The following is a 57328-nucleotide window of genomic DNA, read 5'->3' as shown; positions in this document are numbered from 1 at the left end:
CCCGATTTCAAAAAAGAGCGCGGATGCGATCTTCAAGCTAGCTTCAAAAGAAAACATCGGTATCTTTGCGGCCGGCAATTGTGCTTTGATCACCCAAGAAGATCCAATCACGCTTGAGTTGCTCCATAAAGTTTCTTGCGTCAATATCCCATGCCGCGCACCGAAAAAAGAAGACGCTTTTTGTATTATTTCTTTATGTGTCGAAGACACGCAAGCCAAACGTCGCGATTATGAGTCCATTCCAAATGTGCAAGTCCTTTATAATTTGTTGTCGGTCGACATTATGAAAAAAGGACTCAGCAAATATCATGGTATTCGTCTTTTAATGCGACATTTTGGTTTCGATCCGAGGGCCTATATGGCTTTTGGAGACGCGCTCAACGATCTAGAAATGCTCCAACACGCTTCTTTAGCAGGCGCCATGGAAGATGGCGATCCCCGGATCTTAGCCAAGATCTCCAACCATGTCCCTAGCGTCAAGGTAGGGGGCATTTATGATTTTTTAAAAGAAAGGGGGATCTTATGAAGATCACGATGATCCAATTTCACACGCAAGCTTCGATTCGAAAAAACATCCAACATCTTCAAGACATAGAAGTCAATGACACGAATGTGATCGTGTTGCCTGAATTGTTCGCGACCTATTTCGAGAATGGAATGATCGCTCAAAGCGAAAACTATGCCCAAGACCTTTATGATAGATTATCGTGTTTAGCGAAAAAGAACCATGTCTATGTAGTCGGTGGAACTATCGCTTCGAAGCATAAAAATATGTGCTTCATCTTCGATCCACAAGGAAAAGAAATCGCTGCCTATGCGAAAATGCATCTTTTACATGTACGAGCGAAAAAGGAATACAAAGAAAGCGACGTATTCGAACTTGGAAACTCGTTTTGTACCTTTGATTTGAATGGGATCCGTTGCGGGATCGTGATTTGTTATGATATACGATTCCCAGAGCTGACACGGATCTTAGCTCAAAAAGGGATCCGGATCCTCTTTGTGCCTGCCGCCTTCAACGATCAAGTAGGACCCCTTCATTGGGAAGCGCTTTTAAAGGCTCGTGCGATCGAAAACGAGATCTTCGTTGTCGGCGTTTCTCCTTATTATCGAGCGAAGAATTGTAACATGTATGGACACTCTATGATCATCGACCCCTTCGGAAGATGTATATATGAAATGAAGAATGAACAAGAAATCGCATCTGTTTCTATAGATCCTAACTATGTCGATACAATTCGAGAACGAATGCCTTTATGGGAACAGCGGCGAAACGACCTTTATGAAATTATCCAGAAATAGCAGAGCTCTATTTCTTTTTTTATTTTCTTTTCCTCCTATAGCAAAAATTTACTTACAATAAAAGCGATTTGATCAGAAATTAATTTCAATTTGTAAGGGTTTACATTTCGTTTATTCTCCACATTTCTCCTATTTATGAAAGTACATTCTATTTTTATAAATTATTTTGAAAGCGATTTCTTTTCGTGTATACTCACAACTGTAATCAGAAAAGAGCGAATTGATGAGCACAAAAGATATGGATGTCCTAAAAAGCCGTCAGCGATCCGTTCCTTACCAGACTCTTGCGGCGCTGTAGAGAAGAACAAAGGAATCCATGTCAACTCAGTCAAAGACATCTAAGCCATCGGAAATGAAGTTGATTTTTCAATCACTAGTCACATCAAAGAGACTTATGAATTTTGGATTCGGATCCTTTAACAACAGATCGATGACTGACTGTTCTACGATCAAAGAGGCTTTGTATGAAACGTACCTAGCATTGCTGAAGGCAATATGGCTACCCCATAAAAATTTGTCGAGTCATTTCTCGAGAACACTCTTTTATCGCGGGTGGAAACATCATCATTCGACCACAGCTGATCACAAAACATTTCGGCTAAAAATAGAAAATAAGGAGAAATAGTATGAGAGATTTAAGTAAATACCAAGGTGTTATTCCTGCGTTTTATGCTTGTTTTGATGAAAATGGTGAAATCAGTCCTAAAGCCGTGCAAGATTTGACTCGTTATTTCATTAACAAAGGAGTCAAAGGTGTCTATGTTAACGGTTCAAGTGGAGAGTGTATCTACTTGACGCCTGAACAAAGAAAAATCGTACTTGAAAACGTCATGGCCGCCAACGATGGTTCCTTAACCGTCATCGCCCATGTGGCTTGCAACTCCACTCAAGAAAGCCAAGAGCTTGCTAAGCATGCCGAATCTTTAGGTGTTGATGCGATCGCATCCATTCCTCCGATCTACTTCAAACTGCCAGACCACAGCATCGCTAAATATTGGAACGATATTTCAGATGCTGCCCCAAATACAGATTTTGTGATTTACAACATCCCACAATTAGCTGGTGTGGCTTTGACCCCTTCGCTCTATGCCGAAATGAGAAAGAATCCTCGTGTGATTGGCGTAAAAAACTCTTCAATGCCTGTACAGGACATTCAAATGTTTGTCAATGATGGCGGAGAAGATTACATCGTATTCAATGGACCAGATGAGCAATTCATTTCTGGGCGGCTTATGGGAGCCAAAGGCGGCATTGGCGGCACATACGGAGTTATGCCTGAATTGTTCCTAAAAATGAATGAAGCCCTTGAAGCCCGTGACTGGGATCTAGCGAAAGCCATTCAATACGATGTCAACAATATCATTTATAAAATGTGTTCAGCCCACGGTAATATGTATGCGGTGATCAAAGCCATCTTAAAAGAAAACGAAGGACTTGATCTAGGCAGCGTGGCAGCTCCTTTAGCTCCACTCAACGAAGACGATGAAAAAATCGTTCATGAAGCGGCAAAAATGATTCGCGACGCGAAAGCAAAATATCTCTAAGATCAGCCAATCTGAGAATTTAACACCAAAAAAATTATAAAAGGAGAACATACAACTATGCAGGGTTTTACATTTATTGATCTGATCATTCTGATTGTTTATTTGGCCGCTGTATTGATAGCGGGTTTGTTCTTTGCCAAAAAGGATATGAAAGGCAAAGAATATTTCAAAGGCGATGGAACGATTCCTTGGTGGGTAACTTCTGTTTCGATTTTTGCGACACTGCTCTCCCCAATCTCATTTCTCTCGCTTGCCGGTAATTCATTTGCTGGTACTTGGATCATGTGGTTTGCGCAGCTAGGCATGTTGATTGCCATACCCCTTGCGATCCGTTTCTTCTTGCCTGTGTATGCAAAATTAGACATCGATACCGCCTACCACTATTTAGAGCTTCGCTTTGGCTCAAAAGCGCTAAGGATCTTAGGCGCGCTAATGTTCATCGTATACCAAATCGGACGGATGTCGATCATTATGTATTTACCTTGTATGGTTCTCGCTTCTTTGATGAACATCAATGTAAATATACTCATTATCCTCATGGGAGTGATCGCAATCATCTACTCCTATACTGGCGGTTTAAAATCCGTCTTGTGGACAGACTTCATTCAAGGATCTGTCTTGATTGTCGGCATTATCTTTGCCTTGATCTATCTCATGAGCAATATTGATGGCGGAATTGGCGCTGTATTCAATTCCTTCTGGACCGAGCATAAATTCCTTGCTCCAGACCAACCAATTTTCGACGCCAATCTGCTTCGTGATTCTGTATTCTTGATGATTTTTGGAGCCGGTCTTAATACGCTTGGTTCTTATGTATCAAGTCAAGATATCGTACAACGCTTTACAACCACGACTGATACGAAAAAGCTCAACAAAATGATGCGTGGAAATGGTATCCTTTCGATTGGATTAGCTACGGCTTTCTACTTGATTGGAACTGGATTATATGTTTTCTATCAACAAAATCCTCTACCTCCAGCAGCCGCGCAAGACCAGATTTTCGCTTCTTATATCGCCTTTGAACTCCCCGTTGGGATCACCGGATTATTGCTTGCTGCCATTTATGCAGCCGCTCAATCTACACTTTCAACAGGTTTGAATTCCGTAGCTTCTTCATGGGCGCTGGATATCCAATCCCGCTTATCGAAAAAGGAGCTTAGCTTTGAAAAACAAACCAAAATCGGACAATATGTATCTTTATTTGTCGGTATCTTCTCTATTGTCGTCGCGATCGTGCTTGCTGGAGGAGGCGTTACTTCCGCTTACGAATGGTTCAACGGCTTTATGGGGCTAGTTCTTGGTATTCTTGTTGGGATCTTTATTCTTGGCGTCTTCTTCCGTTCCGCCAATGCGGCAGGTGCCTTTGCCGGATTTGCAGCCTCAACGATCGTAATGATCATCGTCAAGTATGTCATGACAGACGTATCGATCTGGTCTTATTCTTTGATTTCGATCCTCGTCTGCTTAGCGGTCGGACTGCTTGTAAGCTGGATCTACAACAAAACAACTGGCAAAGCTTATCCTGCTCCACGATTTACGGTCTATCATGATTTCAAGAAAGGTTTGATCAGCGAAGAACAAAAAGAAAGATCCCGAGCGCGATCTGTCTAATGAAACGAGGAAAACACAATGATTCATGGAAAAACTTCACGTCCCGATTCTTACGGAACGCTCGAGACTAGTGTGCAAGAAGTTCTCGACTATCTTGAAAACAACGATTTGGCTGCTCTTGAAAATGGTAGCCATGTAATCGATGGCAATCGATTGTTCGTCAACATCGTAAGCTATCCAACGACAAGTCCGGAAAACCGTTTTTGGGAAGCACATAAAGACTATCTTGATGTTCATGTCCCAATTGAAGGAACAGAACAGATCGATCTCAACTTTCTAGAAGATCTTGAAGTAGGCGAATATAAAAAAGAAGAGGATTTTCAGGCCGCCTTTGGTCCGGCGCGAATGCACGCTATTTTAAGGCCTGGTGATTTCCTCGTCTGCTATCCGCAAGATGCACACCGTACAGCGATAGCTGTCGATGGAAAGCCAGAACAAATTCGAAAAGCTATTTTCAAAGTGCGCATCGGCTAAATTTTCAGGCGTTTGAATTCCATTCAGGCGCCTATTTTCATTCTCTTTGAACCCAACGAAACCCGAACACAGAAAGGAAGATGATATACTATGAAAAGAAACAGATTCATCTGTATTGATATTGGAGGTACAGCCATTAAATATGGAGTTCTTGACAGTAATGGAGAAATCGTTCTCATTCGTGAAACACCCACCTATGCGATTGAAGGCGGTCCTGCTCTAGCAAAAAGAATATATGGCTTATGCGAAGAGCTGCTAGAAGAAGTTTCCGATATTCAAGGAATCGCCATCTCTTCGGCAGGAGTCGTAGATACAAATCGCGCTTGTATCATTCATGCTTCCGATGCGATCCCGAATTATGCAGGAACAAGCTTTAAAGATACGCTTGCCCCATTTGGATTGCCTGTAGAAGCAGAAAACGATGTCAATTGCGCAGGTCTTGGCGAATACGTTTCTGGCAGCGCCAAGAATGCTCGTCTTGCGCTTATCTTAACAATTGGAACAGGCATTGGCGGTTGTTTCATTGAAAATGGAAGATTGCTTCATGGCAATTCGTATTCAGCTTGCGAAGTCGGTTATCTTCCATTTGAAGAGGAAACATTCCAAAATCTCGCTTCAACAAGCGCTTTATGTCGTTTTGTCGCAGAACGAAAAGGAGACCAGCTAGATCGATGGAATGGTCGAAGGATCTTTAAAGAATCCGCGAAAGGCGATCCGATATGTCAAGAAGAAATCGAACGGCTAGGCAAGCGATTAGGGAAAGGAATCGCGATGCTTTGTTATATTCTCAATCCTCAAATCGTTGTGCTTGGCGGAGGGATCATGTCACAAGAAGAAAAGCTTCGTCCTTGGATCGAAGAAGGCTTCAAACAAGCTTCGATCCCCTTGATTGCCAATTCGACCACGATTCGCTTTGCCAGTCATCAAAATGCAGCCGGAATGAAAGGGGCTCTTGTTCATTTTCTGCAAAAACATCCTGAGCAAGCTTGAATGAAAGTTGATTTATGGTGTACAGTCGCATGAATCTGGATCCGCGCGAACGCCAGGAGGTTCTATGATGATGGAATATACTGAAAAATCGGCTCTTCCTCTGATCGAGTCGACCTATGAAGACTTGACTGCGACCGAAAAACAGGTCGCCGATTACTTTTTAGAAAAAAACGAACTCCATGATTTTTCTTTAAAACATGTTGCAGCTATTTTAAACGTATCCGAAGCCACTCTAGTGCGCTTTTCAAAAAAAATTGGTTTTAAAGGCTATCGGGAATTCATTTATCAATACGAAAAAAGCCTTGCTGCTTCCAAACCGAATGAAAATGTCACTGAGTCCTCCTTGCAAGTGCTCAACGCCTATCAAGATCTTCTTACCAAAACATATAGTTTGATTCGAGAAGAACAAATTGGAGCCTGCGCAAAGATGATCTCGCAAGCTAATCGTGTCTATGTGATGGGAATAGGTTCTTCGGGCTATGCAGCTCGAGAAATGGCTTACCGCTTTATGCGGGTCGGGCTTGATATTGAGGCCTTTGACGATATTGATATGATCCGTATGATTTCTGTCTTTCGAAAGGAAAGCGATCTCGTAATAGTTCTCTCTCTTTCAGGAAGCCGGCAAGAGCTTTTAGAGTCTCTTCGAGTTTCTCACGAACGAGGAGCAAAAACGATGATGATCACTTCGAGCCGTTATGAATATTTAAACGATTTTGTGGATGAAGTCATTGTGGTTCCTTCCCTACTTCATCTCAATCATGGCAATTTGATATCGCCTCAATTTCCGCTTCTTGTCATGATCGATATTCTTTATGCGGCTTGCATGCGCTATAATCGAGACGAAAAGCGCAAATTTCATGAGAAGACGGTCGAAGTGATCGACCGTTCCGGGCAAATGGTAGAATAGGAGTGGAAAACAATGATACAAAAAAAACGAATTCTCTGCTATGGAGACTCTAATACATGGGGATTTTCGCCGTATGATGGACATAGACAAGCAAGACGCTGGACTCGGCTTCTAAATCTAGATCAGACAGAAATCATTGAAGAAGGCCTCAACAGCCGAACAGCGATCGGTTACGATATCTTTCAGCCTCATAAATGCGGCTATCCTGATTTTATCCGGGCCCTTCAAACCCATTCGCCTTTAGATCTTGTGATCGTTATGCTTGGAACGAATGATCTAAAAACATGCTATCACTATCCTGCTGTACAAATCGCCAATGGCCTCCGCGCTTTTGTGCGTGAATTTCTGAACCCTACCTTATGGGAATCGAGTTCTATGCCGCAGCTGATGATCGTAGCCCCGATCCTTTTGGGAGAACAGATTCCTGTATTGGGCGGAGTGGCAGCTGGATTCAACGAGTATTCATTCGAACAATCCAAGCTACTTTCCAGCGAGATCCAAAATGCGATCGCTCCATATCCAGTTCATTTCTTCGATGCTTCTACGATCGCTTTCGCAAGCGAAGCGGACGGTTTGCATATGGATGAAGAGAATCATCAAAAGCTCGCTTTTGCCTTACGAAAAGCGATCCTAGATATCCTTCCAGAATAAAAGAGTCCAAAGAGAAACAATATTTCTCTTTTTGGACTCTTTTTATTGAATATGCTTTTTGATCTAATTTTTATCCGATTCTACGATTTTCCTTGCCGCATACACGCCCGAGGCGCTTGCGTGCGAAAGAGAATGCGTCACGCCGGAACAATCCCCGATCACATACAAGCCAGGCACGATAGTTTCTAGATTTTCATCCACATCGACTTTCATATTATAAAATTTGACTTCCACTCCATACAACAGCGTATCGTCGCTCGCGGTTCCTGGACATACGCGATCGAGCGCCTCGATCATTTCAATGATATCGTCCAATTGCCGTTTTGGGATCACGAGCGATAGATCGCCTGGCGTCGCTTCCATAGTTGGAGTGATAAATCCTTTCGCGATCCGATCTGGAGTGGAGCGTTGTCCGCGGATCAAATCTCCAAAACGTTGAACGATGACACCACCACCCAACATATTCGATAGACGCGCGATCGACTCTCCATATTGATTCGATTGATGAAACGGTTCGGTAAAATGGTTCGAGACCAAAAGCGCAAAGTTCGTATTCTCTGTATAGAGGGCAGGATCTTCGTAGCTATGCCCATTGACCGTAATGATGCCATTGGTATTTTCGGAGACGACAACCCCATGCGGATTCATACAGAATGTCCGTACTTTATCTTGATAACGTTTGGTCCGATAGACGATTTTCGATTCATACAACGCATCCGTCATATCGGAAAAAACATCGTATGGGACCTCTACGCGGACGCCAATATCGATTCGTGAAGATTCAGTAGGAATCGAGAGCGATCTACAGATCGTTTCCATCCATTTCGATCCAGACCGTCCTGTGGATATGATCACTTGCTTCGCAAAGTATTCCCCTTTCGAGCTTGTGATAAGAAAGCCTTCCGCTTCTTTTTGGATCGATTCTACATACGTATGAAATTGGAAGTCGACATGCTCGTGTAAGTTTTGATACAAGTTTTCCAGCACGATATAGTTGATGTCTGTCCCTAAATGCCGGACTTTGGCTTTGAGAAGATGAAGATCGTTCTGCAAGCAGAGCTTTGCGATTTCAGGATGCTCATTGGCGAACATCCGGCTTTCGCTCCCTCCATTTTCCATATTGATCGAATCGACATATTCCATCAGTTCAATAGCTTCTTTGGCTCCGACATATTCATACAGATCCCCGCCAAATTCATTGGTGATATTGTATTTTCCATCAGAAAACGCGCCAGCTCCCCCAAATCCGTTCATGATCGAGCAAGATGGACAGTTGATACAAGACTTGATCTTTACTCCATCGATCGGGCACTTTCTATGTTCGAGAGCGCTTCCCTTTTCTAAAACGACAACAGAACGTTCCGGAGCTAGTTTATTGAGTTCATAGGCGGCGAATATTCCTCCAGGTCCGGCACCTATGATTGCGATATCATATTGTTTCATAGATTCATTTCCCCCTTGATTGACAAACCTGAACTATATTACGCACTTTATTGTGGATTGTCAATAAGAATTTTATACGTTCCAATCTTCGATCTTTATAGGATAAAATCCATCGTTAGAAAGAGCATAAATTTCTTGAAAGCCGCTCATTTTGGCTAACGATAAACAATCTTCATATCCGCGATCAAGGTCAAAACGATTGTGACAGTCCGTGTTGATGCAAATTTTTCCGCCCTTCTCTTGAATATATTTGAGCAGTTGTAAATGAGGATACGGCTTTGTTCGATAGCCTCTTGCGATCGCTCCTGTGTTCATTTCGATGATCTTATCGTTTAGGATAGCAGTATCGATCGCGTCTTTGGCAAGCTCAAGATAGGCTGGATCTTCAAAATCGAAATAGGCGTTGTTTTCATTGTATTTGCTGATGAGATCAATGTGTCCGATCACATCGACCTCATCTCGTGAAGCGACTTCTTTTACAGCTTCATAATAATCGGCAGCCATTGCGAGCATATCATCGGCATACCAATCGTGTAAGATTTGTTCGAAGCGAGCTCTTGAATAATCGATTGGCGCGACTTCACCATTTTTTTCTAAAAAATGAACGCTGCCAATAATATATTCATACTCGTCATGCGAAAAGCGCTTTCCGATCGAGTCTTCTTCAATACCTAAATATAAAGTGATTCGATCACCATATTTTTCTTGAGCTGAAAATATATCGTTACGATATTTGCTTTCTCTTTCATCATCCATCGAACATGGATCGAAAAGAATGTTGTTGCCATGTCCCGAAAATCCTAATCCATCAAAGTTTCGATTGATCGCTTCCAGGACCATTTCTTCTACGGAATCCTTTCCATCACAATATAGGGTGTGAGTGTGCAGATTTTGTTTCATTAAAGTTCTTTCCTTTCTCTCATTCCTAGTATACGCTAAAAAAAAAGAGCTTGTTTGACAAGCTCAAAAACTACGCATCCAATTCAGAAAGGAAGGTGTATAAATAGGTTCCTTTTCCTTGGATCTCGATGTTTTTAGTTCCAGCGTCAATAAAGAACGTATCGCCTTTGCTTGCTGGAATTTCGCCTCCATCGCTGTTGATGACAGCCTCACCTTCGATCATGACGATCGAACCGAATGAATCCTCATCTTGGTCGATTTTAACTGTGCCGTTCAATTCTGTCTTGAATGTGGTGAAGACATCGGAATTGGCGAGCATGACTGTTTTTGCGTTTCCGTCTTCGATCACTTCTTGCTGCGCTTCTTTTTCTACATCCGCTACATCCATCGTGATGGCGTCGAGCACTTGCTCGAAGCTAAATTCCTTCAATGGGGAATCTTGTTGGATACTGATATACTGAATATCGTCTCCGATCGCAAATACAGTGCCTGGTTCAATCAAAAACGCGTCTCCTGCCTTGACGGCAAAGGAACGAATCAAATCTTGGAGCGTTCCGTTTTGGATCTTTTCCACCATCTGCTCCCGTTCGATCTTTTCGTTCAATCCACAATAGAAAACCGCATCCTCTTTTGCGCTCAAGACGTAGATCAAGTTTACTTTTTCTGGATCGGGATTTACTTGGATCGCGCTTACATTTTGATTGTCGACCATTTTGATCGTGATTGGAAAGTAATCGAATTCTTTCGCGATGGTGCCAGCTGCTTTTCCATCTGTGTCTTTGATGTATTGACCTAACGTGATCCCTGCATCTTTTCCAGTTGTCAGCAGCGATTGATGATCACCATTTGCGCAAAGCTCCCACGTTTGAGCGATCTTATCGGTTTCGTTTTTGGCTTTTTTGCCATATTCCTTTAATTTCGTTCCGCCCCATTCAAAGCTTTCAACGTCGGGTGATAATTTGTAGATACCCATATTCTGTTACCTCGATTCCTATCCATTTGGATTCAATTCTTGAAAAGAACACGTCTTTTCAAGTTACAACTATCATAGAAGACTCTTTGCTCAATTTCATGTGTGCTGACTGTAAAAAAATAGTTTTCTTACATCGATTCTCGTGAGCGTAACAATAGGAAATTTGATCTCGTTTCTTTATAGTAAAAGGGCAGGAGGATAGGATCATGACAACATTTTTAGGAAATCCAGTAACTCTAGAAGGCACTCGCTTGAGCGCAGGCGAAGAAATGCCAAACTTTACCGTAACAACGACCGATCTTACCGATATTCAACCAATGGAGAAGCGAGGCAAAAAGATCATTCTAGCCGTGCCTAGCGTCGATACGGCTGTCTGCTCGATGGAACTTGCCAAATTCATGAACTTGATCAAAGGACAAGATGAAGTGGAAGTCATTTCCGTCAGCATGGATCTGCCTTTCGCTTTGACTAGATGGTGTCAAGCTGAAAATAATAAGCAGCTCTTGACAACAAGCGATTATAAAGATCGTGATTTCGCGAAAAAAACGGGCACCTATATGAAAGAAAACGGCTTATTGGCCCGTAGCGTTTTTGTTACGGATGAAGATGGCGTGCTTACCCACGTTCAATATGTGGATGAAGTAAGCGAAGAGCCCGATTATGATGCAGCGCTCATCGCTGCTGGATTAAAAAAATAATCAAAAAAAAGAGGTCTCGCCTCTTTTTTTTATATTGTCTGGATCGAATTTTTTCCTTGAAGCGGATACAGTGTCGAAGGTTCGTTGGCCGAGTGCCAAGTTTTATGGATCACATTGCTCGCCGGATCTTGAAACGCTTCTTCAAAATATTCCCAAAACTCGCCAGGCGTTACGATTCCATGACTTTTATGAATAGCAGGATCGATCGAATGAAGGATCCGCGTAGCGAATAGCGAACAATTTGTGCCTAAGATCCAATAGGTTTTCCATTCTCCTCCATAAAACTTTCGATAATGACAATGGGTCCGATACCACAAGCGATTGGAATAATCCTCTAAATAGGGTTCGACTTTCAGCGATGGATCTTTTTTTAAGTCGACTTCTAAAGGACAATCCCAAGGATAGCTCGAAGCGAAGACGTGTTGGAGGATCTTGCAAAGCTTTTCTTCTTGTTCTGGACTTAGATGAAGACCATACTCGAACAAGGTGCTTTCTTCATAAATGCAACAATTGTTGATGTATTCATCCGCATTGACCGAAAAGAATATGCCGGGGCCAAGAGTCCGAAACAGCTTTTCTTCGGCTTTATCATAATTCCCGTACGAATACATCGTTCCATTATGAGCCAGAGTCATATGTCCAAAGCGATGATCCCCGCTCAAGCCCGTGTGAATAAAAACACGCAAATTGACTTTTTGATCGTTTTTGATCTCGTTAAAATCGATCGGGTGTTTATTGGCTTTAAAGCTGAGCATTTTTTCTAATACGATCGAAGGCAAGATCGAAACGATCGCGACAGGCAATGCCGACCAGAATCGAAAAGAATAAAAACGCGACGTTTGCGGTTTCGAGAAAAAGAACAGTTCCAAGATCATTTGACAGCCCTGCATGACTAAATAGAAACCAACAAAATATTGGATCAAATCGAGATCTTGTGAACGCTGTAAATAGGAGGCGATCGCCAATCCCATATAAATAAGCGTCCACAAGAGATCATACCAAAGGGTCTTGGAGCGATCGTTAAAATCAAGGATCGCTTGAACGCCAAAGCCGATCGCGTTGATTCCCATATAGATACTGAAGATCAAGATGACAAGTTCGTACCCGATCGAATGATGGAGCCACAAAAACAAAGAAAATAAACTGATCAAGATCGCTTCAAAGAGCGTGATCCCCCGCTTCTTGACGAAGACTTGATACCATAAAACAAGCGAAGAGATCGTCGTGATCGCGGCGCATACATAAAATAAGATATTGGCATTGAAGCGAGGCGCGAGCAAGCAAGAGAATCCAGCGATAAAGAAGACGATCGCCACCAATAGCTCGATTTTTCTTAACAGTTTCATACGAAAGAATTCTCAAGTCTTTCTAGCCAAATCTCGCATCCCTGTCTGATTTGCTCATAACTCTTTTCAAAATCGCCTGTATACCATGGATCGGCGATGCTTTCGTTGTCTAGAAGCAAATGGATCTTGTGCTCGGGATTTTGAGGAAGGATCCGTTTGATATTTCGCTGGTTGTTAGGATCCATTACTAAAATCAAGTCGAATAAAGCATAATCTTTCTTTTTCACTTGGCGGGCAGGATGGTATTCAAAAGGAATGTGATGCTTTTTTAATACCGCTTTTGCGGGAGGATACAGATCGTTTCCGATCTCTTCTTGGCTCGTGGCGGCAGAATCGATATAATATTGGTCGCTCAAGCCTTCTTTTTTAACGAGATCTTTCATGATGAATTCAGCCATAGGAGAACGACAAATGTTCCCATGACAAACAAAAAGGATCTTTTTCATAACATAACCTCATTTCATTTCTATTATTGTACATGAAAAGACCTATAATTCAGAACAGAATACTTAAAGGAAGACGTTTCGCAACGGTTGAATAAGTATCTAACTTGCCTTAAGGTTTCAAAACAACGAAAATAGAATGAGAACGAGGTGATTAGAATGAGTACTTTTTTCCAACGTGTTGGTCAAGATCTAGAAAAGGCCAAAAAATCTTTTGATTCGTATTTATCCAATATCGATGGAGACACCCAAGCAAAACAACTAAAGGAAGAACAAGAAAAAGCGGTTGCCAAGATTTCAGAACAATTGATGGCAAACTTATCCAAAGATGGATTGAGTCAAGAGCAGCTTTCAGCCTTTCAAAAAGAGCTCGATCAAGCTCTCAACGCCTTAAAAGAACAATGTTTTGAAAGCGGATTTTCAGAAGGCTATTACCAAGGCGCGTTGACTGGATCTTCCGAATTCGAATAATAGGAGGTTAAACAATGAACCAAAAACAACTTGAACAAATGAAATCAAAGAAAGGATTTATTGCGGCTCTCGACCAAAGCGGAGGAAGCTCGCCAAAAGCCCTGAAGGCGTATGGGATCGATCAAGATCAATATAATAACGATGAAGAAATGTTTGATCTGATGCATCAAATGCGTACCCGCATGATCAAATCCCCTTCCTTTAGCGGCGACGAGATCTTAGGGGCTATCTTATTTCAAAATACGATGGATCGCAAAATCGATGGAAAATATACTCCTGATTTCTTATGGGAAGAAAAAGGAATCATTCCATTTTTGAAAGTGGACAAAGGTCTTGAACCCGAAAAAGAGGGCGTTCAGCTAATGAAGCCGATCACAGATTTGACCCAAACGCTCGAACAAGCTCAAAAGCGCAATATTTTTGGAACAAAGATGCGTTCTGTCATTCACGCTGCCAATCCAGAAGGGATCAAGAAAATCGTCGATCAACAATTTGAATATGGTCGTCAAATCGCCGATGCCGGTTTCGTTCCGATTTTAGAGCCTGAAGTGGATATCACGATCCCAGACAAAAAAGAAGCCGAAGCGATCTTAAAAGATGAGATCGAAAAACATTTGAAAGATTTGCCAGAAAATGAGTTGATCATGCTTAAATTATCGATCCCGACTGTTCCTGGACTTTATTCCGAAATCATGAAAGATCCGCACGTCGTTCGTGTCGTAGCGCTTTCAGGTGGTTATACAAGAGAAGAAGCGAATAAAAAGCTGGCCGAAAATCCGGGCTTGATCGCAAGCTTCTCAAGAGCGTTAGCCGAAGGACTAAACGCGAACCAAACAGAAGAAGAATTCAATAAAACGATGAAGCATTCTGTTGACGCGATCTTTGAAGCTTCGATCAAATAATATTTCTATTGCTTTACTTATATAAAAATTCTGATACGATAATAAGTGAAAGACAGGAAGATCTATATTAGAAAGGGAAGGCAGACCTTCGTTACAACACTTCCGTATCGATCTGATCTGTCTAAAAAAAAGAGCGCTTGCTCTTTTTTTATTTGCTTTCTCCTTTTTGGATAAAATCGACTAGATCTTCATACGAAATTTGGCCAACCGTATCTAAAACAGGTTTGCCATCTTTGACAAAGATGAATGTCGGCGTTCCTTGCACATTGAACGCATCGCACAATTCTTCATTTTGATCGACGTCTGCTTGCGCGATCACGACTTGTTCAAATTGCTCGGCTGCTTGTTCTACATCGGGCTGCATCGCTTGGCAATGCGGACACCAAGTCGCAAAAAATTCTACCACGACATTTGGATATTCATGGACGATCCTCTCATAATCTTGTACCCCTTGAATTTGAAGTAAACTCATTGCATTTGATCTCCTTTATTATATATTTCCATACTAAACCGAATGAGGCCCTACGACTATTCCATTGCTTCCTAGAGTTGCTTCAATGCGATTTACTTTCATCGTATCGGTATCCAAGATCATAAAACCGGTCGCTGTCTTATTTCTGGGACGGATCAAAGAACCAGGATTCAAAAATAAGATCCCTTCCCTTTTTTCTTGTAGCGGCGTATGCGAATGTCCAAATACAACGATGTCGCACGCTTCTTTTTGAGCTAGGTCGGCAAGTTGATCGATCCTCGTCTTCGCTTCAAAAAGATCACCATGCACTAGAAGGATATGATGCTTTCCTATTTCGATGATTTGCTGGCAAGGAAACTTTCTGTTCGCTTTTCGATCGACATTCCCAGCTACGACTTTCCAGCCATTCGTTGGAATGTCGTCAAGATCTCCAGCATGTAAATATAGATCCATGTCAGGATACTTTTTTTTGAGTGCGTCCATCCATACTTGACTTTTTTGATGGGAATCGGAAGCGATCAAGATCTTCATTCATTCTCCTTTTTGATCTTGATCGTCAATACAATTTCTACAACGATGCAAGCGACCAAAATAAATAGATACAAAAGATGAGGAATATAGTTTCTTAGAAGCATTGCGATGCAGGTAACAAGAACCGCCCCCATAAGAGAGTGAATGGAGCTAGGATCTGTTACTTCCTTTCCTTCCAAAGCGGCGATCTTGTTTTTCATGTTCAGGCCTGCCTTCCACAATACATAAAACAATCCCAACAACAGCGCCGAGAAAACAAAAAAATACCATTGTTTCATTTCTTGGAACGCGAACATTTCGACATAGAAGCAGATCAATTCCACTAACCCTGCCCCTAAAAACATGTTTCTGATCTTTTTATACTGCAAGATCTTGGATTCTAGATCTGTATACAATTGAAATGGACCGTATTGAGCTTTTCGTTTTGCCAAGAACCAAAAACCCCACGTACAGATCACATTGATCTTATTGTCTTTGAGAAGCTCTCGATATTCTTTGGAAAGAATGAATCCATGATCGTTGAGATCCGCTTCATACAACCATTCGCCTGGCAAACAAGGCTTGAATGAATAAAACCCACCTTTAAAATCGGTGCATTCCCATCCTTGCTCAGTCATTTCGTTGAGCCATTTCACTTCTTCATCTTTATCAAAATACAGCTTAAACTTCTTCATGCTCTTTCTCCTTCTTTTTTGCGTTGGCGACAAGTTCCTCGAGTCGATTGACTTCGGCAGAAAAAATTTCTTTTCCTAATGGTGTGATCACATACTCTTTTTTATTGCGGCTATCGTTCGTATCGGCATACAGCCGGATCCACTTTTTTTTCAGCAGTGTTTTGATGGCTCCATATAATGTGCCTGCGCCCATGATCACTCTTCCATTGGTCAGAGTTTCGACTTCTTTAATGATCCCATAGCCATGATTTGGCGTATGGAGCGCTAACAAAATATAGAAGATCGATTCAGTTAATGGTTGTTGTGGTTCATTGCCCATTGTATCACCTCTCAATATATCGTTTCTCGTAATATCTGCCCATAGTATATCGTCTAACGATATATATTGTCAATAAAAAAGTCTGCATTCACAGACTTTCGATTACATTCGTATAAAGCTTGTATCTACAAGGTGGTGTTCCATTGGTGGCAGCGCGATTTGAAGCGTTTCGCGCAGCACATCCTCGACTGTATGGACGGGAATGATTTCTAATTTTGATTTTACGGATTCTGGCACTTCTTTCAAATCAGCGCGATTATCCCAAGGAATCAAGACTTTTGTGATGCCGGCTCTTTGAGCGCCGAAGAGTTTTTCTTTCAATCCGCCAATCGGAAGCACATCGCCGCTAAGTGAAAGCTCGCCTGTCATCGCGATCTTTGAATCGACTGGTTTGTTGAGGGCAAGCGAGGCGAGCGCGGTGAACAAGGTGATTCCTGCGCTTGGTCCATCTTTTGGCGTCGCTCCTGCTGGAACGTGGATATGAATATCTCGTTGTTCGAAGCTCATCATATCGAGTGGCAGTCTTGATTTGAGGACGCTAAGAGAAATGCGGGCGGATTCTTTCATCACATCGCCTAGTTGGCCCGTAATGATCGTTTGTCCATTTCCTGGCATATCGGTGGTTTCGATAAAGAGCACTTCTCCGCCAACAGGAGTCCAGGCAAGGCCTGTCACGACACCTGCAGGATTGGCTTCTTTGACTTTTTCATGGCGGCGTTTATTGGAGCCAAGGATATCTTCGAGATCTTCCCTTTTGATCGTGATGAATTCTGTTGAATCGATGAGTTGTTCAGATCGGGCTCGCGCGATTTGGGCGATGCGTTTTTTGAGTCCGCGGCATCCCGCTTCCATCGTATATTCTTCGATGATCGATTCGATCGCATCATCTTCGATCATTAGTCTTGATTCGTCGATTCCATGCTCTTTCAAAACTTCCGGGATCAAGTGATCTTTAGCAATGTGAAATTTTTCTTCCGAAGTGTAGCTTGTGATCTCGATAACTTCCATTCGATCCAGCAAAGGAGCTGGGATCGTATCGAGCGAATTGGCCGTTCCGATAAAGAAGACGTTCGATAAATCGAATGGCAAATCTAAATAGTGATCGGTGAACGTATCGTTTTGTTCAGGGTCGAGCACTTCGAGCATAGCTGCGGCTGGATCTCCAGAAAATCCGCCTTGCATCATCTTATCCATTTCATCCAAGATCATGACTGGATCGTTTGTTCCTGCTCGTTTGATGGCTTGTAGGACGCGTCCAGCCATCGCACCTACATATGTTCTACGATGGCCACGGATCTCGGATTCGTCTCTGATACCGCCTAAAGACATTCTCGTATATTCTCTTCCGAGCGCTTTGGCGATCGATTTTCCTAACGATGTCTTTCCTGTTCCAGGAGGGCCTACAAGCAGCAAGGCAGAGCCTTTGTTTGAGTTTTTTAAGCGCATGATCGCTAGATGCTGAATGATGCGTTCTTTGACTTTGTCCATGCCATAATGACGTTCGTTCAAGACCTTTCTCGCTTCTTTAAGATCGGCGAAGTGAATTTCTTCTTCTTTCCACGGCAAAGAGAGCGCGAAGTCAAGATAATTGCGGAGCACATCTTGTTCTGTACCCGGTTGTGCGGCAGTTTCTAGCTTCTTCGCGTCCTCCAAAAGTGATTTTTTAACTTCCTCGCTCGCTTCGAGTGCCTGGATGCGCTGAACATAGCTCTCTTTCTGTTCTCCATCTTCGTTTTCTTCGTTCAATTCTTTTTGAATCGTTTCCAACTGTTTTCTAAGCGCTTGCTGGCGGTAGTATTTATTGGCTTCGTTCGAGAACTTTTCGTTCATTTGTAAGTTGAGTGCCAAGATCTCTTTTTGACGCAGCAGCAAGTCGATAAATTGCAGACTTCTTTGTTTGAGACTTGTCTGGACTAACAGTTCATTTCTTTCGTTTTGAGAGAGTGGCATGTATTGAGCCAAGAATGTGATGAGCTGATTGATGTCCGTATAACTATCTGTCCGATTAGCGATCCACTCTCCTCCGCGGAACGAAGCGCTCATTTCCCGAACGGTGTCTTTGATATAGGTGAGCATGTCGATGATCGAGCGTTCGCTCAGATCCTCTTCTTCATAAGCGATCTCGTAAGTGCATGATGGATAGCGTCCATCGAATACTTGGTTTGTCGAAATGCGATCAAGCGTGCGCGCTTTGACCATCGTTTCGTTGTGCTCGTTCTCATATACACTTACGATTTCGCAAGTGACGCCGGTCCGATAGAAATCGGAAGCTTCCCAATGATCTTTATGCGCTTCTCCCTTAACAGGAAGAGCGACGAATGTTCCATAGTTGAGTCGTTGTATATCGTGTTTGTTTAGATTTTTAAATTGTATCGTAGTGCCTGGTAATAGGAGCGTGCCTAATACAGGCAATACAGGAGCTGAAAATGTTTGATTTTCGTATTCCATAATTTCCTCTCTTTCCAGTACTCAAATTTCGTTTCTGAGTCGAGTATCATTATCACATTAAGTATGTTTTTTGTCAATACTTCTAGTTTTAATACCTAATATTTTTTTTATATTTAATCATCTTTTTGATAATTGGGCTCAATTTGTGTTAAAGTTTACTCGAATGAAAGGATGATTGGATGAAAAAGCTCATCGTTTATGCGAGCGAAGATTGTTCGATGCGCTACGCTTGTCGGGCGATCGAAGGAAAATGGAAACTTCCGACGATCTATGTTTTGAGTGTCAATGGAACGCTTCGCTATAATGAGTTGAAAAGGGCTCTTGGGATTACGAATATGATGCTTTCAAACACGCTGAAAGATATGGAGCAGGAGGGGTTGATCGTACGCCATCAATATAATGAGATCCCTCCTCGGGTAGAATATTCGCTGACAGAAATTTCTTTAAAACTTTTGCCGATCTTGAAAGAATTTTCCGAATGGGGTTCTTTGTTGATGGAGGAAGAGAAAGATCTTGCGGATCAAGAAAATACATAGTTTTTCTTGCTTGGAGTGAAGTTTAAAGCCTATTATTAAAATAGAACATACATAGCAGAAAGGATCTATGATAATGGCAAAATCAAAAGTTTATTTTACAAAAGACACTGGATCGAAAAGTTTAGTTCGTTTGTATGAAAAATTAGGCAAAGACCTAAAAGGAAACGTGGCCGTGAAGCTGCACTCAGGCGAGCGGGGCAATCAAAACTATTTGCGTCCTGAGTTTGTTAAACCGATCATCGATCATGTAAATGGCACAGTGGTCGAATGCAACACGGCGTATGGACATGACATGGGTGGTCATCGTTTCAATACCGAAAGCCATATGAAGGTCATGAAAGAGCATGGCTGGAGCGAGAATTTTGACATTGATATTTTGGATTCAGAAGGGCCTGATCTTGTTTTAGAGGTTCCGAAAGGAAACATTCTAAAAGAGAATTTTGTGGGCAAAGATTTGAGCAAATACAATAGCCTGCTTGTTCTTTCGCATTTTAAAGGGCATCCGATGGGTGGTTATGGCGGCGCTTTGAAACAGTTGTCGATCGGTTGCGCTTCTTCAGCTGGAAAATGCTGGATCCACTCGACTGGTCAGTCGACCGATATCAAGGACGCTTGGGAAAAAGAGATCGATCACGACGAGTTTTTAGAGGCGATGGCAGAAGCTGCTGAAACGGTTCATGACTATTTCAAAGACAATGTGGTGTATATCAACGCTTTGGTCAACTTGTCTGTAGATTGTGATTGTTGCCATGTGGCGGAAGATCCTTGCATGAAAGATATCGGGATCATGATTTCGACAGATCCTGTAGCGATCGATCAAGCTTGTATCGATATGGTGTATAACTCGAAAGATCCTGGCCGTGATCATTTTGTTGAACGTGTAGAATCTAGAAATGGTCGGCATACGATCGATACGGCTGCTAAGCTAGGGTATGGAAGCAAAGAATACGAATTGATCGATATTGATGAAGAGAATTAAGAAAAGGACGCGAAAGCGTCTTTTTTTGATCTATCTTGTTTTTATAAAAAGTTAAACGCTTTCATTGCGTTTCTTTAAGAAAGTCTTTAGAATGTATCGTGAAAGAAGGTATTAGTATGAGACTTGAAAATAAAGTAATCATTGTGACGGCTTCAACGCGCGGCATTGGTTTAGCGATTTCGAAAGCGTGCGCGAAAGAAGGGGCGCATGTGTATATGGCTGCACGAAGAGTGGAAGCGACACAAGAAATTGCCGATGAACTCAATGCTCAAGGAGGCCATGTTAAAGTCGTCTATTGCGACGCTTACGCTCACGCTTCTTATCATTCGATGGTTCAGACTGTCATCGAGCAAGAAGGAAAGATCGATGTTCTTGTAAACAATTTTGGAACGAGCGATCCAACAAAGGATAAAGATATCGAAGGCACAGATTTTAGTGATTTTATCGCGACGATCGACGTCAATTTAGCAAGCGTATTCATCACTTCGCAAGAAGTGATTCCCTATATGAAGAAAAACGGAGGCGGAAGCATTGTCAACATTTCTTCGATTGGTGGATTGATCCCAGATATTTCTCAGATCGCGTATGGAACGAGCAAGGCTGCGATCAATCATTTGACGAAAGATATCGCTGTTCAAGAAGCGAGAAATAATATTCGCTGCAACGCGGTATGTCCAGGAATGACCGCTACTGACGCGGTCGCCAACTCCCTATCGCCAGAATTCAGAGACTTTTTCTTGAAGCACATTCCGATCCAGCGGATGGGTCATCCAGAAGAGATTGCCGCTCTTGTGGTTTATTTTGCCAGCGATGAATCGGCCTATACGACTGGTCAGATCGTGGAGGTTTCTGGTGGTTTTGGTTTGCCTACACCAATCTTTGGCGATCTTGCAAGTGGAACTTTAAAGCGATAAAAAAAGCTCTAACGAGCTTTCATTAGACTGTGGATATTTAGAGGATATGCAGTCTTTTTCTTTTATTATCGATATTTTGAAGGATCAGACCGCAATCACATATAAAAAGCACTTCATTTCCAAGCAATGAATTCCTCTTACATGTTCTATGTGCATTTATACTTTATATAAAGCAGTTTTACATTTTTCTAGGGGAAAATATGACTGTATTTCACACTTTTCTAGGGGAAAGCTTAAAAGGAGATACCAGTATAGACATCTCCTTAAAGAATTTTTTCGCCTACATTATCGATCATGATTTTTTATTCTTTGTTGTATAATTTTAAAAAGGAGAATCCGATGAATACTTTATATAATGCTTTAATCGCGCTCGTTTTTTTGATCATATACGTATCTCTACGAAAGAAAAAAGGAAGTTGGATCTTTTTGATTTTTGCATCGTTAGCGCCTGTCGTTCAGATTATGTTTGTCAACCGATTCATCTTGAATGTACCTCTTGTTTATGGTGCACTTTGTTTATGGATTGCCGGCATGATCGTCCCGTTTTACACTTTTAAAAGGATATGGCTATCTATTTTTTATGGAGTGCTGAATCTTCTTTCTTTGCCTATCACGATCCTTGTTGGAATGCAATATGGAGAGTCCGCTATCCAATACAAGCTCATTTCTTTCCTTTTAATTCTTTGGTTAGGTCAGAATACGATCTTATTGTTGAGATTGATGAAAAACCATTGAACAAGTGTGCTCTTTCGTCAACTCGCAGCTCTTCACTACAAAAAAGGAAGAATATAGACTACTCTTCCTAATTTCCAAGATACGCTTTTTTACGTTTTCTTTTATGAATTCACATTCAAAATACCGGATTCTTTGATCCGCTTAGCCGCTTCTCGTACTTCTTCATCATCTCTTACGAGTGCGAACCGTACATAGCGTTTTCCTTGCTTTCCAAAGCTCGTTCCTGCATTGGCTAAAACACCCGCTTTTTTTAGAAGATCGTTATTGAATTGAGCGCTGTCTTCATAATGGTCGGGAATCTTCGCCCATACGAACATGGTCGCCTCTGGCGGAGTGATCTCCCACCCTGCCTCTTTCATGCGATCGATCAAGAAATCTCTTCGGCGCTTGTATTCTTGACGAAGTCCAGGAACAAATTCATCCCGAAGCTTCAACGCTTCCACACCTGCCTTTTGAACCGCGAAGAACGCTTGGAAATCGATCGTATTGATCAACTTTTTATAAAGCTTGATACATTCTTTATTTCCGACAAAAACGGCGAGGCGAGCGCCTCCCATCGAATACGATTTCGAAAACGAATTGAGTTCGAAACCCACTTCTTTTGCGTCCGGAAAAGCGAGAAAGCTTTTTCCTGGCTGTTCGTCGAAGACGAGTTCCGAATACGCATTATCGTGCAGAACGATGATTTCATTTTTCTTAGCGAAATCGATCAAGCGCTCATAAAAAGAATCAGGCGCTTTTTTTCCTGTAGGATTGTTGGGATAGGAAACATACATGATCTTGGCTTGTTTGGCGATTTCTTCTGGAATCGCGTCAAAATCGATCAAATATTCATTTTCTTCAAGCAATGGCATGTAGTGGATCTTCGCCCCCGCGATCTGAGGCGCCACTCCATAAATTGGATAAAATGGATCCGGAATCAAAACAATATCTTCAGGATCACAAAAAACAAGCGGAATATGACTTAGTGCTTCTTGACTTCCTTTGACTAGGAAGATCTCGTCTTCTTCAAGTTGGACACCATACCGTTTAACGTACCAGTCCTGGATCGCTTGTACGATTTCTGGCGTTGGGGAAAGCGAATACTGGTAAACCGAATCGTCGAGCACAGCCTTGGATAGGGCATTTTTCAAATCGGGATGGGGCGGAATATTGCTCGAACCGATCGAAAAATCGATCACTTCTTGTCCGGTTTTTTGTGTGTATTGTTTTTTGGCTTCAAATAGTTCTGAAAACGATGGGGCATCGACCGCCTCTAAACGTTTGGCTCCTTGGATTTTCATATACATCCTCCTATTTTTCGTATATAGTATAGCAGAGCCATAGGCACTTCTTTAGTCCCTCTTCTCATTTTTTACTATAATAATAGTATCAAGAAACAACAGGAGGCTTACCATGAGTACAGAACACAAATTTGAAAGAACGATCGACCATATGAAAGACGTTGCCGAAGAAAGAATGGAAAAAGTCCATTTGGATACGATCGCCAAAGAACAAGAAGAAATCGCTAGACATGAAAAAGAAATGAAAAACGGTAAATCTAAATTCATGAAAGATCTTCATGAAAAAGAGATCGAAATGGAAGAAGAACGAATTGCCAAAGAACACGAACGCATTGGCAAAGAAGAACGAAAATTGAATCAATAAGATCAAAAGGCCGCTAGAGTGCGACCTTTTTCTTTAGATTGTCATAGATAAAAAATGTCATGGGCGCTTTTTCTCCATTCACGAACACTTCTTTCGTGTGTTCGATCCTCCTCAACAAACCTCTTGATTCATAAAAGCCATAATTGCATGATGTATCCGTAAACAAGTAGAATGAATCAATTTCATTCTCGTTCAAATACCGCATTCCTTCTTGATAGAGCTTTTTTCCGATCCCTGCTCCACGACATTCCTTGTCCAGAACAAAAAGAGAAAGCTCGCCTTCATATTCCACACCCACCTCTTGGAGAAGCGTTTGGTCGAGTTGGCTCACGCTTCCAAACAGCTTCATGACTTTTCTTCCTTCTTTATTCATCAAAAGCTGAAGGATCGCGATCATTTGATCAAATCTCTTTTTCCAAGATCGTTTGTATTGCTTCTTATTTTTAAGAGCGATGATCCCTTTTACTTCGCCATTGACGATTGCCACTCGCGCATAGGTGCTGTTCGCTAAGCAGCTTGTCAAAAAAACGCGAGCCAGCTGTCTAGCGGTTTCAGGACTTGCCAGTCGATCATAATTCCACGCTTCACGAACGATATTCTCTAACGCAAAACGATCTTTCTTGTTGTAGTGTCGATAAAAAACCTTCATATTCATCCTCCTGTTCGATGGATGCATTATAAAGCTTACATCAACTGTAGAGTCAACCTAATCTTTCAGCAAAGCGTTGAATGTATATTTTCCTTTTCCAAAACCGGATACAGGTTGGATCAATCCAATTTGAACCCATTTAGAAAGTAGTTTCGAAGCGCCCGATTTCTTTAATCCGATCGTTTCCATCACATCGCTTCTACCAAAAGGAGCATCCCATCCAAACCGATCAAAAAGTTGTCGAGCATAGCTTTTTGTTTTCGTAGAAAGTCTGCTTCCACAATGAAGAAGCATAGTGTCAATGTCCACTTTTTCTTCTCCAATGTCCACTTTTTCAGCCATCCAGCGCCCGGAAACATGATTTCAATCTTCGTCTATATGTTTTTTAATTGATATTCTACAAAAAAAACTCGAAAGATTTCATTTCTTTCGAGTCTCTGCTACCGCCAAAACACATAAAACGAATAAATTCCATATAAAAGTACGAATACGATTCCCTCTTTTTTCGTGATTGTTCCATTTCTAGACAATGCCCACAATAAGATCGCCACCACCAAAACAAGCAAGCAATCGATGACCGATTGCATATTGATCGTATACGGAGCGATTGCGCTCGAAGCCCCAAGAATAAATAAAATATTGAAGATGTTCGAACCAACCGCGTTTCCTAATCCCAATCCACTTTCGCCTTTTCGACAAGCCACAAGCGAAGTAACGAGTTCTGGCAAAGAGGTTCCGATCGCCACGATCGTCACTCCAATGAGCGTTTGCGACCAGCCTAATGCTGTCGCGATCGCGCTCGCGTTGTTGACGACCAATTGACCGCCCGCTATGATCGCGACCAATCCTCCAAGAATAAACAAAACGATTTTTCCAGTCGGAAGTAATTTTTCGGAAGAAGCTTCCTTTTCAATTTTTGTATGGGTGCACAGATATACCAAATAACCAACAAGACCAATCAAAAGACCAATACCCACCAATCGATCCAAACGATGCGTAAAGGCAATGACCAAAAACAAGATCGCGGAAACGATCACATTGAATGGGATATCACGCTTTTTCAATTCTGGACCAACATGGATCGGATAAATGATCGCGCAACATCCGATCACCATAAGCGTATTGAATAAATTCGAACCTAAAACATTCGAAATCGCGATCTCAGGATTTTGATGCAGCGCAGAAATGACCGAAACACTCGCTTCGGGCAACGACGTCCCGATCGCGGCGATCGTCAATCCAACTAGAACTGCTGGAACGCCAAGCTTTTTTGCCAGCGAACTCGCTCCATCCACAAAAAAATCCGCCCCTTTGATCAAGCAGATAAATCCAAACAATAAACCAACAACTTCCATTTCCTGCTCCTTTCTGGCAGGCTACAAAAAAGACTCCTGCCATAGTTTGGCAAAAGTCTCATCGTTTCAGCAATGACCAGTCCTAATGGACGTGATGACGATCCGTTGCACGCAAAAGCGTCAATTACTCCCTTTTGTTGTTTTTATTAAACGCCTATTCTTCGGTCAACGTCAAGAAAAAACGACACATTTTCCAAAGACTAACGCTTTCAGGATCTATCTATGATGCCTAATACGCTCAAAGCATACGCGATCCCGTCTTCATCGTTGCTTTTCGTCACAAAATCAGCTTTTTCTTTTAAGGAAGGATCCGCGTTTCCCATGGCGATGCCGATCCCTGCCATCTCGATCATTTCTTGATCGTTTTGCGCGTCGCCAAAAGCGATGATATCCTCTTTAGAAATATGGAAATCATCCAGAACAAATTCGATCGCTTCTTTTTTATTCACGTTTTTTGGCATGAACTCAAAATAAAATGGCGCTGTGAACGAACAATTCAAACGCTCTTTGAACGGCTTTTCCATTTCTGCATCGTGTTCTCGCAAATAATTAGGATCGCCAGCCGACAAGATCTTATGGAGAGGAAATGTACAAAACTTAGCTAGATCTTCGATCTCGCACAATAAATAATCATTCCCCTTCGCCTCGTATTGAACAATATTCTTTTTTGTTCCATGCACATCCACCTCACATCCATAGACATGATTGACAAACATATATTCATCTCGATTGATCATTGGATACACGCGAAATTGTTTCAAATGCTCCAAAACCGCTTGGCACACTTCAGGCTCGATCACTTTTTCGAATAACACTTCTTTTGTTTTGGCATCTATGACCATCGCGCCATTAAACGAAACCAAAAGCCCACCATACTCATTCATTTTTAATTCTTTTGCCAAATGAAGCAAACCGCTCGTTGGTCTTCCCGAAGCGAGCACCAACAACATCCCTTGCCTCTCGCAAGCAAGAAGCGCTTCTTTTGTTTTTGGCGTCAGCAAACGCTTCGTATTGACAAGCGTTCCATCAATATCAAGCAAGATCGCCTTTTTCATATATATCCTCCCTCTCTTTGATCAGATGAACATCCAATTGATCGTATGGGATCGACAATCCTTCTCTTTCATAGACTTCCTGCAAGATCCGAAACAAATCCCTTCGCAAAGGATTGCGCGCAAGCGGCGAGCAGAAGATCCTGAACCGATATGAGATCGACGAGCTCTCGAAAGCTTGTGCACCCAAATACATACAGTTCTTCACATCTTCAAGAGCGTTCATTTTTTCTTGGATTTCATGCATCGCCCTTTGGGTCTTAGAAAGCTCCACCTCATATGCGGCAGGAACATCGACATCGAACCAATTTCCAAGCAACACGATCTCGGAAAGATACCGATTCGAGATCACCCAGACGCTCCCATCATTCATGTCTTTGATCTTTGTCATCTTGAAGTTGAATTGGATCACTTCTCCAACGCACTCTTTATACCGGACGATATCGCCCACCGAAAAATAACCTTCCCAAACAATCGATAGGCCCATGACCCAGTCGTTCAAAAAGTCTTGGAGCGCGAATCCGACCACGACCGACACGATCCCGACACCAGCTGCGATCGAAGAAACATTGATCCCATTGATTTGCATGATCAAGATGATAAGAATGAAACCCAAAATATATTTCACAAAGTTGAACGTCAATTGCCAAGCCGTCGAAGAAAAGTTGGCTTTCTCGCTCTTTTTCGCATGCTTGATCACGATCTTCTTCAAATTCGTCCATACGATGACACTGATCACGATCAGCAAGATACTAAGATAAGGTTTGTAAGAAAAAAAGTAGTTTTCTATAAGTTCCATAGCTTTATTATACACAAAAAGAAGCCTAAAATCGGCTTCTCTTGTTTTTACGATAGACTTGGCGTTTTGAAATACGAATCTAAATCCTTCGAGAACCAACGTCCATGAAGAATACGGCTCATAATCGTTTTTTTTCAATAATTTCTGGATCTTCTACAACTATTCAACGTTTTCTGTCTCTTCTCCTTTTGCAGGTTTTTCATCCACCAAGATAAAATATAACCATGCATCGCTTTCGAAAAGATTTCTATAACGCTCTTTTTAAAAACAATGTATACTGAAAGCATGCTTAATACAACATTAGGATATATCGAAAAAGACGGCAAATATTTGATGCTCCATAGAACCAAGAAAAAAAATGACATCAATCATGAAAAATGGATCGGCATCGGCGGAAAAATGGAAACCGGAGAAAGTGTCCTCTCTTGCATGCAAAGAGAATGCAAAGAAGAAACCGGCTATGACTGGCACGACCCCAAACTTCGAGCCATCATCACCTTCAACTTTCAAAAAAAAGAAAACGATCCCCTTTTCAGCGAACTCATGTTTTTATTTACTGGCCATGAAATTAGCGGCCAACAAAAAGAATGCGACGAAGGCGAATTGGTTTGGATCCCCAAAGAAGAAATCGCCAACCTCCCTTTATGGGAAGGCGACCATTTATTTTTCGAACAGCTTGAAAAAGATCAAGAACTCTTTTATATGCGGCTTGACTATATCGGCGATCGACTCATTTTCGCCTCGTACAACGAAAAAACGATCTTAAAAAAAGAAGGAAAGGAAAAAAATATGAACGAAAGCCAACAATTTATTCAACTTATCGAACGACTGATCGAATGCGATCCAATCGAAGCGATCGGATTGGGCGGCTCAAGAGCGACCAATCTAGCCGATGCGCATTCCGACTATGATCTCTATATTTATTTGAACCAAGATCTGCCTCTTGCTGAGCGAGAACAAGTGTTTGAAGGCCTCTTTCAAATCATTGAATACGACAATCAATTTTGGGAACGAGAAGACGATGGAATCTTCCTCGATGGGATCCCGATCGATATTTTGTACCGAAACATCGAAGATTTCGACAAAGCTCTCGAAACGACTCTCCTGTACCATCAAGCGCAAAACGCCTATACAACATGTTTGTGGAACAATCTAAAAAACACGAAAATCTTATTTGACCGGCATGGAAAACTAAAAAAACTTCAAACCAAATATAATATTTCTTATCCTATCCAATTAAAAGAAAACATCATTCAAAGACATAGAGCTCTCTTGTTCGATGGACTTCCAAATTATGCAGATCAGCTCAAAAAAGCACTCCTTCGAAACGACATGCCCGCAATCAATCATCGAGCCGCTGCCTTTGCGGAAACATATTTTGACTTATTGTTCGCTCTCAACGAAACGAGCCATCCGGGCGAAAAACGAATGATGAATGAAACTCAAAAACTCGAAAACGTTCCCGAACACTTTGTAGAAGATCTAACCTCCTTGTTCCAGCATCTCTTCATAGATCCAAATCAAGCGATCAAAGATTTAGAACAGCTTAAAACTCAAATGAAAAAACTCCTCAATGAATAATATGAAAAACAGCGGCCGATCCTCTTTCGCCCGCTGTTTTTTAATTGAATTCATTCCATCGTACGGCACTAATCATGCCGTATCGCTTCCAACGCAGGAATCTTGACAGCCTTCGAAGCTGGATAATATCCAGAAACTACACCAATCAAGATCGAGAACAACAAAGCAAACAAGCCAAGCCACCACGGAATCAAAGAAAGCGGCGTGCCTTGCAAGCCAAGCCAGATCATCAGCTGCTCCCAAAAGGAAGCAGCAGGCGCACCCATATTCGAAAATGAATTGAGCACCATCGAAACGATATAACTCAAAATAAGGCCAAGCCCTCCGCCAATCAATCCGATCATCCCCGCCTCCATTAAAAAGAGTTCACGAATATTCTTCGTATAGCAGCCTAACGCTTTCATGATTCCGATTTCTCGTGTCCTTTCGCTGATCGACATGATCATCGTATTCGTGATCCCGATCGCCGCGACAAGAAGCGAAATAGCCCCAATGCCGCCAAGAACCATCTGCATCATCCGTGAAGACTCTTCCATCGATTCACGAATGCTTTGCATCGAACTTGTCTGCAAACCAAGAGTCTGGATCTGCTTTTCGATCTCGCTGACATTTTCGATCGAATCCGCCTTCACTAACGCCCCCGTATAATCAAAAGAAGTAGAAGGTTTTCCCGCCTTTCTATTTGCTTCTTTCCACAAACCTTTGATCTCGTTCAAATCGATCAAAAGCCCTTCGCCCGTTTCATAGCCGATCATTTGACTTTCTTTGAGAACCCCTGTCACATTCAAAGTATCTTTGATCTTGTTCTGTTCGTTGACCTGGATCGAAAGATCGATCTTCGCATTCAAAGGATCAAAATAAGGATCGGGAACATTCTCCTCATTCATATTTCCATTTTCATCAAAGAGCGCCGAATAATAATCGATCATATTGCTGCCTTCCGGTCTAGCGGTATCTTTAAAATTATAGGCGAACCGCTCGCCAGCTAACGCTTGATTTTTCGCGCCAACGATCGGAAAAGCCCCCTCTTTCAATTCGTAGCCAAACCCCTCAAGCTGTGAAAAATCGATCCCGACAACCGGTGCATACAACGCTTCATACCGCCCATTCGATCCCGTGCTCACTTGGATCGGATAGTCTTGGATCTCAAATTTTCCACTCGCCGCCACGACACCAGGGATCGCCTGAATATTTTTAAGCATCGACTCATCCAACTTGATTTTCGATTGCGGATCATAGTTTGGATAAATCGTGATCATTTGCAGATCCCCCATATCTTCCAACATCTTTTTTTGCGAAACATCCAAAGCCACCCCGATCGACACCATGACAACGATCGACATACAGCCAATCATCACCCCCAAGATCGTCAAGATCGTCCTTGATTTGCGACGCCAAAGATTATTGAGACACATTCTCCATAGATCGCGAAAACTCATTCTTTCAAATCCTCATCATCAAAATCAAGGTCTTCATGATGTTCTTTTTGTTGCTTCTTTTTATGACGCTTCTTCAAGAAAACGATCACGGCACCAGCTCCTAACAAGGCGATCAGTCCGAGGACCCATCCCCAAGGCGAACTTTTTTCTTCCTCTGGAATTGCGTCCATCGAATCATCCGGAGTCATGGGCGCCATATCCTCTACGTTCAACTCGATCGGAAACTTTTTTTCTACAAGCTCCTCATTGGCGTTTTCATACGACAAAAGGATCGTCGCCTTTTGAATGCCTGGCTGATCTGGCGTTAAGATCACATCGATCGAACCACTCGTTCCAGGATCGATATTCCCAACATTCTGCACTTTTTGAAGCGCAGGAATATCCCCCTCCACCTTGGCTTCCACGTTGCTCAATGTCGACTTTCCTTTATTGACATAATTGAACGATACGACACATTCGCTTCCTACACTCGCCATTTCAGGAAGTGTCGGCTCCTGGATCTCAAAACGATCTTTTAAATAAATTGGGATCGAGATCTTCTCCGCCATCGTTTGATTGATACGCTCCTGATCGGCAACATAATCATAACGGAAGTTCACATCGATGACGGCCGACATGTTTTTTTCAATGCTCAAAGCCTTCATCGTCAAATTGATCGTTTTCGAAGCTTGCGCTCCTAAGCTTTCAAAATAAAACGTATTGCTTGAGTTCGCGATCGACAGCCCATCGCCCGTTTCCAAAGAAACAACGATATTTTCACAAGCCAACGTCTTCGAAGTATTGAAAAACTCCAGCGACAATTGAAACTCTTTTCCCGCGTAGATCGGATCTTTTCCATACGAATACTTTTTAACGATCAAATTCGGTGCCGCTGTTTTGATCGTTTGACTCGATCCTTCAAAACCGCCTCCGCTCGATCCACCGCTCCAACTCATATTATCATCGACGATCGTATCGCTTGGTTGCTCAGCATCGGATCCCGTATTTTCCGGCTCTTTCACTTCTTCGCTACATTCTTTGATCTCGATCGTATGCGCTGTATATTGAATATCCAACGCCGCGTAACCAATTTGAAAACGGAACGCGTCCCCTTTTCCTTTCCACTTCACATCTTTGAAAAGGATCTTGACTTTCAAAGGCTCTTGTTTTTGGCTAAGAAGGATCGCTTGCACATCTTGCCCTCCTGAAAAATCGTCTGTCAGCCGATCGATGTTGAGCGAATGAATGCTTTGATTGATCTTGTCGACCTCTTTTTGTTCGAGCGCCTTTTCTGTGCTCACATTCGGGTCTGTGGCCGTGACGATCAAGGTGAACACATCCCCTTTTTTTAGTGTTTCGATCGGCTCGCCCTTTTCATTGACGAGCGAATAGCTGTTGATTGAAAACGCGCTTTTCTGTGGCGAAGCCGATTCTTCCTCTGCCTCAACTTGTTCTATTTTTACGACGTCTTTTATTGGTTCTTTTGGATCCTCCTCTTCAGCAAATACAGGAACATTGACGATCATCGAACAAGCGAACACGCCAATACTGACTTGACTGCAGATCTGTCTAAAACTTTTCTTCATAAATCTCCTCTTTCTCTTTCCATTCTTCTTTAATGATGCTCCCATCCGATAAGGTGACGATATGATCCGCATACGCCGCCATTTCTTGATCATGCGTGACTAGAATCAGTGTCTGGTTGTACTCATGCACGAAATCGACCATCATTTCCATCACTTCTTTCGTGCTTTTCGAATCCAGGTTGCCTGTCGGCTCATCGGCGAAAATCACTTCTGGCCGATTGACGAACGCTCTAGCGATCCCCACTCTTTGCTGTTGTCCGCCCGACATTTGCCTAGGATAATGCTTGAGCCGTTTCGCTAGACCAACTCGCTTCAACATCTCCTTCGCTCTTTTTTGACGAATGGAACGCTCCACTCCCGCGAACTCTAAAGGAAGCGCGACATTTTCTAACGCGTTGAGATGCTGCAACAAATCGTACGATTGAAAAATAAAACCCGAATGTTTTTGACGAAACGCCGCTAATTCATTTTCATCCATTTTTGAAATGATCTCGCCGCAAATCTTAACGCCCCCGCGACTCGGTTTTTCCAAACCCGCCAATTGATTGAGAAGCGTGCTCTTTCCCGAACCCGAAGGTCCAAAGATACAGCAGATCTCGCCCCGAAATACATTCAAATGAATGTTTCGAAGAGCGTAGACTTTTTCCTCTCCCATATCATAGATCTTATACAATTTGCGGACTTGTATGATCTTGTCTTTTTTGTTCATTCTAAATCCCTTTTTTCTTTTTCTACCATTGTATCAAGAAAAAAAGAGGGAATTTCTTAAGATTTAAGAAAATCATTCCTCTTTGATCAATAATTTTTTATATGTCAGCTCCATCGCGATCGCGCCAAGCGGCGCCGTGATTAAAATCCCCAACACAGCAACGGCCAATACGCTTTTTCCGCAAGCAAGACCCATCGTCAAAGGAACAGCTCCGATCGCGGCTTGCACGGTCGCTTTTGGCAAGTACGCAAAAAGGCAAAATTGCTTTTCTTTTTTCGAAAGCTTGGAAGGAAGAAGAGCGATCCACACGCCCACGCATCGAACACATAACGAAAGAACGATCACGACCACGCTCATCCAACCCACCTGCGCGATATATTCAATTTGCACCGCCGCTCCTACAAGCACAAACAACAAGATCTCGGCCGCGCTCCATAAAGAGGTCGCCTGCTTGGACAGAAGAGCCGCTTTCTTTTCCTCTTTTTTTCGGATCCACATCGCCATGCTCATCACGGCCAGCAAACCGCTCATAGCCATGACCGGTTTCAACAACGTTTCCACCCCCATCGCTAAAAAGCCAAGCGCAAGCGCGAGGACCATCTGCAGCGAATAAGCCATCGTCTTCTCTTTCCTTTGAACAAAAAGAAAAAAGATCCCAAAAAGAAGTCCGAGCAAAACTCCAGATCCAATGGAAAGTGGAAGATCCAAAAGACTCGTCCAGCCAATCTTTCCTGATTGAACGACGCTCAAACAAATCCCAAACAAAACAAGCACAAAGATGTCATCGCAACTCGCTCCAGCCATGATCATTTGCGGAACGCATTGCTTTGTTCCATACTTTTCCTCGATCAAGCTGACCATTTTAGGAACAACGACTGCCGGAGAGACCGCAGCGAGTACCGTTCCCATTAACATCGCTTCAAAAAATGAAAGCTTAAGCAAAAAATGCGCGAAAATCGTATACGCGATGATCTCAAAAGTTGCCGGCACAAAAGAGAGCAGCATCGCCGAAACACCCACTTTTTTTACATCGCTAAAATCTAAATTCAATCCTGCCTTCAAAAGAATGATGATAAGAGCGATCTGACGAATATCGGCCGAAACAGCCAAAAACGAAGCATCTAGAAGATTCAAGCACGCCGGCCCGATCCCGATGCCAACAAGAAGCATGCCGACAATTCGTGGAAGTCCAATCTTTTGAGCGCACCATCCACCCAATGCTCCCAGTAACAAAACGATCGCAAGACTCAGCACAAACATGATTTAAACGCTCCTTTTCAATTTAGTGACATGTTCGATCTTGTCTTCTTTTAATGTTTCCCAATAGCGCTTCAGAGTATGGTGATATTGAAAGCCACACTTTGTCTGGACCGCTTTCGAACGTTCGTTGTCCGCAAAATAAGTGCACCATATTTCTTCCAAGTTCAAATCAAGCCGAGCGTGTTCGATCAATCTAAGTACCGCCTCTTGGCAATATCCATGATTCCAATACGCAGACCCGATCCAGTAACCGATCTCACCTTCTTTTTCCATCAAATCTAGATTGCTTTTAGAGCCGATCATCAACCCAACACATCCGATCAAAGTATTTTCTTCTTTCAAAAAAACCGCATACGTTTCCGGATCGCTCAAGATCGTTTCGATGATCGTTTCGGATTCTTCAACGCTTTCATGAGGCTCCCAGCCCGCAGCCGGCCCAATCTTTGGATCTTTGGCAAGTTCATAGAGCGCCTTCGTGTCCTCTTTTTTCCATGGCCGCAAGAACAAACGTTCCGTTTCTAAATACATACATCTTCCTCTTTCTATAAATTATTTTTTTATTATACATGTTTACGCATTTGATACCAAATCACATTTCCGTGTGTAGAAGAAGATATGCCTTCATCGAGAAAACCAAGCGCTCGATAAAAAGGAATACGGGATGCCTTGCATGTAAGAACGATCTCTTCGACCGATTCTTGACGCAAACGATTCTGTAGCTCATTCATCAAAAGACTGCCATATCCTTTTCTTTGAAAATCGGGATGGATCGCTAAGCCAAAAACCATAAAATGGTTAGCGTCTTTTTCTTCTTGTTCCATCGAATACATCCAGTCTTCAAGATTTCTTTGAAAACAGCACGCCCCATTCACATATCCTAAAATCGTCCCTTCTTGTTCGAGCACGAGAAAATGCGAAGAGAAATTTTGGATCCTTTTCGATAACGTTTCTTTGCTGGCGGCCTCTTCTAGAGTGAAATCAAGCGATTCGATCTCAAAAATCGCTTCAAGGTCGTCAAGTTGAGCAGCACGTATGAGCATAGTATTCCTTCTTTCTGTTTTCCCCCTATTATATACGACAAAAACAGAAAAAAAAGCAGAACGTCGGCTGACGCTCTGCAAAGTGAGTGAATCTATTTTCTTGTTTTTTTTACTTTTTTCGCTTCAAAATATAGAAGACATCGTTATGAAAGTATATCTTTTCGATATATGTGCCAAATTCTTTGGCTTTCAGTTCGAGAGTCGATACATATCGGTTTTCTAGATCGATCGCGATCCCTTCATACAAGCTAGAGTCGAGCTACAACTTCAACTCCGAATTATATGGCGTATAGATCAAGATCGTCTCGTCATGCGCTTTGCTTATACGAAACCTCGGATTTGGCGCAACGAGAAGTTCTTAGATAGGAACAAGCATCATTCGATTGTATCGAAGTTCTATTTCTTATGATTACACACCATGGATCGTATCGACATAAGCGCGCGCAATCTGCATGCAAAGGGCGTTCATCATCGATGGATCGCTCAATTGAGAAACTTCAAAATAATTGGTTAAAAAACCAAGTTCTAGAAGCATCGAGGATGACATGTTCATATCCACGATCTGTAGCGGATAGTCCATCGTTGTCATCAAGCCTCGATCGTAGGAATAACCCATTTCCTGAAAATATTGGCTTACTTTTGAATAGACGGCTTGCGAACTCGCGTCTTCTCCTTTCACAAAACCGCAAAAACCAGAAGCGGATGGATCATCAGCCGCGTTGAAATGAACGCTTAAAACGTATGTAGGAGCCATCGTCATGATCGCATTGGTCCTTCCATTCAAATCATCGACCTCAAAATCGAGCGTGTTTTGTTCATCGACCCAAGGCACTTGATCATCATAGCGCGTATACAGAACCGAAATCGATGGATCTAAGCTTTGGATCATCGCTCCGATCGTCTGGGCGTATTGAAGGCTGAGATCTTTTTCATATACACCATTGGCGCCGATCGCTCCACTGTCGATTCCTCCATGGCCTGCGTCGATCATCACGGTCACTGGACCATACATCTCATAAGAGAAGTCATAGTTTGGTTCTTCGGCCGCGATAGGTATGCTTGAAGCGAATAAACATGCCATTGGAATCGCGAACACTGTCGCGGCCTTTCTTTTCTTTGCTTTATTTGTCATGATATGACTATAACATTATTGTGGATTTCAAGCCATGATGATGATTCATTCTTTTGCGTCATAAAACTTATGAATGATTTCTGAAGTGATTTTTTTATTTTTAGCGATCGCTCCATAAAAAGCTCCGCTCTTCTTTAGATGCCGATCCAAATTTTCGTCACAATAAGCGAGTCCGAAGATTGGCGCATAACTTCCCCATTCCCAATTATCGAGCAAGGACCAATGCAAATAGCCGATCACATTCGCACCTAGATCCATTCCTTGTTTGATCGCCACCAGCATGGAAGCGATATATTCCATCCGTCTTTTATCCGATTTACATGAGATCCCATTTTCCGTGATGAAGACAGGTTTATCATTCAATCGCATCAACATCTTGAGCATGATTTCCGGCTCGATCTCTTCTGTATAGATCGGAGTATCCATCGCTTTGAAATGCGTCGCGTTATATACACTGCCGATCGGAAACGCTTTTCTAGAATCGATCAATTGACGGATATAGGTATTTACCGCCCAAAAATCCATAGAATCTTTCAATTCTGGACAATAAATCACATCGTGATAGGGCATTATGATCTCTCCGGTACGAACCGCATGAAAGAAAAACTCGTTTTCGATCCAATCTACATACTCTGCCAGCACCGAATCCGCTCGATCAAATCGTCCGCGGAATGGTTCTTTGAACGAATACGAGATCGTGCTCGAAGTCGGGATATCCGTAAACTTCTTGATCAAGCGATACGCATAAGCATGAAATTGAAGCATATTGATCCTTTCCTCGATCGAATATTCGAAAGGAATATTCAGCTCATTGAGAACGAGAAAATAATCGGTGTATTCCATGATCCTAGGAACGATCGTTTCCACATACCGTAAAAAGTAAGTCAAGTTTTCCATCTTGTTAAAGGCGCCCAAATCATGAAACCATACTGGATGCGACACATGATGCAGTGTCACGATCGTCTTCATTCCTTCTTCTTTCAATCGTTTTAAAAGATGAACATAGTGCATGATCTCTTTTTCAGAAAAAACACCAGGCTCTTGTTCGATCCGGCTCCATTCAACGCTTAATCGAAACGCGTCTAAATGCATTTCTTTTGCCAAAGCAATGTCTTCTTCGTAACGATGATAGGAATCCATCGCTTTTCCTGCAGGAACCCAAGGAACACCTGTATAATTCTGAGTCCCATAATATTTTGGATCATCGTGCCACGAACAATTGTTCCCTTCGATTTGCTGACCAGCACTTGCCACGCCCATCAAAAAGTCGTCAGGAAATTCCGTGATCGGATATTCATGAAGATCAATCATATTAAAGTCCTTTCTTTATTCTTTCTCGATACCAATAATAACTATCTTTAGGGATTCGGGCGCATTCTTTTTCATCCGTATCCGTCCGATCGACGTAGATCAAGCCATACCGTTTTCCAAATCCTTGATGAGAACTGACTAGATCGATGAGCGACCATGGACAATACCCAAAAACTGGATAGCCTTCCTCGACTGCTTGTTTTATTTTTTGAATGTGGGCGTCCAGGTAATCGATCCGATACGAATCGTGGATCTTGCCATCTTCGAGCCGGTCAGAATAAGCCATTCCATTTTCTGTGATAATGAGCGGCAAACGATAACGATCGTATAGTTTTCGGATTCCTAGATACAATCCCATCGGATCCATTCCATTAGGCATCCATTCGCTTTTTTCTAAATATGGATTGTCGGTTACTTCAAAGAGCGTGGACCGCCAGAATGGAGGAAGTTTTGAGAAGTCGTGATCTTTTCCTGGAGCTTTGACGGTCAGCGGAAAATAATAATTGATTCCGATGAAATCAGGGCGAATCGATTTGAGCAGGTTTTCTTCTTCTTTCGAAACGGAAGGAAGCCATCCGCGCGCCTTCAAATACGAGGTATATCGTTTCGGATAGTGGCCAAAGACCGACATATCCAATAGAGAATACATCATCATTTCTTCCGCGTCATAGCTAGCGCATATATCTTTAGGATCGCATGAGTTCGGATATACGATCTGGATCGAACAAACGGGTCCGATTTTAGATTCTGGATCGATCTGTTTCAGGATCTGCATCGCTTTCTTTTCAGCGATGGACATATTGAAAGAAATTTGGTACATGTTCTTCATCGATTCTTCTTCGCTTTGGGCATGGATGCCATGCAGATCGGAAGCTGCTGAGGCAATCAGTTGTTCGTTGATCGTCACCCATGTCTTTACTTTTCCTTTAAATTGTTCAAAACATGTTTTCGCATAGGAGGCATAGGCTTCGATCGTCGATTTTGAAAGCCATCCTCCTTCCTTGTCGACAAGTGCTTGTGGCATTTCAAAATGATATAAGGTAGGTAGTGGTTCGATCCCATATTCTAAACAGCGATCGATGATCTTATCATAAAACGCAAGTCCTTTTTCGTTCACTGTATGACCATCTGGCATGATCCGGCTCCATGAGAAGGAGAATCGATACACGTTAAGGCCTAATTCTTTCATGGCCAAAAGATCTTCTTCAAAATGATGATAATGATCGGAAGCGATTTTCGTATCCGCGATTCCTTCTGGGACAACGCGGACATCCACTGTCCCTAGTCCTTTTCCATCTTCTAAATACGCGCCTTCCGCTTGGAAAGCGGATGTGGACGCGCCCCACAAAAATTGATTCTTATTCATTCTTTTCTCCTTGTTCTTCTTTAAGAAGTGCTTGTTTATCAATCAATTTAAAGAATGGATAGTAGATGATCATCGAAATTCCGATCGCAATCAATTCATAGATCGCAAAGCTCAAAGATCCATTCGCCAAGCCATGCAAGAATGGCGGAATCGAGCCAGCTCCAATCAAACCAACTGGCGGTGTGATTAGACCAATCGAAATCAAGAAGTAAGCCAAAGAAACGATCACGACAGGCGTAATCACAAAAGGAATGAACATGATCGGATTGAGCATGATCGGCAACCCAAAGATCACGGGTTCATTGACTCCAAAGACTCCGCAAGGAAATGTCAAACGTCCAAAATCTTTATATTGTGCAGATTTCGAAAAGAAACAGAGCCAAATCACTAGTCCAATCGTAGCTCCCGCTCCTCCTAGACAAGCCAGATCCCACATGCCCGCATTCAAGATATGTTCGATTGGAAGTCCAGCAGCTGCATTGGCTGTGTTTTCTCCAGCATATCCGATCCACAAAGGAAACAGAATCGGCAACACAGAATATGAACCATGAACACCGAAGAACCAAAGGATCTGAGCAATCAAGATCAGCAACAAGAAAGCTGGCAGCGAGCTTGTCAAAGCTTGTAACGGTGTTTGAATGATCGAATAAATACAGTCGATCGGATTTCCATAGGGAGTCAGCAAGAAGATCCATTTGATCAGCGCAAATAACGTTATGATGACAAATCCAGGAATCAATGCCGCAAAGTTTTCTCCCACCATTGGCGGTACTCCAGAAGGCATTTTGATCACGATCTTTTTTTGAATGATCCAAGTGACGATCGAAGAGCTTAGGATCCCTCCGATCAAGGCTACGAAGATGCCTTGCGTTCCTAAGTATTTTGTTTGGATGCTTGAAACTCCTTCAACGGAATCGATAGGAACGAGCACCAAATAACATGCCATCGATAAGATCCCGCACATAAAGGCGCTTTCTGGCTGACCAAAGTTCTTGGCGCCAGCTCTTCCTACGGAAAAAGCCATATAGAGTCCAAGCAGTTCTGTTGTGATAGCAGGAATAAAAGCAAAGAATTCATTAAGATGGGTGCTGTTCAAAAAATTCGTATACGGTTCCCATGGGATTCCATTCAAGATTGAAAAGATCGATCCGACCATGATCACAGCCAATAAAGACATGGCGCCCTCTGACATTGTTTTTAAGATCGGATTTTGAGCAAACCGATTCGCGATCGGAACAAGGTGTTGTTCCATCCAGTTCATAAGTGCATTCATTTGAAATTCTCCTTTTCTTTTGTTGTTTTAATTGTAAGAAAAGAAGAAAAAAACCGCCTTATCAAGAAGGTCGGTTCATTTTCAGATTTTGAAAATAAGAAATAGAATAGTGCATCAAGAGCAGTTCAACCATATAAAGCAAGGAAATCCTCCCTTCGGTGTTGTAGTTTTGCTTACCACACACGAGGATCTCATCGGCAAACTGCATCTGTTTATTGTATGGATTGATCGTGATAATAACAACTTTACATCCTTTTGCTTGAATCCAATCGATGATTTCAGGATTGTGATACAAATAGCCCGCCTCCATGGAAAGAATAAAGATAAGCGAATTATTGGTCAAATTTTGGACGATTTCTTTTTGTTCTTGAAAATCAAGACTCGTCTGTACGTTCTTGTGCATCCGCATTAAGCGGGATTGAATATGTTCACCAACTAAACTTGAGAATTCAAGGCCTAGCGTCGCAATCTTATCCGCTTTCTGCATCCATCCGCAAATCCGATCCATTTGCTCAATATCTAATTCAGAAAACGCGATTTGGATATTGGAAAGGATTTGCTCTGTAAAGCGGGTATAGATCGGAAGCAAGTCTTCTTTTTGGGCTTTCTTAACTTCATTGGAATAATCCGCTTCGATCCCAATCGATTTGGCGCAAGATTCTTTAAATTCCGAAAAGCCAGAATATCCTAAATAGCGGACAAAGCGGGAAATCGAAGCGCATGAAACATAACAAAGATCCGCTGTTTCTTGGATTGTCATAGAAGGAAGCTCATAAAAATGATCACACAGCGTTTTGGCAATCGAATAATTTGTATCTTTTTGATGACTCTCGTTGCTGATGTGGAGCAAGCGATTGAGCACGAATGGTTTTTTCATAGTTCTATTGTAACGCGAAAAGCGGCAAATCCATATCTTTGTCGCCATTTTTAACAAGATTCGATTTCTTTTCTGATTAAAGCACCCATTTCTTTGGTTCCCACTTGCTTCATGCCTTCGGACATCATATCGGCTGTACGATAGCCTTTTGTAAGCACGCTGTCGACAGCTTGCTCGATATCGTCCGCTTCTTTTGACATATCGAACGAATAACGAAGCATCATCGCAGCCGATAAGATGCAAGCGATCGGATTGATCACATCTTTTCCTGCAATATCTGGAGCGGATCCGTGGATCGGTTCATACAATCCATTTGAAGTCTCTCCTAAAGAAGAGCTTGGGATCATGCCAATGCTGCCAGTGATTTCACTGGCTTCATCGCTCAAAATATCGCCAAATAGGTTTTCGGTCACGATCACGTCGAATTGACTTGGATTTTTACAGATCTGCATGGCAGCGTTGTCTACGAACATTGTGGAATACTCGACGTCCGGATATTGTTCTTTGAGTCGATCAAAGACGGATGCCCATAAACGCGAAGTCTCCAAAACATTGTGTTTGTCGACCATGCATAACTTCTTATTCCTTTTTTGCGCGGTTTCAAAAGCGATCTTTCCGATTCTTTCGATCTCGTGCTCTGAATAGGGCATCGTATCCATCGCGATCTTTTCGCCATCGATTTCATACAGCTCGTGTTTGCCAAAATAAGCGCCTCCAATGAGTTCTCTTACGATGATAAAGTCGATTCCTTGATCGACGATTTCTTTTTTCAAAGGGGATGCTTCCGAAAGCTGTGGCCAGATCTTGGCTGGCCGATTGTTGGCGTACAACCCCATTCCTTCTCTTAATTTAAGAAGACCTTTTTCGGGTCGAAGATGTCCAGGAAGCCCTTCCCATTTAGGTCCTCCGATCGCGCCAAGCAAGACAGAATCTTGTTCAAGGCAGAGATTGAGCTGACTTTGCGGAAGCGGCTCGCCCATTTCATCGATCGCTTCTCCACCCATCAAGATCTTTGTATATTCAAACTCGTGTCCGTATTTTTTTTCGATCGCTTCTAAAACAGAGAGCGCTTGAGCGACGATTTCTTTCGAAGCGCAGTCTCCCCAGATCACACCAATTTTTTTATGCATCAATTTCCCTCCCGTATCGAAAGCATCAGACCACCAGCGTCGATGATCTTTTGAATGAATTCAGGGAATGGTTCAGCTTGCCACGACTTTCCATTGCTCAAATCATGAATGACGCCCGTTTTAAAATCGACATGCACTTCGTCGCCTTCTTCGATCCCATCGACCGCTTCTTTACATTCAAGGATGGGCATGCCGATATTGATCGAGTTTCGATAGAAAATACGCGCGAAGCTTTTGGCGATCACGCAGCCAACACCTGCTTCTTTGATGGCTAATGGGGCGTGTTCACGAGAGGACCCGCATCCAAAATTCCATCCCGCCACGATCAAATCGTTCTTTTTCACTTTTTTTACAAAGTTGGGATCGATATCTTCCATACAATGGAGGGCGAGTTCTTCCGGATCAGCCGTATTCAAATATCGAGCGGGAATGATCACATCCGTATCGACGTTGTCTTTAAATTTAAATACTTTTCCTTGTACATTTTCCATCTTAATCTACCTCTCTTGGATCGCAAATATAGCCTGTCAGCGCGGAAGCGGCTGCTGTATAAGGACTTGCCAAATACACTTCGGAGCTTGTATGCCCCATTCGGCCGACAAAGTTGCGATTCGTGGTGGAGATGCATCGCTCTTTTTCGGCTAAGATCCCCATATATCCGCCAAGACACGGTCCGCAAGTCGGTGTTGATACGACACATCCCGCATCGATAAACGCTTCGGTATATCCACGTTTGATGCATTCTTTATAAATTTCCATCGTAGCCGGAATGATGATGGCACGAACCCCTTCTTTGATCTGTTTTCCTTTCAAGATCTTATAGGCGGCTTCCATATCTTCCAAGCGACCGTTGGTGCAAGAGCCGATCACGACTTGATCGATCCGAATATCTTTTCCTTCTTTGGCTAGATGTGTATTCTCTGGAAGATGCGGATAAGCGACCGTAGGCTCGAGTGTTGAAAGATCGATATGGATCGTTTGCGTATAAGAAGCGTCTTCATCCGCTTCATAGATCTTCCACGCCCTTTGGCTTCGGCCTTCTAAATAATCGAACGTCACTTGATCGACTGGGAAGATCCCATTTTTCGCGCCCGCTTCGATAGCCATATTGCAGATGCATAGGCGATCGTCCATCGTTAAGCTCTTCACTCCTTCGCCCATGAATTCTAAAGATTGATAGAGCGCTCCATCGACACCGATCTTTCCGATCAAATCGAGGATCACATCTTTTCCTGAGACGCGATCAGGAAGAGTTCCGCTCAGTTCGACTTTGATGGCTGAAGGCACTTTGAACCAAGCTTTTCCTGTCGCCATGCCTGCAGCCATATCCGTCGATCCTACGCCCGTCGAAAAAGCCCCTAAAGCTCCATACGTACAAGTGTGAGAGTCGGCGCCAATAATACAATCGCCTGCTGTCACAATGCCTTGTTCTGGTAAAAGCGCGTGTTCGATTCCCATTTTTCCTACGTCAAAGAAGTTTTTGATGTTGTAGGTGTTGGCGAATTTGCGACAAGTAGCCGATTGTTGGGCGGCCTTAATGTCTTTGTTCGGAACAAAGTGGTCAAGGACGATATTGATTTTTTCTTGATCGAATACAGAATCAAAGCCGGCTTTTTCAAATTCTTTGATAGCGACAGGTGTAGTGATGTCGTTTCCTAAAACGGCATCGAGTTCGACTTCGATCAATTGGCCAGGCTTCACAGATTCGAGTCCGGCATGGTCAGCGAGTATTTTTTGTGACATTGTCATTGGCATGATCTTATTCCTCTTCTTTCAATCCATTGTTGATGGCGGACACGAGCGCTTTGATACTTGCCCGTATAATGTCGGTGTCGGTTCCAGCGCCCCATGTGAATGTCCTATCTTCCCATTCGATACCAACATAACCGGCTGCTCGAGAATGCGAGCCTTGCTCAAGAGCGTGTTCTTGATACGTTTGTAAACGGAACTCGATGCCAAGGCCTTCTTTCAAAGCATTGCATACTGCATCTAAGCGTCCGTTCCCGCGAGCGGTGAGTTCCATCTTCTTTCCGCCGATCAATGCGGTCACATGTGCGCTCGTAAGTGGTCCTTGCTGGAAATGGGCTTCTCGAACATAGACAGGAATATCTTTGTTTAGGTATGTTTTTTCAAAGATTTCGAGCACTTCTTCTGGCGCGAGTTCTTTATGAGCATGATCAGAGACGCTTTTTACCGTGTATCCAAAATGCTCGCGCATCTTGGCCGGCAATGTATATCCATACGCTGTCTCTAAGATGTATCCGATGCCTCCTTTTCCAGATTGAGAGTTGATGCGGATCACATCCGCGTCGTAGGTCCGAGAAATATCGTGAGGATCTAATGGAATATAAGGCACGCTCCATTGATGCAGTTCCTTGTCTTCTCGATAATGCATGCCTTTGGCGATCGCGTCTTGATGAGAGCCAGAGAATGCGGCGAAAACAAGATTTCCCGCATAAGGCTGGCGATCAGAGACAGGCATCCGACAAACTCGTTCATAGATTTCTACGATTTCTGGCATATTGGAAAAGTCGAGCTTTGGATCGACGCCATGCGTATACATATTCATCGCTAGAGTGATCGCATCCACGTTTCCGGTTCTTTCTCCATTTCCAAACAAGCAGCATTCGACGCGCTGAGCGCCTGCCAATAAAGCAAGTTCCGTGTCGGCAACTCCCGTTCCTCGATCGTTATGAGGGTGGGTGGACAAGATCACGCTGTCGCGATAGTTCAATCGGTCTGAACAATATTCGATTTGGTTGGCATAGATATGCGGCATTGACATTTCGACCGTAACAGGCAAATTGATGATCATTGGTTTGTCTGGTGTTGGCTGCATGACATCGAGCACCGCATTGCATACTTCTAACGCGTAATCAGGTTCGGTTCCCGTAAAACTTTCTGGAGAATATTCGAATAGGAAGTTGCCTTCATATTCTTGGGAAAGTTTTTTAACGAGTTTGGCGCCTTCGATCGCGATTTGCTTGATTTCTTCTTTTGATTTTTTAAAGACTTGTTCGCGTTGGGCGACGGATGTCGAGTTATAAAAATGGATGATGGCGCGGGGCGCTCCCTTTACCGCTTCAAATGTTTTTCGGATGATATGATCGCGGCATTGCGTCAAGACTTGGATCGTGACATCTTCGGGGATCATATCGTTGTCGATGAGAGTCCTTAAAAATTCATATTCTGTTTCAGAGGCGGCAGGAAACCCGACTTCGATCTCTTTGAATCCGATCGCGACGAGCATTTTATAAAACTCGAGCTTTTCTTCAAGATCCATCGGAACGACAAGAGCTTGGTTTCCGTCGCGCAGATCGACCGAGCACCATATTGGGGCTTGTTCAACGTGATCTTTTTTCACCCAGCGGTATTCGTTTTCTTTGGGTGGGTAATAACCTGGAGCGTATTTGCTTGCATCCATCATCTTCTTATTCCTCCTTATTTCTTCCTTAAAGACAAAATAAAAACTCGTCTTCAAGGCAAACCTTGAGAGACGAGTTAACCCGCGGTACCACTCTCATTGCCACAATGTGTGACCTCTTTACAGTCCAACAACTGCTTCCCTTTTAACGGTAGGCTTCCGTGTGAAATTACTTTTTTCACTTCACCAACTCCGAGGCGAGATGAACGATACGGCCTTGTTGCTTTTCACCTGCCAGCAACTCTCTACAAAGGAGATCTATCTTTCAATTTCCTCTTCAACGTCTTTGAATATTCATACTCAATTCAATTCGTGTAAAAACATAATAAAAGTCGGAAGAAACAAAGTCAAGCTCCTTTTCAATATTTTCAGAAAACCGCTGAAAAACAAAGAAAAAAGAGCTATGAAGAGCTCTTTTCTTTGTTATTGGATGAATGATTTTCCGTCATTTTTTATTTTCTTTTATTGTTTTTCCCTCGATACTCGAGTTCTATTTTTTGACGTTTCATTCGATCCTACATAGATCGTTTTCTACTTGGGATCGATTTCGTCTTTTCCACTTTGAATTGTCCGTGGCTTCTTCTTCCTTGCCCAGCATTCTTTTTTTCTTCAGCCCATCGCTTTCTTTACAGCCGATAGACTTGCTTTTATGATCTGTTGATCATTGTTTACTAGAGCTTCTCGTTCATTTTTACGACTTTTGTGTCGAGGAAGTTTTCTTTTTTCTTCGACCTTTTGTAGATTTCTTTCTATGTTTTAACCTTTTCTTTTGGCTCCTTCATAATAACTCGCTCTTTTCCTTCTTTCAAGCAAGTGGTCAAAGTGGTCTTATATGTGGGATTTTTAGATCACTTGGAACTTTTTTCATACACCGTTTTTCAATCGAGCCCAATACATCATTTCCTCCTAACGTCCTCATTAAAATAAAGGACAGACAATTTGTAAAATGCTTAGTTTTTCATGATTCAATGCCTTTTAAGCATAAAAAAAAGAGCTCCAAAGAGCTCTTTTCTTTGTTATTGGATGAATGATTTTCCGTCATTTCTTATTTTCTTTTTATTGTTTTCCCTCGATACCCGAGTCCTTTTTTAGACGTTTCATTCGATCCTGCATAGATCGTCTTCTACTTGGTATCGATTTCGCCTTTTCCACTTTGAATTGTCCGCGGCTTCTTCTTCCTTGCCTAGCATTCTTTTTTTCTTCAGCCTATCGCTTTCTTTACAGCCGATAGACTTGCTTTTATGATCTGTTGATCATTGTTTACTAGAGCTTCTCGTTCATTTTTACGACTTTTGTGTCGAGGAAGTTTTCTTTTTTTCTTCGATCCTTTGTAGATTTCTTTCTATGTTTTAACCTTTTCTTTTGGCACCTTCATAATAACTCGCTCTTTTCCTTCTTTCAAGCAAGTGGTCAAAGTGGTCTTATATGTGGGATTTTCGATCAACTATTCGGAATCGCTCCTTCTTGAATCAAAGTTTGCTCAATATCTTCAACTATATTTTCATCTTTAGCGACTGATAAATTTTCCAAGCGTTTATATTCGATTTGTTCTTTCTTTCCAAAATATTTATTTGGATGTAGTTTTATTTGAGCGAGTTTAACGAGCTTTTGCCGCACTTTTTGTTCTTGTTGACGATCTTTTCGGCTTACGATCCAGCTTCTCAGCAACACAACGAGCAACACCATTCCTAAATATCCCAAAATAGGATAGAAGCCAGAAATAAGCTGTTTGAAACCGACGAAGCTTAGAGCGTATCCGATCATGACCAATCCGATCAAATAGAGACGCATTTTCTTTTGATTCCCTTTCGCGAGTCGTGAAGCGAGCGAATAAAAAAGAGAGAAGGCTGTGTTGAAGATCAAAGCGAAAATGACGAACGCATAAATGGTCGCAAAAACAGGAGAGATTTGTTGCACTAAGACGAGCATCGGAATTTGAGCGTCTTTGACGACATTGACTTTCGCGAATAAAACAAGCGTCGCTAAAGTAATGATCAGACCAATCAAAAAGCCTCCGATCAGGCCGCCTTCTTTGGCGACTTTGATCCGAACCAATGAACTTCCAAGAATAAACGCCATCGAAACAGCTGTTATGGCGCATAAAGAAAAATAGTTAAGAACAGAAATCCAAATATTTGGTAATGAAGAAGGGAGTGTTTGAGCGATCGCATTCATTTCATTAAAATCGTACGTTTTCCCCCAAAATGTATAGATGAAAATTCCTAAGATCATCACGATCAAGATCGGAGTGAATATTCCAAGTACATTCATGATCTTCTTGAAATCAAAAAAACTTACCAAAATGATCAATAATGAGCAGATCAATCCGCCCATCCAGAAAGGAAGGTTGAATTGTTGTTGTAGATTTGAACCCGCTCCTGCGATCATAACAAACCCGATCACAAAACCTGAGAGGACAAGGGTTATGTCTAAAATTTTTTTTGTGAGTGGATGTGCGATTTGGGCTAGCACTTCATCGTGACTATCGGCATGATAATAGCAGCCAGTTCCCAGAATAATTTTGCCAAATATCATATTAAGAGCCGCGAGCCCCAAGACACCGATGATTCCTTTGTAGCCAAAACTCACGAAGTATTGCATGAGATCTTGTCCAGATGATAGTCCAGCTCCAACAATGATCCCAACATAGGCCAATGCGATTTTCCAAGCTTTTTTATGTAGATTCAACTGCATTCCTCCTTTAACAAAACATGATTAATTAAATCATTAATTCAAATTATACTCTACTTTTTTAATTTATGCTGTTATTATGCTTATAAGTATCAATTTCATTCCATCTATAGTCTTGGATTGCCCACATTGCTCAACGTTTATAAACAAAAAAAACTCATCAGATCTTCAATCATAGCATCCTTCGAGTCCTATCTTGTTCGAATCAAGTATAATAAGAATAAGAACAAAAAGAAGGAGATTGCGTTTTATGGAAAATGAAAATAAAATGATTGATTCCGATGCAGGACAAGTCGAAATATTAGGGCTTGAAGAATTTAAAAATAAGGAGCCTTCCATCTATCACGTTCAACATATTTACAAAGTCATCAGCAACCCTGAATTTTGTAAAGCCGCCAATTTCAGAGGCCTCCTCTATGGTACTTTCGTGATTCCTTCTAAAAAGAATCTGCAGATCTCCCACAATAAGTTCGCTTTTTGCTTAACGAACAATAAGCTATATTTTATTGACGAAGGATCTAAAGTTCGAAAAAAGTCCGCCATATGCAAGATATTTATGACGACGAAATAAAAACGCCTCTTGTTTTTTTTGCTCGACTTTATGGAGTATCTCGTTCGCGAAGACTTATATATTCTGCAAGGATATGAAAAAACACTTGCTGATTTTGCTTCGAAGATGGAGAGCGATAAAATCTCAAATACGAGTCAAGATTTTTTATATATGCGCAATGAGCTCAACGCGCTCTTTATTTATTATGAGCAGCTTGCCAATATGGCCCAAACGATCGAGCAGGTAGTGATCCAAAGTGAAGACGAGACAGCGCAAACGCTTCTTTCACTCTATATTCAGCGAGTGAATCATTTAGCTTCTATTACCCATGCGCAAAAAGAATCGCTTACCCAAGTTTTAGATATGAAGCAAGCTAAACTTTCTGAACGGCAAAATGATCTAGTCAATCTGTTGACGATCGTTACCTCTATTTTTACTCCACTCACCTTTATCACAGGATGGTTGGGCATGAACTTCATCAATATGCATCTTCTTAAACAACCTTGGGGATATACTGCCTGTATCGTTTTCTGTATTCTTTTAACTTTTGTGCAGATCATCGTGATCCGAAAATGGCGGATCTTTCATAAATGATCTTCGTTGGATCAAAATTACACCGCAATAAAAAAAGCCCTTTACATAAGGGCTGGATCTTCTATGGTGGAGATGAGGAGACTCGAACTCCTGTCTAGATAACGTCCCACGAATAAACGTTTACAGCTTATTCCATCTAAGAAACCATAAAGCTATGATGGACAATATACTTTATGGGTTTGATCAACGTGTTTAAGAACAGGGAACCGATCCACTCTTGTTCCGATCTTCTTTGCCATTCTCAAATTTGTTATAAGAAAGCGAACTCACAAATTCGGGCTGCAAGACAAACGTAGTCTAATTAGGCAGCAAATGCCATTGCTGGGCGGTTAGCACCAAACAAGTTAGCAAATTTAGTTTTAGCGTTTAAATTTTAATGGTTTTTACGTGTTCCTTCACGGCTGTAGTCTATCCCAAACGATTACCTATCGAATGCCAAAAACATCCCCAGTATCAATTGGTTCGATTAATATAAACCAATTAAATATCGATGTCAATACTTAAACTTCATCGCTTTTTCGATTTCGCGTTTCGCATCCTTCTCTTTTTCGGATTGACGCTTATCATGCAGATTTTTACCTTTCGCGAGCGCGATCTCCAATTTAGCGAGACCATGACTCAAATAGATCCGAACAGGAACGATCGTATAGCCTTTGATCTTTGTCGCCTGCTCCAGTTTTAAAATTTCGTTTTTATGAAGCAAAAGCCTTCGATCCCGCGTCTGTTCATGATTGAAGCGATTCCCAAATTCATAGGGAGAAATATGCATCTCTTTGATATAGGCTTGTCCATCCCGGATCGAGATATAACTATCTTTCAGCTGCACTTTTCCATGCCGAATGCTTTTGATCTCTGTTCCCTTCAATTCAAGTCCGGCTTCGAATGTATCGAACAATTCATAGTCATGACGCGCCTTTTTATTCAATGCCACTGTTTTTTGATTGCCCATTTTTCTCCTCCGCTTTCTATTTATATTATCATGGAAAAAGAAAAAAAGAAAAGACGCCTTGCGACGTCTGCTTCGATTACTTGCTTACTTTGTCGGCTACTGCGTCTTTCGCATCGTTTACTTTTTCTTTTACAGTATTCGTTGCGTCTTTCGCTGCGCTTTTTGCAGCTTCAGCCGTTGATTTAGCTGCTTCTTTGGCTTTTTCTGCTGCCTCTTTGGCTTTGTGTTCAGCTTCTTTTTTATCGATATCTGCTTTGATTTTGTCCGCCTCTTTTGCGACGTCTTCTTTCAAGTCATCCCAATGTTCTTTCATTTCTTCTTCGGCTTTTTTAAAAAAATCTGACATGGTATTTTTCTCCTTTATCTTTGTTAATCTAATAGTAGACACAACCCAAACCAAAAGCAAATCAGATGCTTATGTTGAAAATAAATGAAACAGTAAATGTAAATAGTATTGAACAAAATGCGTGAAAAACCCCTATAGAAGCCTTTAAATCCCACAAAAATCATAAAATTGTTTAAATATTAAGCACATTTGCTTCTTTTTCCCATACATTTTGGACTTGCATTCTCTTTAAAGAATCGTATAATGAAAACTATTATGAAAGGAAAGGTGGATTCTATTCACCAAGGTGAAAAAAATGACACGAGTTTACAACTTTAGTGCAGGCCCAGCATGTTTGCCAGAATGGGTACTCAATAAAGCCAGCGAAGAAATGCTGGACGCACACCAGAGCGGAATGAGCGTAATGGAGATGTCCCACCGATCCAGTGAATTTGAAGATATTTTAAATACCGCAAAAGCACGACTTCGTCGATTGATGAATATTCCGGAAGATTACGAGATCCTCTTCTTGCAAGGAGGCGGATCAATGCAGTTCAGCATGATCCCGATGAACTTCTTAAAAAACGGAGCCGACATCATCAATACTGGACAATGGACAAAAAAAGCGATCGCTGAACATAAAAAATTAGGAAAAACGAACGTCGTCGCGTCCAGCGCGGAAGATAACTTTACCTATATCCCCAAAATCAAACAATCCGATCTGAGCGAAGATAGCGACTATGTATATATTTGCGAAAACAACACGATCTATGGAACAAAATATAAAGAGCTTCCTCCTCACGAAGGAAAGATGCTCATGGCCGATCTTTCTAGCTGTATTTTAAGCGAACCAACAGACGTGACAAAATACGACTTGATCTTTGCCGGCGCCCAAAAAAACATCGGTCCAGCAGGAGTCACTCTCGTTATCATCAAAAAAGATCTGCTCAAAGACAGCGATACGCTTCCAAGCATGCTCAATTATAAAACATATGCCGACAACAATTCGATGTACAATACCCCGCCAACATATGGTATCTACATTTGCGGCCTCGTATTCGAGTGGCTCGAAGATGTGATCGGCGGCCTTGAAAACATGCAAAAGATCAACCATCAAAAGGCGAATCTGCTCTATGACTATATTGACTCTTCTTCTTTATATTCTAATCCAGTCAATAAGGAAGATCGTTCATATATGAACGTTCCATTTGTGACTGGCGATAAAGAACTCGACGCCAAATTTGTCAAAGAAGCCAAAGAAGCTGGTTTCGTCAACATCAAAGGACACCGTACAGTGGGTGGAATGCGTGCAAGCATTTACAACGCGATGCCACTCGAAGGTATAGAAACGCTCATTGAATTCATGAAAAAATTTGAAGCGGAAAACGCGAAAGGAACTGCTAATGTATAAAATCAAGCTCTACAACAATATTGCTCAAAAAGGATTAGATCGATTCAACGATCGCTTTCTTGTAGGCGATGATCTGCAAGAGGAAGACGCGATCATCGTCCGCTCTGCCAATCTCCATGATCTCGATTATGCAGATAACTTAAAAGCGATCGCTCGCGCGGGCGCTGGTGTCAACAATATCGACTTGGAAACATGTACACAAAAAGGGATCGTCGTCTTCAATACGCCAGGTGCGAATTCCAACGCTGTAAAAGAACTCGTATTTGCTGGTCTTCTTCTTGCAAGCCGTGACATTTATCACGGAATCGAATGGGCGAAAAGCCAAAGCGGCAATGAAAACCTTAGCAAAGATGTTGAGAAACAAAAGAAAAAATACGCTGGAAATGAGATCACAGGAAAGACATTAGGCGTGATCGGTTTAGGCGCGATCGGGATCCAAGTCGCCAACCTCGCTCTCCGCTTTGGTATGCAAGTAGAAGGATACGACCCCTATATTTCCGTTGACAACGCATGGAGCATGTCTCGATGGGTCAATCACGTCAAAGATGAAAAAGAACTGTTCGCCAACGCGGACTATATTTCTTTGCATCTGCCTTTGATGGATTCCACGAAAAATACGATCAACAAAGAGACGATCGCGCTCATGAAAGATGGTGTCAAGATCCTCAACTTCGCCCGTGGCGGTCTAGTCAACGACGAAGATATGCTTGAAGCCTTGAATAGCGGAAAAGTCGCCGTATATGTGACCGATTTCCCTTCCCCTCTTCTTGCGGATCATCCTCACGTGATCCCGATTCCGCATTTAGGAGCGAGCACAGACGAATCGGAAGAAAATTGCGCGATCAAAGCGGCTGATGAGGTCATGGAATATTTAACAACGGGAAATATTATCAACTCCGTCAATATGCCAAACGCCTTCGCGCCATTCACAGGAAATTATCGGATCTGCGTCATCCATGAAAACAAACCAAAAATGATTTCGCAAATTACAGATAAGCTTGCCAGCGAAGACGCCAATATCGAGAATTTGCTCAATAAATCAAAAAAAGAGATCGCCTATACGATCTTGGATCTCGACCAAAAGCCAAGCGAAAAATCGATCAACGAAATCAAGGAGATCCGTGGCGTCGTTCGAGTAGAAGTCTATGAAAAATAAAACCGATGGCCATGTCCACTTAGAAAATGGCCCTTTGAGCAAAGAATATGTTTGGGAATTTGTCAAAGCCGCCCAAGAACAAGGAATCGAGCATCTGCAGATTTTAGACCATACACATCGATTTTATGAATTCCACGATATGTATAAAGGTGTCTATGAGGCGGATCCAAGACAAAAAGAATGGTTTGAAAAGAAACAAGTCAATTCGATCAAAGACTATCATAAGCTCATTGAAGAAATGAAAAACGAGTCTTTTCCGATCGATGTTCAATTTGGTTTAGAAGTGTGTTATTCTCCAGAAAACGAATCTTTTCTAAAAGAGATCCTTTCTCAATATCCTTATGACTTTCTTGTCGGAAGCGTTCATTCGATCGATGGCCTCCTCTATGACATGGACGCCTTTTCCAAAGACCTCCTCTGGGAAAAGGAAGATGTCTCATCGATCTATAAACGCTATTACGACCGGATCGCAAAAGCGATCCAATCCGATCTTTTTACTCAGATCGGGCATCCTGACGTGATCAAAATGTATAATTATCCTGCTGGATACGATCTTACAGAAACCTATAAACAGCTTGCTAGGCTCGCTAAGGAGCATCGCGTCAAAATGGAAGATAACACGGGGGCGCATTATCGCTATCACCATCACGATGTTGGTTTAGATCCAGCTTTCCGCCAGATCCTCCTTGACGAAGGCGTAGAGATCATCACAGCCAGCGATGCCCATTATCCAAAACACGTCGCTAAAGACTTCGACCTATTACTATTATAATGTTTAAAAAGAGTATCTTTCGATACTCTTTTTATATTATATAAACGATGATCATGGCGACTATGATCACGATCGCTAAGATCAAAGCTACCCAATTCGTCTTTTTTTCATTTTCTTGATGTTTATTCATTTTCTCTCTTTTCTTCCAAAACCATCCACCGCTCGCTCTTCTCCTCGAGCAAAGCTTCCTTTTCATCTCGTTGCGCCGTCAAAGAAGAAAGAATCTCATAAGACAAGTTCGGCTCGCTCATTTGCGCATTCAAGCTCTCGATCTCCTTTTCCAATGAGTCAAGAAGTTCTGGCAAAACAGACAATTCCTTCTTTTCCATATACGTCAATCGAGCTTTTCTCTCCTTTTTATAAACTGGCTTCGTTTCTTTTTCTTTCTTAGGGCGCTCCTTCATGCGGATCAAAGCTTCGGAATACCCACCCACAAGATCCAAGATCGCGCCTTTTTCAAAAAGAAAAGTATGTTCAGCGATTCGATCCAAAAAGTATCGATCGTGCGAGACCGCGATCACGATTCCAGGAAAAGTATCCAAATAATCTTCTAAGATCTCCAAAGTGACAAGATCTAGATCATTTGTCGGTTCATCCAACAATAAGACATTAGGCGCCTGCATGAGTACCCGAAGCAAATAAAGACGCCTTCTCTCTCCGCCAGAAAGACGAGAAATCGGAACATAATGCATCTCTTTAGGAAACAAAAACCGTTCTAGCATTTGCGAAGCCGTGATCGTATCTTTACCAAGAGAAACGACTTTCGCCGTTTCTTCTAAATAGTCGATCACTCGCATATTCAGATCCACTTCTTGATCCCCTTGTCGAAAAAATCCGATCCGGACTGTCTCTCCCCACTCGATCGTTCCGCTAGTGGGAGCAAGTTCATGATCAAAGATCTTCAACAATGTGCTTTTCCCGCATCCATTCAGTCCAACGATCCCTATTCGATCGTTCGAAAGAAGACGATAACTAAAATGCGAAAAAAGATCTTTTTGTCCAGAATAATGAAAAGCCAGATCTTCCCATTCGATCGTTTTCTTGCCTAGTCGTGTCGAAGCGCTCTCCAGCTGCAGCCTCGCTTCCTGCTCTTTTTTACGCTTTTTTCTCAGCTCTTCGAAGCGATCGAGCCTAGACTTTGATTTCGTGCTCCGCGCCTGCACACCAGCCCGCACCCATTCAAGATCTTTTCGATACAGATTGTTCAACGCCGCGTTTTGTTTTGCCTCAATCATCTGACGTGTCTGTTTCGCTTCTAGATAGGCTTGATAGTTCCCCTCGATCACATACAAAGATCCATGATCCAATTCAAAAATCGTATTACAGATGCGATCGAGAAAATAGCGATCGTGACTCACCATGACAACCGCGCAATTCATTTTGATCAACTGGTTTTCCAGCCACCCAATCGTCTGTTCATCCAAATGGTTGGTTGGCTCGTCTAGAAGCAATAGATCGCACGGACTGACTAATGCCATAGCCAAAGCCAAACGCTTTCTTTGCCCGCCAGACATCGATGAGATTGCCAGATCATAGTCTTGCAATCCTAGCTTTGAAAGAATGCTTTTCAAAGCGTATTCATCGAGCGGTACAGCGTTTTTTTGATTTTCAAACTGCATTTCTTCTAAAGCGGTTTCTTGACTAAAAGTAGGTGTCTGAGGTAAATAATGAATCCGAATGTTCGATGGAACAATAAAATCGCCAACACTCTCATCCAATGAAGCGATGCTTTTCAACAATGTCGACTTTCCGCAGCCATTCACCCCCACGATCGCGATCTTATCTTTTTCTTTGATCGAGAATTGGATCTTTTGAAACAGAACTTTGTCATTGATCGTTTTCGATACATTTTGCGCACTCAACAGCAATTCGACCCCTCCAATCTAAAAAAAGTCGGAAGTCCGACTTTTTGCTCATTATTCGTACGATTTAAAGAATAAACCAAGCTGATACATTTTTTCTTTGACTTCCTTCAAAGATTTCTTTCCAAGATTTTTTACATGCATCATTTCATCTTCGGTTTTTTGTGTCAATTCATCCACAGTTTGGATGCCCGCTCTTTTTAAGCAATTATACGAACGGACAGAAAGATCCAAATCTTCGATCATCATCGTATTCGGTTTTTGACCATCTTCCACTTGCGCTTGCTGTACTGTAAAGCTTTCTTCAAGATCCAAGCCAGCAAACGGCACGATCTCGTCCAGATTATCGACCAAGATCGAAGAAGCTTCCGAAATCGCCTGAACAGGAGTTATCGTTCCATCTGTCGTTACATAAAGATGGACCTTATCATATTTGATATCTTGTCCTACAAGAGCTGGTTCTGACAAATATTCAGCCGAACGGATCGGAGTGAAGGTCGTATCGATCGCAATCGCTTCTTCAGGAAGCGAATACGCCTCTCGATTCTCTGAAGCGCTCTTAAAGCCGATCCCATTGGCTACATATAAATTCATATTCAAGGAAGCTCCTTTTTCCAGAGTACAGATCGGCTGATCTGGATCTGTGATATCGACTTCTTCTGGACAGATCAGATCCGCGGCCGTTACGATCGCTGGCCCCTCTTTGCTGATGGTGAGCGTTTCAAGCTGATCACTATCCGAAGTGAGCTTCAACGCTTTGACATTCAACAAGATCCCTGTCACATCTTCTAAGATTCCCGCAACTGTCGTCGCATTTGGATCCGCTCCTTCGATCGTAAATCCGACAACGCCAGATCCAGGCAAATTCATCATCAATACACGGCAAACGGCATTCCCGATCGTCGTTCCAAACCCGCGTTCAAGGGGTTCAAAAACGAAAGTTCCTTGAACATCCGATTCTTCTGTGGATTCTTTATGAAAAGTCGCTCTTTTAAATTCCTGCATGTCAGCCTCCTAACTATCCGCGAGGTCTTTTTGGTGGACGGCATCCATTGTGAGGGATCGGTGTGACATCATTGATCATCGTGATGTTCAAGCCCGCTACCTGCAGCGCCCGTACAGCCGCTTCACGTCCAGGTCCTGGTC

At 42.3% G+C, this 57328-nt stretch carries 59 protein-coding genes, 1 other RNA gene and 1 other annotated feature (1 of these 61 cut by a window edge); of the genes, 22 read left to right on the top strand and 38 right to left on the bottom strand.

Going from position 1 to position 57328, the window contains the following annotated elements:
- The 8 genes from BO225_RS11015 to BO225_RS10975 form a co-directional block, all read left to right on the top strand.
- A protein-coding gene (locus BO225_RS11015; RefSeq protein ID WP_076342267.1) for a Cof-type HAD-IIB family hydrolase crosses the window boundary here: on the top strand, nt 1-526 show its 3' portion. 263 nt of this gene lie to the left of the window's left edge; 526 of the gene's 789 nt are visible here — the last part of the coding sequence; the start codon falls outside the window, past its left edge; it ends in the stop codon at nt 524-526.
- Nucleotides 523-1302: a nitrilase-related carbon-nitrogen hydrolase gene (locus BO225_RS11010; RefSeq protein WP_076342266.1), complete on the top strand. Its 780-nt coding sequence runs from the start codon at nt 523-525 to the stop codon at nt 1300-1302. The genes BO225_RS11015 and BO225_RS11010 overlap by 4 nt, the downstream gene beginning before the upstream one ends.
- 626 nt (nt 1303-1928) lie before the next feature.
- Complete coding sequence (locus BO225_RS11000; RefSeq protein WP_076342264.1) at nt 1929-2846, top strand: dihydrodipicolinate synthase family protein; 918 nt, start codon at nt 1929-1931, stop codon at nt 2844-2846.
- A gap of 57 nt (nt 2847-2903) precedes the next feature.
- Nucleotides 2904-4457 carry a sodium:solute symporter family protein gene (locus tag BO225_RS10995; protein ID WP_076342263.1) on the top strand — a complete coding sequence of 518 codons (1554 nt, stop codon included), beginning with the start codon at nt 2904-2906 and terminating at the stop codon, nt 4455-4457.
- 18 nt (nt 4458-4475) lie between these two features.
- Nucleotides 4476-4931: a NanQ anomerase/TabA/YiaL family protein gene (locus BO225_RS10990; protein ID WP_076342262.1), complete on the top strand. Its 456-nt coding sequence runs from the start codon at nt 4476-4478 to the stop codon at nt 4929-4931.
- Nucleotides 4932-5021: 90 nt separating this feature from the next.
- Entirely contained in the window at nt 5022-5921 is a 900-nt protein-coding gene (locus BO225_RS10985) for an ROK family protein (RefSeq protein WP_076342261.1), read from the top strand.
- Between the two features lie 64 nt (nt 5922-5985).
- Nucleotides 5986-6828: a MurR/RpiR family transcriptional regulator gene (locus tag BO225_RS10980; RefSeq protein WP_083632197.1), complete on the top strand. Its 843-nt coding sequence runs from the start codon at nt 5986-5988 to the stop codon at nt 6826-6828.
- A 12-nt stretch (nt 6829-6840) separates the two neighbouring features.
- A complete protein-coding gene (locus tag BO225_RS10975; protein ID WP_076342260.1) occupies nt 6841-7479 on the top strand; it encodes a GDSL-type esterase/lipase family protein in 639 nt (212 codons plus the stop codon).
- Between the two features lie 63 nt (nt 7480-7542).
- Here BO225_RS10975 and BO225_RS10970 read toward each other — a convergent pair whose 3' ends face one another.
- The 3 genes from BO225_RS10970 to BO225_RS10960 form a co-directional block, all read right to left on the bottom strand.
- On the bottom strand, nt 7543-8922 hold the full coding sequence (locus tag BO225_RS10970; protein WP_076342259.1) for an NAD(P)/FAD-dependent oxidoreductase: 1380 nt from the start codon (nt 8920-8922) through the stop codon (nt 7543-7545).
- Nucleotides 8923-8994: 72 nt separating this feature from the next.
- Nucleotides 8995-9822, bottom strand: coding sequence for a histidinol-phosphatase HisJ family protein (locus BO225_RS10965; protein WP_076342258.1), 828 nt, complete (start codon nt 9820-9822; stop codon nt 8995-8997).
- A 70-nt stretch (nt 9823-9892) separates the two neighbouring features.
- Nucleotides 9893-10795 (bottom strand): class I mannose-6-phosphate isomerase, encoded by a 903-nt coding sequence (locus tag BO225_RS10960; protein WP_076342257.1) that lies wholly within the window; start codon nt 10793-10795, stop codon nt 9893-9895.
- Between the two features lie 206 nt (nt 10796-11001).
- On the opposite strand from BO225_RS10960, the gene tpx reads away from it, so the two are divergent.
- Complete coding sequence (gene tpx, locus BO225_RS10955; RefSeq protein ID WP_076342256.1) at nt 11002-11493, top strand: thiol peroxidase; 492 nt, start codon at nt 11002-11004, stop codon at nt 11491-11493.
- A 29-nt stretch (nt 11494-11522) separates the two neighbouring features.
- Here tpx and BO225_RS10950 read toward each other — a convergent pair whose 3' ends face one another.
- Together BO225_RS10950 and BO225_RS10945 are read right to left on the bottom strand one after the other, a co-directional pair.
- Complete coding sequence (locus BO225_RS10950) at nt 11523-12839, bottom strand: hypothetical protein (RefSeq protein WP_076342255.1); 1317 nt, start codon at nt 12837-12839, stop codon at nt 11523-11525.
- A complete protein-coding gene (locus tag BO225_RS10945; protein ID WP_076342254.1) occupies nt 12836-13285 on the bottom strand; it encodes a low molecular weight protein-tyrosine-phosphatase in 450 nt (149 codons plus the stop codon). Before BO225_RS10945 ends, BO225_RS10950 begins: the two co-directional genes overlap by 4 nt.
- Before the next feature lie 156 nt (nt 13286-13441).
- On the opposite strand from BO225_RS10945, the gene BO225_RS10940 reads away from it, so the two are divergent.
- Both BO225_RS10940 and BO225_RS10935 read left to right on the top strand, forming a co-directional pair.
- The gene (locus BO225_RS10940) at nt 13442-13753 is read left to right on the top strand and encodes a hypothetical protein (RefSeq protein ID WP_076342253.1); all 312 of its coding nucleotides are present in this window, start codon (nt 13442-13444) and stop codon (nt 13751-13753) included.
- Between the two features lie 14 nt (nt 13754-13767).
- A complete protein-coding gene (locus tag BO225_RS10935; protein ID WP_076342252.1) occupies nt 13768-14655 on the top strand; it encodes a fructose bisphosphate aldolase in 888 nt (295 codons plus the stop codon).
- 148 nt (nt 14656-14803) lie between these two features.
- Here the strand turns inward: BO225_RS10935 and BO225_RS10930 are convergent, their stop codons facing one another.
- The 5 genes from BO225_RS10930 to lon all read right to left on the bottom strand — a co-directional run bounded on the left by BO225_RS10930 (nt 14804) and on the right by lon (nt 19099).
- Entirely contained in the window at nt 14804-15127 is a 324-nt protein-coding gene (locus BO225_RS10930) for a thioredoxin family protein (protein ID WP_076342251.1), read from the bottom strand.
- A gap of 33 nt (nt 15128-15160) precedes the next feature.
- Entirely contained in the window at nt 15161-15658 is a 498-nt protein-coding gene (locus BO225_RS10925; protein WP_076342250.1) for a YfcE family phosphodiesterase, read from the bottom strand.
- A complete protein-coding gene (locus BO225_RS10920; RefSeq protein ID WP_076342249.1) occupies nt 15655-16332 on the bottom strand; it encodes a DUF2812 domain-containing protein in 678 nt (225 codons plus the stop codon). The genes BO225_RS10925 and BO225_RS10920 overlap by 4 nt, the downstream gene beginning before the upstream one ends.
- Nucleotides 16319-16651 (bottom strand): PadR family transcriptional regulator, encoded by a 333-nt coding sequence (locus BO225_RS10915; protein ID WP_076342248.1) that lies wholly within the window; start codon nt 16649-16651, stop codon nt 16319-16321. Before BO225_RS10915 ends, BO225_RS10920 begins: the two co-directional genes overlap by 14 nt.
- A gap of 102 nt (nt 16652-16753) precedes the next feature.
- Entirely contained in the window at nt 16754-19099 is a 2346-nt protein-coding gene (lon, locus tag BO225_RS10910; protein WP_143356832.1) for an endopeptidase La, read from the bottom strand.
- A gap of 179 nt (nt 19100-19278) precedes the next feature.
- Here lon and BO225_RS10905 point away from each other — a divergent pair, with 179 nt between their 5' ends.
- The 4 genes from BO225_RS10905 to BO225_RS10890 all read left to right on the top strand — a co-directional run bounded on the left by BO225_RS10905 (nt 19279) and on the right by BO225_RS10890 (nt 22263).
- Nucleotides 19279-19635 (top strand): winged helix-turn-helix transcriptional regulator, encoded by a 357-nt coding sequence (locus BO225_RS10905; protein WP_076342246.1) that lies wholly within the window; start codon nt 19279-19281, stop codon nt 19633-19635.
- Nucleotides 19636-19708: 73 nt separating this feature from the next.
- Nucleotides 19709-20614 (top strand): DUF362 domain-containing protein, encoded by a 906-nt coding sequence (locus BO225_RS10900; RefSeq protein ID WP_198936137.1) that lies wholly within the window; start codon nt 19709-19711, stop codon nt 20612-20614.
- Nucleotides 20615-20730: 116 nt separating this feature from the next.
- Nucleotides 20731-21528, top strand: a complete 798-nt coding sequence (hdhA, locus tag BO225_RS10895; RefSeq protein WP_076342244.1) for a 7alpha-hydroxysteroid dehydrogenase — start codon at nt 20731-20733, stop codon at nt 21526-21528.
- A 339-nt stretch (nt 21529-21867) separates the two neighbouring features.
- A complete protein-coding gene (locus BO225_RS10890; protein WP_076342243.1) occupies nt 21868-22263 on the top strand; it encodes a hypothetical protein in 396 nt (131 codons plus the stop codon).
- 101 nt (nt 22264-22364) lie between these two features.
- On the opposite strand, the gene BO225_RS10885 is transcribed toward BO225_RS10890, so the two are convergent.
- Nucleotides 22365-23546, bottom strand: coding sequence for a pyridoxal phosphate-dependent aminotransferase (locus tag BO225_RS10885; RefSeq protein WP_198936136.1), 1182 nt, complete (start codon nt 23544-23546; stop codon nt 22365-22367).
- A 112-nt stretch (nt 23547-23658) separates the two neighbouring features.
- Here BO225_RS10885 and BO225_RS12435 point away from each other — a divergent pair, with 112 nt between their 5' ends.
- Complete coding sequence (locus tag BO225_RS12435; RefSeq protein WP_076342242.1) at nt 23659-23910, top strand: hypothetical protein; 252 nt, start codon at nt 23659-23661, stop codon at nt 23908-23910.
- Nucleotides 23911-23923: 13 nt separating this feature from the next.
- On the opposite strand, the gene BO225_RS10875 is transcribed toward BO225_RS12435, so the two are convergent.
- From BO225_RS10875 to BO225_RS10855, 5 genes are all read right to left on the bottom strand, one after another.
- Nucleotides 23924-24559, bottom strand: a complete 636-nt coding sequence (locus BO225_RS10875) for a GNAT family N-acetyltransferase (RefSeq protein WP_083632196.1) — start codon at nt 24557-24559, stop codon at nt 23924-23926.
- Nucleotides 24560-24616: 57 nt separating this feature from the next.
- Complete coding sequence (locus BO225_RS10870) at nt 24617-24901, bottom strand: hypothetical protein (RefSeq protein WP_076342240.1); 285 nt, start codon at nt 24899-24901, stop codon at nt 24617-24619.
- A 98-nt stretch (nt 24902-24999) separates the two neighbouring features.
- The gene (locus tag BO225_RS10865) at nt 25000-25914 is read right to left on the bottom strand and encodes a calcium/sodium antiporter (protein WP_076342239.1); all 915 of its coding nucleotides are present in this window, start codon (nt 25912-25914) and stop codon (nt 25000-25002) included.
- Between the two features lie 209 nt (nt 25915-26123).
- On the bottom strand, nt 26124-26969 hold the full coding sequence (locus BO225_RS10860; protein WP_076342238.1) for a Cof-type HAD-IIB family hydrolase: 846 nt from the start codon (nt 26967-26969) through the stop codon (nt 26124-26126).
- A complete protein-coding gene (locus BO225_RS10855) occupies nt 26947-27903 on the bottom strand; it encodes a mechanosensitive ion channel family protein (RefSeq protein ID WP_076342237.1) in 957 nt (318 codons plus the stop codon). The genes BO225_RS10860 and BO225_RS10855 overlap by 23 nt, the downstream gene beginning before the upstream one ends.
- Before the next feature lie 147 nt (nt 27904-28050).
- Here BO225_RS10855 and BO225_RS12060 point away from each other — a divergent pair, with 147 nt between their 5' ends.
- The gene (locus BO225_RS12060) at nt 28051-29346 is read left to right on the top strand and encodes an NUDIX domain-containing protein (RefSeq protein ID WP_143356829.1); all 1296 of its coding nucleotides are present in this window, start codon (nt 28051-28053) and stop codon (nt 29344-29346) included.
- 68 nt (nt 29347-29414) lie between these two features.
- Here the strand turns inward: BO225_RS12060 and BO225_RS10840 are convergent, their stop codons facing one another.
- From BO225_RS10840 to BO225_RS10760, 16 genes are all read right to left on the bottom strand, one after another.
- Complete coding sequence (locus BO225_RS10840; protein ID WP_198936135.1) at nt 29415-30761, bottom strand: ABC transporter permease; 1347 nt, start codon at nt 30759-30761, stop codon at nt 29415-29417.
- Nucleotides 30762-30781: 20 nt separating this feature from the next.
- Nucleotides 30782-32350 (bottom strand): COG1361 family protein, encoded by a 1569-nt coding sequence (locus BO225_RS10835; protein ID WP_076342235.1) that lies wholly within the window; start codon nt 32348-32350, stop codon nt 30782-30784.
- Nucleotides 32334-33059, bottom strand: a complete 726-nt coding sequence (locus BO225_RS10830) for an ABC transporter ATP-binding protein (protein WP_076342234.1) — start codon at nt 33057-33059, stop codon at nt 32334-32336. Before BO225_RS10830 ends, BO225_RS10835 begins: the two co-directional genes overlap by 17 nt.
- A gap of 72 nt (nt 33060-33131) precedes the next feature.
- Nucleotides 33132-34319, bottom strand: coding sequence for a cation:proton antiporter (locus tag BO225_RS10825; RefSeq protein ID WP_076342233.1), 1188 nt, complete (start codon nt 34317-34319; stop codon nt 33132-33134).
- A gap of 3 nt (nt 34320-34322) precedes the next feature.
- Nucleotides 34323-34847, bottom strand: coding sequence for a GNAT family N-acetyltransferase (locus BO225_RS10820; RefSeq protein ID WP_076342232.1), 525 nt, complete (start codon nt 34845-34847; stop codon nt 34323-34325).
- 32 nt (nt 34848-34879) lie between these two features.
- A complete protein-coding gene (locus BO225_RS10815) occupies nt 34880-35359 on the bottom strand; it encodes a GNAT family N-acetyltransferase (protein ID WP_076342231.1) in 480 nt (159 codons plus the stop codon).
- Nucleotides 35360-35768: 409 nt separating this feature from the next.
- Nucleotides 35769-36491 (bottom strand): N-acetylmuramoyl-L-alanine amidase, encoded by a 723-nt coding sequence (locus BO225_RS10810; RefSeq protein WP_076342230.1) that lies wholly within the window; start codon nt 36489-36491, stop codon nt 35769-35771.
- Between the two features lie 45 nt (nt 36492-36536).
- Nucleotides 36537-37802, bottom strand: a complete 1266-nt coding sequence (locus tag BO225_RS10805; protein WP_076342229.1) for a family 1 glycosylhydrolase — start codon at nt 37800-37802, stop codon at nt 36537-36539.
- A 1-nt stretch (nt 37803) separates the two neighbouring features.
- Nucleotides 37804-39168 (bottom strand): glycoside hydrolase family 1 protein, encoded by a 1365-nt coding sequence (locus tag BO225_RS10800; RefSeq protein WP_076342228.1) that lies wholly within the window; start codon nt 39166-39168, stop codon nt 37804-37806.
- Nucleotides 39161-40441, bottom strand: a complete 1281-nt coding sequence (locus BO225_RS10795; protein ID WP_076342227.1) for a PTS sugar transporter subunit IIC — start codon at nt 40439-40441, stop codon at nt 39161-39163. The genes BO225_RS10800 and BO225_RS10795 overlap by 8 nt, the downstream gene beginning before the upstream one ends.
- Nucleotides 40442-40502: 61 nt before the next feature.
- Nucleotides 40503-41318, bottom strand: a complete 816-nt coding sequence (locus BO225_RS10790) for a MurR/RpiR family transcriptional regulator (RefSeq protein WP_158023839.1) — start codon at nt 41316-41318, stop codon at nt 40503-40505.
- Nucleotides 41319-41368: 50 nt separating this feature from the next.
- Nucleotides 41369-42448 (bottom strand): 3-isopropylmalate dehydrogenase, encoded by a 1080-nt coding sequence (gene leuB / locus BO225_RS10785; protein WP_076342225.1) that lies wholly within the window; start codon nt 42446-42448, stop codon nt 41369-41371.
- Nucleotides 42448-42939: a 3-isopropylmalate dehydratase small subunit gene (gene leuD / locus BO225_RS10780; protein ID WP_076342224.1), complete on the bottom strand. Its 492-nt coding sequence runs from the start codon at nt 42937-42939 to the stop codon at nt 42448-42450. The genes leuB and leuD overlap by 1 nt, the downstream gene beginning before the upstream one ends.
- A gap of 1 nt (nt 42940) precedes the next feature.
- Nucleotides 42941-44203, bottom strand: coding sequence for a 3-isopropylmalate dehydratase large subunit (gene leuC / locus BO225_RS10775; RefSeq protein ID WP_076342223.1), 1263 nt, complete (start codon nt 44201-44203; stop codon nt 42941-42943).
- 4 nt (nt 44204-44207) lie between these two features.
- Nucleotides 44208-45875, bottom strand: coding sequence for a 2-isopropylmalate synthase (locus tag BO225_RS10770; protein ID WP_076342222.1), 1668 nt, complete (start codon nt 45873-45875; stop codon nt 44208-44210).
- Between the two features lie 62 nt (nt 45876-45937).
- Nucleotides 45938-46162, bottom strand: a binding site (T-box leader).
- Between the two features lie 1150 nt (nt 46163-47312).
- Nucleotides 47313-48566, bottom strand: a complete 1254-nt coding sequence (locus BO225_RS10760; protein WP_076342220.1) for a YkvI family membrane protein — start codon at nt 48564-48566, stop codon at nt 47313-47315.
- A 247-nt stretch (nt 48567-48813) separates the two neighbouring features.
- Between BO225_RS10760 and BO225_RS10755 the strand changes: the two genes are divergently transcribed.
- Together BO225_RS10755 and BO225_RS10750 are read left to right on the top strand one after the other, a co-directional pair.
- The gene (locus BO225_RS10755) at nt 48814-49134 is read left to right on the top strand and encodes a magnesium transporter CorA family protein (RefSeq protein WP_076342219.1); all 321 of its coding nucleotides are present in this window, start codon (nt 48814-48816) and stop codon (nt 49132-49134) included.
- Nucleotides 49135-49164: 30 nt separating this feature from the next.
- On the top strand, nt 49165-49707 hold the full coding sequence (locus BO225_RS10750; RefSeq protein WP_143356827.1) for a CorA family divalent cation transporter: 543 nt from the start codon (nt 49165-49167) through the stop codon (nt 49705-49707).
- A 64-nt stretch (nt 49708-49771) separates the two neighbouring features.
- Here BO225_RS10750 and ssrA read toward each other — a convergent pair.
- From ssrA to BO225_RS10735, 3 genes are all read right to left on the bottom strand, one after another.
- Nucleotides 49772-50156: a transfer-messenger RNA gene (ssrA, locus tag BO225_RS10745) on the bottom strand.
- A 44-nt stretch (nt 50157-50200) separates the two neighbouring features.
- Complete coding sequence (smpB, locus tag BO225_RS10740; RefSeq protein WP_076342217.1) at nt 50201-50656, bottom strand: SsrA-binding protein SmpB; 456 nt, start codon at nt 50654-50656, stop codon at nt 50201-50203.
- A gap of 76 nt (nt 50657-50732) precedes the next feature.
- On the bottom strand, nt 50733-51002 hold the full coding sequence (locus tag BO225_RS10735) for a hypothetical protein (protein WP_076342216.1): 270 nt from the start codon (nt 51000-51002) through the stop codon (nt 50733-50735).
- Between the two features lie 295 nt (nt 51003-51297).
- On the opposite strand from BO225_RS10735, the gene serC reads away from it, so the two are divergent.
- From serC to BO225_RS10720, 3 genes are read left to right on the top strand one after another with little or no spacing between them, the layout of a single operon-like run.
- A complete protein-coding gene (gene serC / locus BO225_RS10730) occupies nt 51298-52392 on the top strand; it encodes a 3-phosphoserine/phosphohydroxythreonine transaminase (RefSeq protein WP_076342215.1) in 1095 nt (364 codons plus the stop codon).
- Complete coding sequence (locus BO225_RS10725; protein WP_076342214.1) at nt 52385-53548, top strand: phosphoglycerate dehydrogenase; 1164 nt, start codon at nt 52385-52387, stop codon at nt 53546-53548. The genes serC and BO225_RS10725 overlap by 8 nt, the downstream gene beginning before the upstream one ends.
- Nucleotides 53538-54320, top strand: coding sequence for a PHP domain-containing protein (locus BO225_RS10720; protein WP_076342213.1), 783 nt, complete (start codon nt 53538-53540; stop codon nt 54318-54320). The genes BO225_RS10725 and BO225_RS10720 overlap by 11 nt, the downstream gene beginning before the upstream one ends.
- A 122-nt stretch (nt 54321-54442) precedes the next feature.
- Here BO225_RS10720 and BO225_RS10715 read toward each other — a convergent pair whose 3' ends face one another.
- From BO225_RS10715 to rpsK, 3 genes are all read right to left on the bottom strand, one after another.
- Complete coding sequence (locus BO225_RS10715; protein WP_233120330.1) at nt 54443-56182, bottom strand: ABC-F family ATP-binding cassette domain-containing protein; 1740 nt, start codon at nt 56180-56182, stop codon at nt 54443-54445.
- Nucleotides 56183-56236: 54 nt separating this feature from the next.
- Nucleotides 56237-57187 carry a DNA-directed RNA polymerase subunit alpha gene (locus BO225_RS10710; protein WP_076342211.1) on the bottom strand — a complete coding sequence of 317 codons (951 nt, stop codon included), beginning with the start codon at nt 57185-57187 and terminating at the stop codon, nt 56237-56239.
- Nucleotides 57188-57200: 13 nt separating this feature from the next.
- A partial coding sequence (gene rpsK / locus BO225_RS10705) for a 30S ribosomal protein S11 (protein WP_076342210.1) occupies nt 57201-57328 on the bottom strand: 128 nt, incomplete at its 5' end.

Origin of the sequence: Dubosiella newyorkensis, from assembly GCF_001945605.1 — a bacterium.
Classification (GTDB): domain Bacteria; phylum Bacillota_I; class Bacilli_A; order Erysipelotrichales; family Erysipelotrichaceae; genus Dubosiella; species Dubosiella newyorkensis.
This window is presented reverse-complemented; position numbering and strand designations above follow the sequence as displayed.

What these genes read in the sequence shown, in the direction of transcription:
- BO225_RS10950 (WP_076342255.1), bottom strand. Translation starts at nt 12,839, where the DNA reads ATGAAACTGTTAAGAAAAATCGAGCTATTGGTGGCGATCGTCTTCTTT.
- BO225_RS10940 (WP_076342253.1), top strand. Translation starts at nt 13,442, where the DNA reads ATGAGTACTTTTTTCCAACGTGTTGGTCAAGATCTAGAAAAGGCCAAA.
- BO225_RS10890 (WP_076342243.1), top strand. Translation starts at nt 21,868, where the DNA reads ATGAATACTTTATATAATGCTTTAATCGCGCTCGTTTTTTTGATCATA.
- BO225_RS10820 (WP_076342232.1), bottom strand. Translation starts at nt 34,847, where the DNA reads ATGTATTTAGAAACGGAACGTTTGTTCTTGCGGCCATGGAAAAAAGAG.
- BO225_RS10790 (WP_158023839.1), bottom strand. Translation starts at nt 41,318, where the DNA reads ATGAAAAAACCATTCGTGCTCAATCGCTTGCTCCACATCAGCAACGAG.
- BO225_RS11000 (WP_076342264.1), top strand. Translation starts at nt 1,929, where the DNA reads ATGAGAGATTTAAGTAAATACCAAGGTGTTATTCCTGCGTTTTATGCT.
- BO225_RS10860 (WP_076342238.1), bottom strand. Translation starts at nt 26,969, where the DNA reads ATGAAAAAGGCGATCTTGCTTGATATTGATGGAACGCTTGTCAATACG.
- BO225_RS12435 (WP_076342242.1), top strand. Translation starts at nt 23,659, where the DNA reads ATGAGTACAGAACACAAATTTGAAAGAACGATCGACCATATGAAAGAC.
- BO225_RS10865 (WP_076342239.1), bottom strand. Translation starts at nt 25,914, where the DNA reads ATGGAAGTTGTTGGTTTATTGTTTGGATTTATCTGCTTGATCAAAGGG.
- BO225_RS10770 (WP_076342222.1), bottom strand. Translation starts at nt 45,875, where the DNA reads ATGATGGATGCAAGCAAATACGCTCCAGGTTATTACCCACCCAAAGAA.
- BO225_RS10815 (WP_076342231.1), bottom strand. Translation starts at nt 35,359, where the DNA reads ATGCTCATACGTGCTGCTCAACTTGACGACCTTGAAGCGATTTTTGAG.
- BO225_RS10920 (WP_076342249.1), bottom strand. Translation starts at nt 16,332, where the DNA reads ATGAAGAAGTTTAAGCTGTATTTTGATAAAGATGAAGAAGTGAAATGG.
- BO225_RS10795 (WP_076342227.1), bottom strand. Translation starts at nt 40,441, where the DNA reads ATGAATGCACTTATGAACTGGATGGAACAACACCTTGTTCCGATCGCG.
- BO225_RS10835 (WP_076342235.1), bottom strand. Translation starts at nt 32,350, where the DNA reads ATGAAGAAAAGTTTTAGACAGATCTGCAGTCAAGTCAGTATTGGCGTG.
- BO225_RS10735 (WP_076342216.1), bottom strand. Translation starts at nt 51,002, where the DNA reads ATGTCAGATTTTTTTAAAAAAGCCGAAGAAGAAATGAAAGAACATTGG.
- tpx (WP_076342256.1), top strand. Translation starts at nt 11,002, where the DNA reads ATGACAACATTTTTAGGAAATCCAGTAACTCTAGAAGGCACTCGCTTG.
- BO225_RS10915 (WP_076342248.1), bottom strand. Translation starts at nt 16,651, where the DNA reads ATGGGCAATGAACCACAACAACCATTAACTGAATCGATCTTCTATATT.
- BO225_RS10935 (WP_076342252.1), top strand. Translation starts at nt 13,768, where the DNA reads ATGAACCAAAAACAACTTGAACAAATGAAATCAAAGAAAGGATTTATT.
- lon (WP_143356832.1), bottom strand. Translation starts at nt 19,099, where the DNA reads ATGGAATACGAAAATCAAACATTTTCAGCTCCTGTATTGCCTGTATTA.
- leuB (WP_076342225.1), bottom strand. Translation starts at nt 42,448, where the DNA reads ATGCATAAAAAAATTGGTGTGATCTGGGGAGACTGCGCTTCGAAAGAA.
- BO225_RS10925 (WP_076342250.1), bottom strand. Translation starts at nt 15,658, where the DNA reads ATGAAGATCTTGATCGCTTCCGATTCCCATCAAAAAAGTCAAGTATGG.
- BO225_RS12060 (WP_143356829.1), top strand. Translation starts at nt 28,051, where the DNA reads ATGCTTAATACAACATTAGGATATATCGAAAAAGACGGCAAATATTTG.
- BO225_RS10725 (WP_076342214.1), top strand. Translation starts at nt 52,385, where the DNA reads ATGTATAAAATCAAGCTCTACAACAATATTGCTCAAAAAGGATTAGAT.
- BO225_RS10760 (WP_076342220.1), bottom strand. Translation starts at nt 48,566, where the DNA reads ATGCAGTTGAATCTACATAAAAAAGCTTGGAAAATCGCATTGGCCTAT.
- BO225_RS10975 (WP_076342260.1), top strand. Translation starts at nt 6,841, where the DNA reads ATGATACAAAAAAAACGAATTCTCTGCTATGGAGACTCTAATACATGG.
- hdhA (WP_076342244.1), top strand. Translation starts at nt 20,731, where the DNA reads ATGAGACTTGAAAATAAAGTAATCATTGTGACGGCTTCAACGCGCGGC.
- smpB (WP_076342217.1), bottom strand. Translation starts at nt 50,656, where the DNA reads ATGGGCAATCAAAAAACAGTGGCATTGAATAAAAAGGCGCGTCATGAC.
- leuC (WP_076342223.1), bottom strand. Translation starts at nt 44,203, where the DNA reads ATGCCAATGACAATGTCACAAAAAATACTCGCTGACCATGCCGGACTC.
- BO225_RS10970 (WP_076342259.1), bottom strand. Translation starts at nt 8,922, where the DNA reads ATGAAACAATATGATATCGCAATCATAGGTGCCGGACCTGGAGGAATA.
- BO225_RS10830 (WP_076342234.1), bottom strand. Translation starts at nt 33,059, where the DNA reads ATGAACAAAAAAGACAAGATCATACAAGTCCGCAAATTGTATAAGATC.
- BO225_RS10960 (WP_076342257.1), bottom strand. Translation starts at nt 10,795, where the DNA reads ATGGGTATCTACAAATTATCACCCGACGTTGAAAGCTTTGAATGGGGC.
- BO225_RS10945 (WP_076342254.1), bottom strand. Translation starts at nt 13,285, where the DNA reads ATGAAAAAGATCCTTTTTGTTTGTCATGGGAACATTTGTCGTTCTCCT.
- BO225_RS10995 (WP_076342263.1), top strand. Translation starts at nt 2,904, where the DNA reads ATGCAGGGTTTTACATTTATTGATCTGATCATTCTGATTGTTTATTTG.
- BO225_RS10750 (WP_143356827.1), top strand. Translation starts at nt 49,165, where the DNA reads ATGGAGTATCTCGTTCGCGAAGACTTATATATTCTGCAAGGATATGAA.
- BO225_RS11010 (WP_076342266.1), top strand. Translation starts at nt 523, where the DNA reads ATGAAGATCACGATGATCCAATTTCACACGCAAGCTTCGATTCGAAAA.
- BO225_RS10905 (WP_076342246.1), top strand. Translation starts at nt 19,279, where the DNA reads ATGAAAAAGCTCATCGTTTATGCGAGCGAAGATTGTTCGATGCGCTAC.
- BO225_RS10900 (WP_198936137.1), top strand. Translation starts at nt 19,709, where the DNA reads ATGGCAAAATCAAAAGTTTATTTTACAAAAGACACTGGATCGAAAAGT.
- BO225_RS10720 (WP_076342213.1), top strand. Translation starts at nt 53,538, where the DNA reads ATGAAAAATAAAACCGATGGCCATGTCCACTTAGAAAATGGCCCTTTG.
- BO225_RS10885 (WP_198936136.1), bottom strand. Translation starts at nt 23,546, where the DNA reads ATGAAAATCCAAGGAGCCAAACGTTTAGAGGCGGTCGATGCCCCATCG.
- BO225_RS10985 (WP_076342261.1), top strand. Translation starts at nt 5,022, where the DNA reads ATGAAAAGAAACAGATTCATCTGTATTGATATTGGAGGTACAGCCATT.
- BO225_RS10990 (WP_076342262.1), top strand. Translation starts at nt 4,476, where the DNA reads ATGATTCATGGAAAAACTTCACGTCCCGATTCTTACGGAACGCTCGAG.
- BO225_RS10710 (WP_076342211.1), bottom strand. Translation starts at nt 57,187, where the DNA reads ATGCAGGAATTTAAAAGAGCGACTTTTCATAAAGAATCCACAGAAGAA.
- serC (WP_076342215.1), top strand. Translation starts at nt 51,298, where the DNA reads ATGACACGAGTTTACAACTTTAGTGCAGGCCCAGCATGTTTGCCAGAA.
- BO225_RS10980 (WP_083632197.1), top strand. Translation starts at nt 5,986, where the DNA reads ATGATGATGGAATATACTGAAAAATCGGCTCTTCCTCTGATCGAGTCG.
- BO225_RS10800 (WP_076342228.1), bottom strand. Translation starts at nt 39,168, where the DNA reads ATGAATAAGAATCAATTTTTGTGGGGCGCGTCCACATCCGCTTTCCAA.
- BO225_RS10965 (WP_076342258.1), bottom strand. Translation starts at nt 9,822, where the DNA reads ATGAAACAAAATCTGCACACTCACACCCTATATTGTGATGGAAAGGAT.
- BO225_RS10875 (WP_083632196.1), bottom strand. Translation starts at nt 24,559, where the DNA reads ATGAAGGTTTTTTATCGACACTACAACAAGAAAGATCGTTTTGCGTTA.
- BO225_RS10810 (WP_076342230.1), bottom strand. Translation starts at nt 36,491, where the DNA reads ATGACAAATAAAGCAAAGAAAAGAAAGGCCGCGACAGTGTTCGCGATT.
- BO225_RS10825 (WP_076342233.1), bottom strand. Translation starts at nt 34,319, where the DNA reads ATGTTTGTGCTGAGTCTTGCGATCGTTTTGTTACTGGGAGCATTGGGT.
- BO225_RS10805 (WP_076342229.1), bottom strand. Translation starts at nt 37,802, where the DNA reads ATGATTGATCTTCATGAATATCCGATCACGGAATTTCCTGACGACTTT.
- BO225_RS10870 (WP_076342240.1), bottom strand. Translation starts at nt 24,901, where the DNA reads ATGGCTGAAAAAGTGGACATTGGAGAAGAAAAAGTGGACATTGACACT.
- BO225_RS10755 (WP_076342219.1), top strand. Translation starts at nt 48,814, where the DNA reads ATGGAAAATGAAAATAAAATGATTGATTCCGATGCAGGACAAGTCGAA.
- leuD (WP_076342224.1), bottom strand. Translation starts at nt 42,939, where the DNA reads ATGGAAAATGTACAAGGAAAAGTATTTAAATTTAAAGACAACGTCGAT.
- BO225_RS10930 (WP_076342251.1), bottom strand. Translation starts at nt 15,127, where the DNA reads ATGAGTTTACTTCAAATTCAAGGGGTACAAGATTATGAGAGGATCGTC.
- BO225_RS10840 (WP_198936135.1), bottom strand. Translation starts at nt 30,761, where the DNA reads ATGTGTCTCAATAATCTTTGGCGTCGCAAATCAAGGACGATCTTGACG.